The sequence below is a fragment of the Massilia cavernae genome, from assembly GCF_003590855.1.
Lineage (GTDB): Bacteria > Pseudomonadota > Gammaproteobacteria > Burkholderiales > Burkholderiaceae_D > Telluria_A > Telluria_A cavernae.
Map to the genome: position 1 here is coordinate 57,672 of NZ_QYUP01000118.1, position 47,925 is coordinate 105,596.

At 65.9% G+C, this 47,925-nt stretch carries 45 protein-coding genes; 21 read left to right on the top strand and 24 right to left on the bottom strand.

The genetic code is table 11. The features are described 5' to 3' along the window. Window positions 1-17: 17 nt before the first annotated feature. The 3 genes from argC to rplM form a co-directional block, all read right to left on the bottom strand. Complete coding sequence (argC, locus tag D3872_RS13585; RefSeq protein WP_119811271.1) at window positions 18-1,067, bottom strand: N-acetyl-gamma-glutamyl-phosphate reductase; 1,050 nt, start codon at window positions 1,065-1,067, stop codon at window positions 18-20. A 362-nt stretch (window positions 1,068-1,429) separates the two neighbouring features. After that, entirely contained in the window at window positions 1,430-1,822 is a 393-nt protein-coding gene (rpsI, locus tag D3872_RS13590) for a 30S ribosomal protein S9 (protein WP_119811272.1), read from the bottom strand. 9 nt (window positions 1,823-1,831) lie between these two features. Next, a complete protein-coding gene (gene rplM, locus D3872_RS13595; protein WP_119811273.1) occupies window positions 1,832-2,260 on the bottom strand; it encodes a 50S ribosomal protein L13 in 429 nt (142 codons plus the stop codon). 251 nt (window positions 2,261-2,511) lie between these two features. Between rplM and D3872_RS13600 the strand changes: the two genes are divergently transcribed. The 4 genes from D3872_RS13600 to D3872_RS13615 all read left to right on the top strand — a co-directional run bounded on the left by D3872_RS13600 (window position 2,512) and on the right by D3872_RS13615 (window position 6,691). Continuing rightward, entirely contained in the window at window positions 2,512-3,951 is a 1,440-nt protein-coding gene (locus D3872_RS13600) for an alpha/beta fold hydrolase (RefSeq protein WP_229459324.1), read from the top strand. 337 nt (window positions 3,952-4,288) lie between these two features. Continuing rightward, window positions 4,289-5,020: an ABC transporter ATP-binding protein gene (locus D3872_RS13605; RefSeq protein ID WP_119811275.1), complete on the top strand. Its 732-nt coding sequence runs from the start codon at window positions 4,289-4,291 to the stop codon at window positions 5,018-5,020. Next, entirely contained in the window at window positions 5,017-6,201 is a 1,185-nt protein-coding gene (locus D3872_RS13610; RefSeq protein ID WP_119811276.1) for an ABC transporter permease, read from the top strand. The genes D3872_RS13605 and D3872_RS13610 overlap by 4 nt, the downstream gene beginning before the upstream one ends. 67 nt (window positions 6,202-6,268) lie before the next feature. Next, window positions 6,269-6,691, top strand: coding sequence for an OsmC family protein (locus D3872_RS13615; protein WP_119811277.1), 423 nt, complete (start codon window positions 6,269-6,271; stop codon window positions 6,689-6,691). A gap of 3 nt (window positions 6,692-6,694) precedes the next feature. Here D3872_RS13615 and coq7 read toward each other — a convergent pair whose 3' ends face one another. Together coq7 and D3872_RS13625 are read right to left on the bottom strand one after the other, a co-directional pair. Next, window positions 6,695-7,336: a 2-polyprenyl-3-methyl-6-methoxy-1,4-benzoquinone monooxygenase gene (gene coq7 / locus D3872_RS13620; RefSeq protein ID WP_119811278.1), complete on the bottom strand. Its 642-nt coding sequence runs from the start codon at window positions 7,334-7,336 to the stop codon at window positions 6,695-6,697. A 31-nt stretch (window positions 7,337-7,367) separates the two neighbouring features. Next, the gene (locus D3872_RS13625; RefSeq protein ID WP_119811279.1) at window positions 7,368-7,814 is read right to left on the bottom strand and encodes a hypothetical protein; all 447 of its coding nucleotides are present in this window, start codon (window positions 7,812-7,814) and stop codon (window positions 7,368-7,370) included. Between the two features lie 112 nt (window positions 7,815-7,926). On the opposite strand from D3872_RS13625, the gene petA reads away from it, so the two are divergent. The 6 genes from petA (at window position 7,927) to D3872_RS13655 (ending at window position 14,634) form a co-directional block, all read left to right on the top strand. Beyond that, the gene (petA, locus tag D3872_RS13630; protein WP_119811280.1) at window positions 7,927-8,529 is read left to right on the top strand and encodes a ubiquinol-cytochrome c reductase iron-sulfur subunit; all 603 of its coding nucleotides are present in this window, start codon (window positions 7,927-7,929) and stop codon (window positions 8,527-8,529) included. 267 nt (window positions 8,530-8,796) lie between these two features. Then, window positions 8,797-9,687: an ABC transporter ATP-binding protein gene (locus D3872_RS13635; protein WP_119811281.1), complete on the top strand. Its 891-nt coding sequence runs from the start codon at window positions 8,797-8,799 to the stop codon at window positions 9,685-9,687. Between the two features lie 8 nt (window positions 9,688-9,695). Next, window positions 9,696-13,265: an ABC transporter permease/M1 family aminopeptidase gene (locus tag D3872_RS13640; RefSeq protein ID WP_119811282.1), complete on the top strand. Its 3,570-nt coding sequence runs from the start codon at window positions 9,696-9,698 to the stop codon at window positions 13,263-13,265. Between the two features lie 22 nt (window positions 13,266-13,287). Next, window positions 13,288-13,959 (top strand): hypothetical protein, encoded by a 672-nt coding sequence (locus D3872_RS13645; protein ID WP_119811283.1) that lies wholly within the window; start codon window positions 13,288-13,290, stop codon window positions 13,957-13,959. Window positions 13,960-14,035: 76 nt separating this feature from the next. Then, window positions 14,036-14,338, top strand: a complete 303-nt coding sequence (locus D3872_RS13650; protein WP_119811284.1) for an addiction module protein — start codon at window positions 14,036-14,038, stop codon at window positions 14,336-14,338. Next, window positions 14,335-14,634 (top strand): type II toxin-antitoxin system RelE/ParE family toxin, encoded by a 300-nt coding sequence (locus D3872_RS13655; RefSeq protein WP_119811285.1) that lies wholly within the window; start codon window positions 14,335-14,337, stop codon window positions 14,632-14,634. The genes D3872_RS13650 and D3872_RS13655 overlap by 4 nt, the downstream gene beginning before the upstream one ends. A 56-nt stretch (window positions 14,635-14,690) precedes the next feature. On the opposite strand, the gene D3872_RS13660 is transcribed toward D3872_RS13655, so the two are convergent. From D3872_RS13660 to D3872_RS13675, 4 genes are all read right to left on the bottom strand, one after another. Then, entirely contained in the window at window positions 14,691-17,357 is a 2,667-nt protein-coding gene (locus D3872_RS13660; RefSeq protein WP_119811286.1) for a DNA topoisomerase III, read from the bottom strand. Between the two features lie 227 nt (window positions 17,358-17,584). After that, on the bottom strand, window positions 17,585-18,043 hold the full coding sequence (locus D3872_RS13665) for a Smg family protein (protein ID WP_119811287.1): 459 nt from the start codon (window positions 18,041-18,043) through the stop codon (window positions 17,585-17,587). An 85-nt stretch (window positions 18,044-18,128) separates the two neighbouring features. Further along, on the bottom strand, window positions 18,129-19,247 hold the full coding sequence (gene dprA / locus D3872_RS13670) for a DNA-processing protein DprA (RefSeq protein WP_119811288.1): 1,119 nt from the start codon (window positions 19,245-19,247) through the stop codon (window positions 18,129-18,131). Window positions 19,248-19,252: 5 nt separating this feature from the next. After that, window positions 19,253-20,353 carry a LysM peptidoglycan-binding domain-containing protein gene (locus D3872_RS13675; protein WP_119811289.1) on the bottom strand — a complete coding sequence of 367 codons (1,101 nt, stop codon included), beginning with the start codon at window positions 20,351-20,353 and terminating at the stop codon, window positions 19,253-19,255. 289 nt (window positions 20,354-20,642) lie between these two features. Here D3872_RS13675 and def point away from each other — a divergent pair, with 289 nt between their 5' ends. Beyond that, window positions 20,643-21,185, top strand: coding sequence for a peptide deformylase (gene def, locus D3872_RS13680; RefSeq protein WP_119811290.1), 543 nt, complete (start codon window positions 20,643-20,645; stop codon window positions 21,183-21,185). Window positions 21,186-21,192: 7 nt separating this feature from the next. Then, window positions 21,193-22,149, top strand: a complete 957-nt coding sequence (gene fmt, locus D3872_RS13685; RefSeq protein WP_119811291.1) for a methionyl-tRNA formyltransferase — start codon at window positions 21,193-21,195, stop codon at window positions 22,147-22,149. A 7-nt stretch (window positions 22,150-22,156) separates the two neighbouring features. Here the strand turns inward: fmt and D3872_RS13690 are convergent, their stop codons facing one another. Beyond that, complete coding sequence (locus D3872_RS13690) at window positions 22,157-22,414, bottom strand: BrnA antitoxin family protein (RefSeq protein WP_119811292.1); 258 nt, start codon at window positions 22,412-22,414, stop codon at window positions 22,157-22,159. 341 nt (window positions 22,415-22,755) lie between these two features. Here D3872_RS13690 and metH point away from each other — a divergent pair, with 341 nt between their 5' ends. Beyond that, window positions 22,756-26,526 carry a methionine synthase gene (metH, locus tag D3872_RS13695; RefSeq protein WP_119811293.1) on the top strand — a complete coding sequence of 1,257 codons (3,771 nt, stop codon included), beginning with the start codon at window positions 22,756-22,758 and terminating at the stop codon, window positions 26,524-26,526. A gap of 10 nt (window positions 26,527-26,536) precedes the next feature. Further along, window positions 26,537-27,043, top strand: a complete 507-nt coding sequence (locus tag D3872_RS13700) for a GNAT family N-acetyltransferase (RefSeq protein WP_119811294.1) — start codon at window positions 26,537-26,539, stop codon at window positions 27,041-27,043. Between the two features lie 15 nt (window positions 27,044-27,058). On the opposite strand, the gene D3872_RS13705 is transcribed toward D3872_RS13700, so the two are convergent. The 8 genes from D3872_RS13705 to rsmB form a co-directional block, all read right to left on the bottom strand. Continuing rightward, window positions 27,059-28,339, bottom strand: a complete 1,281-nt coding sequence (locus tag D3872_RS13705; RefSeq protein WP_119811295.1) for an EAL and HDOD domain-containing protein — start codon at window positions 28,337-28,339, stop codon at window positions 27,059-27,061. A gap of 74 nt (window positions 28,340-28,413) precedes the next feature. Further along, window positions 28,414-29,205 (bottom strand): class II glutamine amidotransferase, encoded by a 792-nt coding sequence (locus D3872_RS13710; RefSeq protein ID WP_119811296.1) that lies wholly within the window; start codon window positions 29,203-29,205, stop codon window positions 28,414-28,416. A gap of 151 nt (window positions 29,206-29,356) precedes the next feature. Further along, a complete protein-coding gene (locus D3872_RS13715; protein WP_119811297.1) occupies window positions 29,357-29,614 on the bottom strand; it encodes a BTH_I0359 family protein in 258 nt (85 codons plus the stop codon). A 108-nt stretch (window positions 29,615-29,722) separates the two neighbouring features. Beyond that, the gene (locus D3872_RS13720; protein WP_119811298.1) at window positions 29,723-30,088 is read right to left on the bottom strand and encodes a GTPase; all 366 of its coding nucleotides are present in this window, start codon (window positions 30,086-30,088) and stop codon (window positions 29,723-29,725) included. Next, entirely contained in the window at window positions 30,085-30,804 is a 720-nt protein-coding gene (locus D3872_RS13725) for a response regulator (protein ID WP_119811299.1), read from the bottom strand. Before D3872_RS13725 ends, D3872_RS13720 begins: the two co-directional genes overlap by 4 nt. Before the next feature lie 93 nt (window positions 30,805-30,897). After that, the gene (locus D3872_RS13730; protein ID WP_119811300.1) at window positions 30,898-33,162 is read right to left on the bottom strand and encodes a sensor histidine kinase; all 2,265 of its coding nucleotides are present in this window, start codon (window positions 33,160-33,162) and stop codon (window positions 30,898-30,900) included. Further along, window positions 33,163-33,726 carry a DUF4390 domain-containing protein gene (locus D3872_RS13735; protein WP_119811301.1) on the bottom strand — a complete coding sequence of 188 codons (564 nt, stop codon included), beginning with the start codon at window positions 33,724-33,726 and terminating at the stop codon, window positions 33,163-33,165. Window positions 33,727-33,772: 46 nt separating this feature from the next. Next, window positions 33,773-35,203 carry a 16S rRNA (cytosine(967)-C(5))-methyltransferase RsmB gene (gene rsmB, locus D3872_RS13740; protein ID WP_119811302.1) on the bottom strand — a complete coding sequence of 477 codons (1,431 nt, stop codon included), beginning with the start codon at window positions 35,201-35,203 and terminating at the stop codon, window positions 33,773-33,775. 193 nt (window positions 35,204-35,396) lie between these two features. Here rsmB and argS point away from each other — a divergent pair, with 193 nt between their 5' ends. From argS to D3872_RS13775, 7 genes are read left to right on the top strand one after another with little or no spacing between them, the layout of a single operon-like run. After that, a complete protein-coding gene (gene argS / locus D3872_RS13745; RefSeq protein ID WP_119811303.1) occupies window positions 35,397-37,106 on the top strand; it encodes an arginine--tRNA ligase in 1,710 nt (569 codons plus the stop codon). Window positions 37,107-37,129: 23 nt separating this feature from the next. After that, window positions 37,130-37,762, top strand: coding sequence for an SPOR domain-containing protein (locus D3872_RS13750; protein ID WP_119811304.1), 633 nt, complete (start codon window positions 37,130-37,132; stop codon window positions 37,760-37,762). Between the two features lie 24 nt (window positions 37,763-37,786). Then, window positions 37,787-38,449 (top strand): thiol:disulfide interchange protein DsbA/DsbL, encoded by a 663-nt coding sequence (locus tag D3872_RS13755; RefSeq protein ID WP_119811305.1) that lies wholly within the window; start codon window positions 37,787-37,789, stop codon window positions 38,447-38,449. Window positions 38,450-38,469: 20 nt separating this feature from the next. After that, on the top strand, window positions 38,470-39,243 hold the full coding sequence (locus tag D3872_RS13760; RefSeq protein WP_119811306.1) for an SDR family oxidoreductase: 774 nt from the start codon (window positions 38,470-38,472) through the stop codon (window positions 39,241-39,243). After that, entirely contained in the window at window positions 39,240-40,004 is a 765-nt protein-coding gene (locus tag D3872_RS13765; protein WP_119811307.1) for a biotin--[acetyl-CoA-carboxylase] ligase, read from the top strand. The genes D3872_RS13760 and D3872_RS13765 overlap by 4 nt, the downstream gene beginning before the upstream one ends. Before the next feature lies 1 nt (window position 40,005). Further along, window positions 40,006-40,737, top strand: coding sequence for a type III pantothenate kinase (locus D3872_RS13770; RefSeq protein ID WP_119811308.1), 732 nt, complete (start codon window positions 40,006-40,008; stop codon window positions 40,735-40,737). Window positions 40,738-40,742: 5 nt separating this feature from the next. After that, a complete protein-coding gene (locus tag D3872_RS13775) occupies window positions 40,743-41,438 on the top strand; it encodes an SPOR domain-containing protein (protein WP_119811309.1) in 696 nt (231 codons plus the stop codon). Between the two features lie 6 nt (window positions 41,439-41,444). Here D3872_RS13775 and D3872_RS13780 read toward each other — a convergent pair whose 3' ends face one another. The 6 genes from D3872_RS13780 to D3872_RS13805 all read right to left on the bottom strand — a co-directional run. Further along, window positions 41,445-42,452 (bottom strand): septal ring lytic transglycosylase RlpA family protein, encoded by a 1,008-nt coding sequence (locus D3872_RS13780; RefSeq protein WP_119811310.1) that lies wholly within the window; start codon window positions 42,450-42,452, stop codon window positions 41,445-41,447. Continuing rightward, window positions 42,452-43,567 (bottom strand): rod shape-determining protein RodA, encoded by a 1,116-nt coding sequence (gene rodA, locus D3872_RS13785; protein ID WP_119811311.1) that lies wholly within the window; start codon window positions 43,565-43,567, stop codon window positions 42,452-42,454. The genes D3872_RS13780 and rodA overlap by 1 nt, the downstream gene beginning before the upstream one ends. Beyond that, entirely contained in the window at window positions 43,564-45,549 is a 1,986-nt protein-coding gene (mrdA, locus tag D3872_RS13790) for a penicillin-binding protein 2 (RefSeq protein WP_119811312.1), read from the bottom strand. The genes rodA and mrdA overlap by 4 nt, the downstream gene beginning before the upstream one ends. A 7-nt stretch (window positions 45,550-45,556) precedes the next feature. Continuing rightward, a complete protein-coding gene (mreD, locus tag D3872_RS13795) occupies window positions 45,557-46,069 on the bottom strand; it encodes a rod shape-determining protein MreD (RefSeq protein WP_119811313.1) in 513 nt (170 codons plus the stop codon). Further along, window positions 46,066-47,142, bottom strand: coding sequence for a rod shape-determining protein MreC (gene mreC, locus D3872_RS13800; protein WP_119811314.1), 1,077 nt, complete (start codon window positions 47,140-47,142; stop codon window positions 46,066-46,068). Before mreC ends, mreD begins: the two co-directional genes overlap by 4 nt. Before the next feature lie 133 nt (window positions 47,143-47,275). Then, window positions 47,276-47,925, bottom strand: a 650-nt coding sequence (locus D3872_RS13805) for a rod shape-determining protein (protein ID WP_147373879.1), incomplete at its 5' end; no start/stop codon positions are given.

A 47,925-nucleotide genomic window follows, 5' to 3' on the forward strand; every position in this document is an offset into this window, starting at 1 on the left:
GCCTACGATTTATAGCATTACGGCAACAGTGCGACCTGCTGCAACCCCGTCGTTTCCGGCAGGCCGAACATCAGGTTCATGCACTGGACCGCCTGGCCGGACGCGCCCTTGACCAGGTTGTCCTGGACCGCCAGGATGACCAGCATCTTGCCCGGTGCGCCATCCTGCTCGGGACGGTGCAGGGCCAGGCGCAGCATGTTGGAGCCGCGGGTGGAGCGGGTTTCCGGGTGCGAGCCGAACGGCATCACGTCGACGAAGTCGGAATCCTTGTAGGCGTCCTCGAACAGCTTTTGCAGTTCGTCGTTGCTGACATCCTTGGTCAGGCGCGCGTACAGGGTCGAGTGCATGCCGCGGATCATCGGCACCAGGTGGGGCGTGAACACCAGGCCCACTTTGTCGTCCGTGAAACGCTGCAGTTGAGCAACGGTTTCCGGCGTGTGGCGGTGGCCGGACACGCCGTAGGCCTTGAAGTTGTCGCTCGACTCCGAGAACAGGGTGCCGATCTCGGCCTTGCGGCCGGCGCCGGATACGCCCGACTTGGCGTCGGCGATCAGCGAGCCGGCGTCGACCAGGCCCGCTTTCAACAGCGGTACGAAGCCCAGCTGGATGGTGGTCGGATAGCAGCCCGGATTGGCGATCAGGCGCGCCGACTTGACCGCCTCGCGGTTCAGCTCGGGCAGGCCGTAGACGGCCTCTTCCAGCAACTCAGGGGCGGTGTGCGGCACCTTGTACCACTTCTCGAAGGCGGCCTGGTCTTTCAGGCGGAAATCCGCCGCCAGGTCGATGACCTTGACGCCGGCGGCCAGCAGTTCCGGCGCCTGGGCCATGGCGACGCCGTGCGGGGTGGCGAAGAAGACCACGTCGCACTGTTTCAGGTCGACCTTGTCGGGAGCGGAAAACGCCAGGTCGACGCGGCCGCGCAGGGAGGGGAACATTTCGGCGACAGGCAAGCCGTCTTCCTTACGCGAAGTAATCGCGGTCAGCTTGACGTCCGGGTGGACGGCCAGCAGCCGCAGCAACTCCACGCCCGTATAACCGGTACCGCCGACGATGCCAACTTTGATCATGTTCGTTCCTTCAAAAAAAATGGTGGGGCAAGCCCGACAAGATGATAATTTTAACAGCGCAGCAAATTCCCTGCCGCACCGCCACCGATCCCAATTGGGGTCAGACCCCAACACCTTTTGCAACATTTCTTAAATCGGGGTCAGACCACCATTTTCGCAACGCTGAATGTTTCGAAAATGGTGGTCTGACCCTGGTCTGACCCCGATAAAAAACTGAATGTTTCGAAAATGGTGGTCAACGTGACCCGGTCTGACCCCAATAAAAAAATATTGCGGGATGGAAGGCCCAAAATGCAAAAAGCCGCGGGCTTCGCAGCGCGCGGCTTTTTGAATGCAGCGCCGGAGCGCTGCCAGTGAAACGATTAACGCTTCGAGAATTGCTTTGCGCGACGTGCTTTGCGCAGACCAACTTTCTTACGCTCGACTTCACGTGCGTCACGAGTAACGAAGCCGGCACGTGCCAGGTCGCCCTTCAGTGCTGCGTCGTAATCGATCAGTGCACGGGTGATGCCGTGACGAACCGCGCCAGCCTGGCCGGACTCGCCACCACCGTGAACGTTAACCTTGATGTCGAAACGCTCGACGTTGCCGGTCAGTTCCAGCGGCTGACGGATGACCATCAGGCCGGTTTCGCGCGAGAAGTACTCGGACGCTGGCTTGCCGTTAACGATGATTTGGCCAGTGCCAACCTTGATGAACACGCGAGCGACTGCACTCTTGCGACGGCCGGTGCCGTAATTGTAGTTACCGATCATGTCAGCTCCTTAGAGAACGAGTGCTTTAGGTTGCTGGGCCGCGTGCGGGTGGGAACCTTCCGCGTACACTTTGAGCTTCTTGATCATCGCGTAGCCGAGCGGGCCCTTAGGCAGCATGCCCTTGACGGCTTTCTCGAGAGCACGGCCTGGGAAACGCTGTTGCATTTTCAGGAAGTTGGTCTCGTAGATGCCGCCTGGGTAGCCGCTGTGACGGTAGTAGGTCTTCGCGGTTGCCTTGGTGCCGGTCACGCGCAGTTTGCCTGCGTTGATGACGACGATGAAATCGCCGGTGTCGACGTGAGGAGTGAATTCTGGCTTATGCTTGCCGCGCAGTCGGCGTGCCACTTCGCTGGCAACACGTCCGAGGACCAAGTCCGTCGCGTCAACCACGAACCAATCGCGCTGGACTTCGTGTCCTTTAGCGGAAAAAGTTTTCATGATGACTTCCTAATATTAAATCGCTCAAATGGTGGTTCCGCCTTCGCTACCAGCGGACTCTGCCTTATTTACTTTTCCTGAGCAAACGGAAAGCCGACGATCATACCGCGCCTGCCCCTGCCGAGTCAAGGCTGGTTCCAGACAGGTGTCGCATGAAGGCACAGGCCGCTAAACTTGCCCTCCGGCCAAAGTTGTTGACGGTGAAAACAATGTCAATTTACTATGGCTGCGCCCACATACCAGGAGTCTTTGTGAAATTCCGTACCCGCCTCACCGCGCTGCTTATCCCCCTCCTACTGTCCGCCCCGCTTGCCCATGCCGCCGCCGCCGCCAACGCCGGCCGCAGCTGCCACCTGCCAGGCACCGACGAGGCGATGCGCTGTATTAAAGTGCCGGTGCCCGTCGATTACGCCAGGCCGGACGGCGCCAAAATGGACATCCACGTGACCCTGGCGCCCGCCTTCCGCGAGTCGGCCCGGCCCGACCCGCTGTTCATCCTCGCCGGCGGTCCCGGCCAGGCCGGCAGCGACCTGCTCGACATGGTGGAGAACACCTTCCGCCGCGTGCGCGCCACCCGCGACATCGTGTTCATCGACCAGCGCGGCACCGGCCTGTCGGGCAAGCTCGATTGCCCCAGCAAGCCGGAACACGAGACGATGAACGACGACCAGCTCGACGCCGAAATCCGCAACTGCATCGCCGCCCTGGGCAAGCCGTACGCCGCCTACACCAGCGCCAATGCCGCACGCGACCTCGAACAGGTCCGGCGCGCGCTCGGCTACGGCAAGGTCAATATCTGGGGCGGTTCCTACGGCACCCGCCTCGGCCAGGCCTACGCGCGCGCCTTCCCTGGCGCCGTGCGCGCCCTGGTGCTGGACGGCGTGGCCGCGCCCGACCAGGTGATCCCGGTCGGCGGGCGCGATGGCCAGGCCGCGCTCGACGGGCTGTTCAAGGCCTGCGCACGCGACGCCAGCTGCAACCAGGCCTTCCCTGCGCTGCGCGCCGAATTCGACGCGCTGGTAGCCCGCCTCGGCGCCGGCCCGATCGAAGTGTCGGTGGCCGATCCGCGCACCACGCGGCCCCTGAAAACCCAGATGACGCGCGACCGCTTCCTCGGCACCGTCCACAGCGTGCTGTATTCGCCGCTCGACAGCCGCCGCCTGCCGTTCCTGATCCACAGCGCTTCCCAAGGCCGCTGGGCGCCCTTCATCGCGCGCCGCAACGTGATGGGCGACTTCGCGGTCGACGGCCCGATGGCGCTGGTGCTGCACATGGCCGTCATCTGCGCCGAAGACTACCCGCGCGTGACGCCCGCGATGGCGGAGGAGGACGCGCGCGCCTCGCAGCTGACGGCGCACCTGCTCAACCGCCTGCAGGACGTGTGCAAGGCGGTCGGCGCGCCGGCGGTGCCGTATGCGGCGCCCACCCGCATCGACGCGCCGGTGCTGATGCTGTCCGGCGCGCTCGATCCGGTCACGCCACCGCGCCGCGCCGAAGCAGCCGGCAAGCACATGGCGAAAGCCCGGCACGTGGTGGTGTCGAACGCCGGCCATGGCATCTCGCCGCTCGGCTGCGCGCCGCGCCTGCTGCGCGCCTTCATCGACCAGCCGGACCAGAAGCTCGACGCCACCTGCCTTGCCGAGATCCCCGCGCCCACCTTCCAGGTCGGCAGCGCCGGCCCCCACCCTTAACGCAGAGGCAGACTTGACATCCTCCCCTTCGTGAACGAAAGGGGATTCCCACTGCTGGCGTCTGATGCCCCAGACGGAAGCCGGGCTGAAAGAGCCCAGCTTCTTATTCAATCCGCAGGATATCTCTCGACCTCGCCTAAGGCGACTGCGGATTGGAAAAAGCGGTACTAGTAAATCATGCCCCAGCGCGTAATCGCATACTGAAGCATTTAAGGAGTTTGACCGTGGACCAACACCAAAGTTCAAAACATTTTTTCACTTTAACGGCTGCGGGCGCTTTGCGCCCGGCTCCTTTCACTCCCTGCCCTGAAGTACAGGGTTTCTCGGAGCAATTCTGATGATTGAAGTAAGCGACGTACGCAAACATTTCGGTACGGTCCAGGCGCTGGGCGGCGTATCGTTCACGGCCCGCGACGGCCAGATCACCGCGCTGCTCGGCCCCAACGGCGCCGGCAAGACCACCCTGCTGCGCCTGCTGGTCGGCCTGCTCAAGCGCGACCAGGGCAGCATCGCCATCGGCGGCGTCGACCCGGCGCTCGACCCGATGGCGGTACGCGCCAACATCGGCTTCCTGACCGACCAGTTCGGGCTGTACGAGCGCCTCACGACGCGCGAATTCCTGTCCTACTTCGGTGAGCTGAACGGCATGGGCGGCGCCGCCCTGCGCCAGCGGATCGAGGAGGTGGCCGACCTGCTGTCGATGGAGGACATCCTGCATCGCCGCACCAAGGGCTTCTCGCAAGGCCAGCGCATCAAGGTGGCGCTCGCACGTTCGCTGCTGCACCGTCCGCGCCACCTGCTGCTCGATGAACCGAGCCGCGGCCTGGACGTGATGAGCACCCGCGCCCTGCGCCACGCGCTCAATGCGCTGCGCAAGGAAGGCTGCTGCGTGCTGATGGCAACCCACGTGATGCAGGAAGTGACCCACCTGTGCGACGACGTGGTCGTCATCGCCAAGGGCCATACCGTGGCCCAGGGTTCGCCCGAAGAACTGTGCCGCCGCACCGGCATCGCCAACCTCGAAGATGCATTCGTCAGCCTGGTAGGCGAAGAAGGGATCGCCGCATGAAGCCGAAGTTCCTGGTCGTTTTCCTCAAGGAGTTCAAGGAGACCCTGCGCGACAAGCGCTCGCTGCTGCTGCTCGCCCTGTTCGCGCTGATGTACCCGGTGATGCTGGGCTACATGCTGAACCAGCAGATCGAACGCGCCACCCGCCCCGAGCGCGAAGGCATGGAACTGGCCGTGATCGGCGCGGCCCAGGCGCCCAACCTGATGGCGCAGTTCAAGCAGAAGAACATCACGGTGCAGCAGATCGAGCCGATGGACGAGGACGCCATCGGCGAACTGCTGCGTTCGCGCAGGGCGGTGGCGGTGCTGCGCATCGGCGACAAGTTCACCGAGAACTACCAGGCCATGCGGCCGGCCCAGGTCGAGCTGTGGTTCGATTCCGCGATCGACAACGGCCCGCGCCAGCGCGACATCGACCTCGTGCTGCGCGAGTACAACGCCGACATCGCCGGCGCGCGCCTGCTGGCCCACGGCGTGTCGCCAGTGGTGATGTCGCCGGTGAAGGTGCAGCGCTACGACACCGGCAGCACCGCCGCACGGTCGGCCGGCCTGATCGGCGCCATCCTCGGCTTCCTGTTCTTCCCGGCCTTTATCTGCGGCCTGTCCGCCGCGGTCGACAGCACCGCCGGCGAGCGCGAACGGCGCTCGCTGGAAGTGCTGATGGCGCAGCCGGTACGCCCTTCCGAACTCATTATCGGCAAGTGGCTCACCTCCGGCCTGCTGGCGGTGATCGGCATCACGCTCGAACTGGCGCTGGCGCATGCGATCCTCAGCTGGCTGCCGCTGGAGGAAATCGGCATGGTCTGGCGCGTCACCTCGTTCGACCTGGCGATGGTGTGCCTGGCGTCGGTGCCGCTGTCGATGCTGGCCGCCTCGGTGCATATCGCGCTGGCGATGAACGCCAAATCGTTCAAGGAAGCCCAGAGCATGGCCAGCATCGTGGTGCTGCTGCCGATGATTCCGGGCGTGGTGGTGTCGATGATGGAGCTCAAGACCGCGATGTGGATGTACGCGGTGCCGATGCTGTCGAACCAGACCCTGTTGCGCGAAATCGCCAAGGGCGGCGACATGGGCGTGGCGCCGTTCGTGCTGACCTTCTTCTCGTCGCTGGTGCCGGCACTGGCCGGCGTGGCGTTCGCATCGTGGCGCCTGCGCAGCGAGCGCTACGTGCTCGCGGTCTGAGCCCGGCCCCCTGCGCCGAATCCTGCCCTCCCTTACAATATGCCCAACATATTTCGAGGGAGGTGTCATGGAAGTGAAAGTCAGCTGGAACGGCCCTTCGGGCATGAGTTTCCGCGCAGAGACCGGGTCCGGCCACATGGTGGCAATGGACGGCGCGCCGGAAGGCGGCGGCCATAACCTGGCGCCGCGCCCGATGGAGATGGTGTTGCTCGGTACCGGCGGCTGCACCGCCTACGATGTGGTGCTGATCCTGAAACGCGGGCGCGAACAGGTCGAGGGCTGCGACGTCACGCTCAAGGCAGAACGCGCCGACACCGACCCCAAGGTGTTCACCCATGTGCACTTCCATTTCGTCGTCAGCGGCAAGAACCTCAGGCACGCCGTCGTCGAACGGGCGGTCAACCTGTCGCACGACAAATACTGCTCGGCCTCGATCATGCTGGCCAAGACCGCGCAGATCACCCACACGTTCGAGATCGTCGAAGTATAAGCGTCAGATGTAATAGGCGGTGGTGGTCATGACCCTGGACATGGCCGTCATCGCGGCCTTGACCGGCATCGGCGTTTCGGCCGCGCCCAGCGCCTGCGCCGCGGCGCCGTGCGCTACTTCGTCGGCGCGCATCTGCTCGACGATCGCGCGCGACTTGGCGTCCTGTACCGGCAGCAGGTCGAGGTGGCTGTTCAGGTGCGCCTCGACCTGGCGTTCGGTTTCGACCACGAAGCCCAGGCTGCGCGCGTCGCCCAGCTTGGCCGCGACCGTGCCGATCGCGTAGGCGCCCGCATACCACAGGGGATTGAACAGGCTGGGCTGCGAACCCAGTTCGGCCAGGCGCTGCGCGGTCCATGCGAGGTGGTCTTCTTCCTCGCGCCCGGCCTGCTCGAACTGCGCCCGCATCTCGGGCGTTTTGGCGAAGCGCGCCTGCGAGTCGTACAGGGCCTGGGCGCACACCTCGCCTACGTGGTTGACCCGCATCAGGCCCGCGCTGTGGCGCTGCTCGCGCTCGTCGAGCGCGGCATCGGCCGCATGGGCTGCGGGGTTCGGGCGCGACGAGGTGGCGACGCCGCCGATCACGCGCAGCGCCTTGTCGACGCCGATGATCAGGTGGTCGATTGGATTGTGTGAGCGCAGTTGCATGGCCGTGTTCCCGGATAGTGTGAAAACGGCATTATAAGACGTCGCGCGGGACCGGCGCGCCCGCTTCCGGCAGCTTCTGGCGCTCGATCCAGTCGAGCACCGGGCCGGCGATGTCGATGCCGGAAATTTTCTTCGCCACCGACAGGTTCAGCGACAGCAGGAAGGGGATACTGTCGACCGGCACCTCGGGGCAGTGCTCGGCGAACGAGGACAGGAAACGCTTCGATTCGAGTACCGGAACCAGCTTGGCTCCGCTCATAAACTGGAGTACGCTTGTAATCGTGTGGCCGCGCCCGATCGACTGGTAGATGAAGCGGTTGTAGTCGCGGTCGACCTTCTTGAAGTCGATCGCCTCGTTAGTCATCAGTGCGGCAAGGTAATGGAGGCCCAGCGCGACGCGAAAGAAATTGGTCGCTTCGACGGCGCTCTGGCCGCGGCGGGTTACCGCGAGCACATTTTCTTTAATGACAGTATCCATTCGGCCATTATCCACATTTTCCGCGCTCCCGGGCAGGGGCATTGCAACAGTTTGCCCCGCCGCTTGTCTAACCTTGGAACGCTTGTCTTTGGCGAACCGGAAGAGGCACAGCATGCACACCACCCCACTCAGCTATCGGCCAGAGCGCCGGCACTTCCTGACCATCACCACCGCGGCGGCGGGCGGGCTCGGGCTCGTCGCCACCGCGGTCCCCTTCATCAAGAGCATGTCGCCCAGCGAACGGGCGCGCGCGGCCGGCGCGCCGGCCGAGCTCGACGTCAGCACCATCGCGCCGGGTTCGCTGGTCACGGTCGAATGGCGCGGCAAGCCGGTCTGGGTGCTGCACCGCACCAGCGCGCAACTGGCGGCGCTGGGCGGGCATGACGGCGACCTGGCCGATCCGCAGTCGAAGGAGCCGGAGCAGCCCGCCTACGCGGCCAATGCCACGCGCGCCCTGAATCCGGAATTCCTGGTGCTGACGGCGATCTGCACCCATCTCGGGTGCATCCCCAGCTACCGCCCGGACGCCGGTGCGGCCGACCTGGGCGACGACTGGCCGGGCGGCTTCTACTGCCCCTGCCACGGCTCCAAGTTCGACCTTGCCGGGCGCGTGTTCCGCAATGTCCCGGCCCCGCGCAACATGGAGGTGCCGTCGTATGCCTTCGAAGGCAGCAAGCTGGTGATCGGGATTGACCCGACCGACAAGGCGCCTTGAGTTGCCGCGTGTGGTCAATTTCCTCCCCTGTCGCCCAGGGGCGGGAATGCCGCACGCATCGCATCCCCAACCAGCCCACACCCCGCCTGCCTCATTTTTGTGCAGACACCCGCCCTTCCATTCCCCCGATTCGTCACTCTGTTCCAGTCAAAGCGCCGTGCATCGCAATGGGCCGCCATACCGGCCGTAAATTTAATACAATGCAACTATCACAAAAGTATGACAACCGCATTGCCGGTTACGCAAGGTTACAGGAGCAAAGTCAGCATGGAATTAAGGATTCGCAATTTGTCCAAGACCTACGCCAATGGCGTGGTGGCGCTGGACAAGGTCACCCTGACGATCCCCACCGGGATGTTCGGCCTGCTCGGGCCCAACGGGGCCGGCAAGTCGACCCTGATGCGCATCCTGGCCACGCTGCAGGAATGCGATTCCGGTTCGGTGTTCCTGGGCGATATCGACGTGCTCGACGAACAGGACGAGGTGCGCCGCCTGCTCGGCTACCTGCCGCAGGACTTCGGCGTCTACCCCAAGGTCACCGCCTACGAGCTGCTTGACCACTTCGCCATCCTCAAGGGCCTGTCCAACCGCGCGCGCCGGCGCGAGGTGGTCGACGGCCTGCTGCAGCAGACCAACCTGTTCGACGTGCGCCACCAGCGCCTCGGCGGCTTCTCGGGCGGCATGCGCCAGCGCTTCGGCATCGCCCAGGCGCTGCTGGGCGATCCACAGCTGATCATCGTCGACGAGCCGACCGCCGGCCTCGACCCGCAGGAACGGGTGCGCTTCCACAACCTGCTGTCCGACATCGGCGAGGACAAGACGGTCCTGCTGTCGACCCACATCGTGTCCGACGTGGCCGACCTGTGCTCCAACATGGCCATCATCAACAAGGGCCACGTGCTGCTGTGCGGCGAGCCACAGAAGCTGATCGAGGACATCGGCGACAAGATCTGGGAGCGCTTCGTGGCGAAAGCCGACGTGGCCGCGTTCCAGAAGCAGCACTCGGTGATCTCGACCCGCCTGCTGACCGGGCGCACCCTGATCCGGGTGTACGCCGACCGCGCCCCCGGCGACGGCTTCGAGCCGGCCATCTGCGATCTCGAAGACGTGTACTTCGCCACCATCGCCGGACGCCATACCGCGGCCAGCAACTGCTAGGGGCAGTCATGCTGGCAATCGCACTGTTCGAAGCCCGGCAGCGGCTCAAGCTGCTTTCGACCTGGGTCTACTTCGCCATGTTCCTGGCGCTGGCGATGCTGTGGATGGCGGCCGCCGGCGGCGTGTTCAAGGAGGTGCAGGTCATCTTCGGCGGCAAGGTGTTCATCAACGCGCCGCGTTCGGTGGACATGACGGTTGCCTTCCTCGGCTGCCTCGGGGTGGTGGTGGTGGCGGCCGTGATGGGCCGCTCGGTCCAGCAGGACTTCGAGTACGACATGCACCACTTCTTCTTCAGCGCCCCGATCGGCAAGGCGGCCTACGTGTTCGGGCGCTTCCTGGGCGCCTACCTGACCCTGGTGATCGTTTTCTCCAGCATCGTGCTGGGCGCCTGGCTCGGCACCTACATACCCGGCATCGAGCCGGAGCGGCTCGGCCCCGTCAACCTGATGCTGTACCTGCGCCCGTTCGTGCTGATGCAGGCGCCGAACCTGTTCATCTTCGGCGCCATCTTCTTCGTGCTGGCCGCGCTGACCCGCCGCATGATGCCGGTGTACGTGGCCAGCGTGGTGATGATGGTCGGTTACATCGTGGCGCCCTACCTGGCGCGCGACCTCGATTACAAGACCCTGGCCGCGCTGATCGATCCGTTCGGCACCACCGCCCTGATCCGCATGACCGAATACTGGACGGTGGCCGAACGCAACGTGCGCGTGATCCCCTTCGAAAGCGTGTACCTGCTCAACCGCGCGATCTGGTCCGGCTTCGCGCTGGTCGTGCTGCTGCTCGGCTACTGGCGCTTCCACTTCATCAGCGCCGCCGACAGCGGCCGCGCCAAGGGCGGCGAGAACGACATGCCGGTGCAGCTCAGCCAGGTCGCCGCCGACACCCGCGAAAAACCCGACTTCGCCAACCGCAGCCTGCTGCTGCTGCTGGCCCGTTCGAGCTGGCTGAACCTGCGCGAGTCGACCAGGAATGTCTACTTCGCCGTGATCGTGCTGGCCTCGGTGCTGACGGTGTTCGCCAGTTCGCTGAACATGGGCGCCATCTACGGCACCAGCACCTACCCGGTCACCTACCAGGTGCTGGAACTGATCGGCGAGACCTTCTCGCTGTTCATGCTGATCGTGACCACCTTCTACGCCGGCGAAATCGTCTGGCGCGAGCGCGAGGCGCGCGTGGCGCCGATGCTCGACGTGATGCCGGTGCCGACCTGGGTGCGCATGCTGGCCAAGGTATTCGCACTGGTCGGCCTGCAGGCGCTGATGCTGTTCGTGCTGATGCTGTGCGGCCTCTTGATCCAGGTGTTCGACGGCTACTTCGCCTTCGAGCTTGGCCTGTACGTACAGACGCTGTTCCTGATCGAGCTTCCGCAGTGGGCAATGGTGGCGGTGCTGGCGATCACGGTGCAGGTACTGTTCAATCACAAGTACGTGGCCTACTTCGCGATGATCGTCTACTACGTGGCGACGATCACCTTCTCCTCGCTTGGCCTCGACCACCCGATGATCTTGTACGGCACCTCGCCCGACTTCGTGTATTCGGCCATGAACGGCTTCGGCCACTACCTGGCGCGCGAGCGCTGGTTCGAGCTGTACTGGGGCGGCTTCGCGCTGATGCTGCTGGTGCTGTCGCTGGTGTTCTGGCCGCGCGGCTGCAACGACGAATTCGGCAGCCGCCTGCGCATGGCGCGCCGCAACCTGAGCACGCCGGTGCTGGCCACCTTCGCCATCGGACTGGCCATCTTCCTCGGCGCCGGCGGCCTGCTGTACTACAACCTGCATGTCGCCAACGACTTCCAGACCGCCTGGCAAGCCGACCAGCAGCGCGCCGACTACGAACAGCGCTACAAGCCGCTGGCGGGCGCGCCGCAACCGCGCATCACCGATGTCGACCTGCGCGTCGACATTCGCCCGGAGAGCCGCAGCCTGCACGTGCGCGGACGCTACCAGCTGGAGAACCGCACCGGCAAGCCGGTCAGCCAGGTGATCGTCAACCAGGATCGCCGCGCCGACCTCAGGGTGCGTTTCAGCCAGCCGGCGCGCGCGGTGCTGACCGACCGCGACCGCGGCGTCTACCTGTACCTCCTGGCCGCTCCGTTGCAGCCGGGCGAGCGCATCGCGATGGACTTCGAACTGGCCTACACGCCGAAGGGCATCCTCGGCCTGGGGCTGGACACGCCCGTGATCGGCAACGGCACCTTCTTCAACAAGGACGCGCTGCCGGGCATCGGCTACATGCGCTCGATCGAGCTTTCCGATGAGCGCGACCGCAAGCGCCACGGGCTGGCGCCGCGCGAGCGCATGCTCGCGCGCGACGACCCCAAAGGCCGCGCCGACAGCTATATCAGCTCCGACGCCGACTGGATCAACTTCAACGCCGTGGTCAGCACCAGCCCGGACCAGGTGGCGATCGCCCCCGGCACGCTGGAAAAGGAATGGCTGGACAAGGGGCGCCGCTACTTCCACTACAAGATGGACAAGCCAATCCTGAACTTCTACGGCTTCCAGTCGGCGCGCTACGAAGTGCGGCACGACCGCTGGCGCGACGTGACCATCGATGTGTACTACCACGCCGCCCATGCCTACAACCTGGACCGCATCGTCAAGGGCGTCAAGGCGTCGCTGGAGTACTACTCGGCCAACTTCAGCCCCTACCAGCACAAGGTCGTGCGCGTAGTCGAATTCCCGCGCTACGCCACCTTTGCGCAGTCCTACCCGGGCACCATCCCGTATTCGGAGAACATCGGCTTCATCGCCAAGGTGGACGACCAGGATCCGAAGGACGTCGACTATCCGTTCCACGTGACCGCGCATGAAATGGCGCACCAGTGGTGGGGCCACCAGCTGGTGGGCGCAAACACGCGCGGCGCCACGGTGCTGTCGGAAACGCTGTCGGAGTATTCGGCGCTGATGGTGATGAAGAAGACCATGGGCGAGAACAAGATGCGGCGTTTCCTGCGCTATGACCTCGACCGCTACCTGATGGGCCGCGCGCTGGAGAACCGCAAGGAGATGCCGCTGGCGCAGAACGAGAACCAGGACTACATCCACTACCGCAAGGGCGGGCTGGCGATGTACCTGCTGCAGGATGTGCTGGGCGAGGACAAGGTCAACGGCGTGCTGCACAAGCTGCTGGCGGACCACGCCTTCCACGGCGCGCCCTACCCCGGCGTCGATGTGCTGACCAGCGCACTGCGCCAGGTCGCGCCGCCCGAATATGCCTACCTGATCGACGACCTGTTCGAGTCCATCGTCCTGTACGAGAACCGCGCCACCTCCGCCACCGCGCAGCGCCGCGCCGACGGCAAATACGCGGTAACCGTGAGCGCCTCGGCCACCAAGATGCGGGCCGGCGAACTGGGTGAAGAAAAGGAAGCGCCGCTGAAGGACGTGATCGAATTCGGCGTCGACGACAAGGACGGCAGGCCGCTGCTGCGCGAGCGCCGCATCGTCGGCAGCCGCGATGTGACGGTGACGCTGATCGTGGGCGGCCGCCCGGCCCGGGCCGGTATCGATCCGGACAACAAGCTGATCGACCGCAAGCCAGCTGATAACATGATGCAGGTCGAGTACCGCTGATACCCTCACACAAGAAACGAGCATGAAGAAACTGACATTGATCGCGGGCCTGCTGTTCGCAGGCGCGGCTGGCGCGGCCCAGCCGGGCGGTAACTTCGGCACCCACGGCATGGCGCTATTCGGCGGCAAGGAAGCCCTGTACACCTCGCACCTGCCGATGTTCCACGCGCCGCACGACTACCAGGTGATCTTGCAGGTGCACCTGGCCGACCGGAAGCTGGACGCCGAGCTGCGCCAGCGCCTGAACGGCAAGACCGCGCTGTGGACGGTCGATCCGGAGAAGTTCGCGCTGGACCGGCTGGCGCCGAACGCCGGCGAGCCGCTGCGCCAGTTCAAGGCCGACCTCGTGCTGGGCCACTTCGAACGGGGCGGCAAGGCGCAGTACAGCAGCGCCACGGTGGTGGTCGACAAGGTGCTGATGTACCGCCAGCTGGCCAAAGACGCGAAGACCAGCGATGGCGCGCGCTATGTGCAGCTGGGCAGTGGCAAGCAGCGTTTCCTTGTCAAGGAGATCGACAGCCGGCCGGACTTCGATCATATCGTGGCGATTGCGTCCCCTCATGACGCCGCAACGGGCGCTATCACCGTGGCAAAACAAGGCCTCGATGAGACAGCCGCCGCCGCACTGGCGCGTGCGCTGCCGGGCGCTGAAGTCATCGGCACCGTCTACTTTGACACCGCAGACCTGAAATAAGCGCGCTGCCCTAGCGGATCACGGCGAACTTTGCAGAATGGCGGGGCTCTAACTGACATACCCGCCGGAGACAATCATGTACACGCCAAAACAACGCGTTGCTGCGCTCTTGAGTCATCTTCCCGATGATTGTTCGCTTCAGGAAATCATCCTTCATCTGTATAGCCTGGCTCAGTTCGACGAGCGTGTCTCCATGGGAGAGATCGAGGACTATGGCCTCGATCCCGCAGCCGTGCTAGGACTGCAGCTCGGCGACGAATGGGACGAAGCCTGGGATCAGGAGATACAGCGCCGGATTGCTGACCTGGAGAGCGGGCGCGATCCTGGTATTCCAGCCGAGATCGTACTGGCCGAAGCTCGGGCACGCCTTTCCAAATGACGTCACGCTTATCCACCGCGGCGCGGCTGGATTTCGCAGCGGCGTTCGAGGAATATGAGCGCCAGCGAAAAGGGCTGGGTGCTAATCTGCTCGACGCCATTGAACGCACTCTCGCCTTGTTATCCAGGTTTCCGCTAAGCGGACGCAGCGTGGGGCGCTCGGTTCGCATCATGCCGGTTGGCCATATGGGACATATGATCGTCTACCAGTCCAAGCCGGGAGGCATACTGGTACTCGCTATGTCGAAAAAGCAGCGTCCTCCAGAATACTGGCTAAAACGAGCCGCGCCGAAATAAAAAACCGTGCCCCCGAAAATCGGGTGACACGGTTTCTCGCTTGCAGCTGACGGCACTTACTTTTTCGCTGCCGCCGCTTTCTTGGCGGGTGCTTTCTTCGCAGGCGCCTTTTTCGCCGCAGCCTTTTTGGCAGGAGCCTTGGCCGGCGCTTTCTTCGCCGGCGCTGCTACAGCCTCTTCGCCGCCTTCCGCTTCCGGCTCGGCCTTCGCGGTCTTGCCCTTAGCGGACGACTTGGCAGTCGTCCCCTTTGCCTTGCGCTCCTCGAACTCGAAGCTGATCTTGCCGTCCTTGCCCTTCACCAGGAAGGCCTTGAACGGACGGCGCGTGCGCTGCGATACGAAGCCTGGCAGCAGGTCGGTCTTGCCTTCGTTGAGCAGCTTCGCCATCTGTTCCGGCAAGATCTCCTGTTGCAGGATGATGCGGCCGCTGCGGAAGTCGCAGGTCTTCGGCTTGGCGACACTGTGCTCGCACACATAGGCCAGGCCCATCTCGTACACGCCACCGGTGCATTTCGGGCACGGGCCGAGCGCGGTCTGGCCGGTGAAGTCGACGCCCTCGCCGTCCTCGCCCTCGTCGTTCTGGCCGAAGTCGAATTCCAGCTTGTAGTTGTTGATGTCCTCGTCTTTCACGATGCGCAGGATGGCGGCGAAAGGACGGCCCATCTTCGAGCGGAAGCCCTGCAGCGGACCGATGGTGCGGTTCTTCAGCAGCTCCTCGACTTCGGCGATCTCGAACTGGCGGCTGCCCGGCGTCTTGGTCATGCTGAACTCGCACTTGGTACAGGCGAAGCGGCGGTAGTTTTCCTTGACTACGCCGCCGCAGTTCGGGCACGGCGTCTGCAGCGTGGCGTACTCGCCCGGGATGGTGTCGTTGTCGTATTCCTTGGCGCGCTTGACGATAATCTGCGTCATCTGGGCGATCTCGCGCATGAATTCCTCGCGCGAGATTTTGCCCTTTTCCATCTGCGACAGCTTGTATTCCCACTCGCCGGTCAGTTCGGGCGCGGTCAGCTCGTTCACGCCGAGGCCGCGCAGCAGCGTCATCAGCTGCGACGCTTTCGCGGTCGGGATCAGCTCGCGGCCTTCGCGGATCAGGTACTTCTCGCCCAGCAGGCCTTCGATGATGGCCGCGCGCGTCGCCGGCGTGCCGAGGCCCTTGCCGGCCATCGCGTCGCGCAGCTCGTCGTCGTCGATCAGCTTGCCCGCGCCTTCCATCGCCGACAGCAAGGTCGCTTCGGAGTAGCGCGCAGGCGGCTTGGTGACCAGGCCGTTGGCCGTGACTTTTTCGGTGAGGACCTTCTCGCCCTTCGCAACCGGCACCAGCGTGCCCGAACCTTCCTTGTCGTCGGCCGCGGCGACATCCTTGCCGTAGACGGCGAGCCAGCCCGGATTGGTCATGACCTTGCCTTCGGTCTTGAACTGGTGGCCGGAGACTTCGGTGTAGCGGGTGGTGACCTGGAATTCCGCGGCCGGGAAGAACACCGCCATGAAGCGGCGCGTCACCAGGTCGTACAGCTTCTGCTCTGGCTCGGACAGGTTCTTCGGCGCCAGCGTGGTCGGGATGATCGCGAAGTGGTCCGAGATCTTGGCGTTGTCGAAGATGCGCTTGTTCGGCTTGACCCAGCCCTTGTCGGTGATCTGCTTGGCGAACTGGTGGTAGTTGTTGTTCTCCGCCAGCGTCGCCATGGTTTCCTTGACGGTGCCGATATAGTCTTCAGGCAGGTGGCGCGAATCGGTACGCGGATAGGTCAGCACCTTGTGCTTCTCGTACAGCGCCTGGGCCAGGCCCAGCGTGTTCTTGGCCGAGAAGCCGAAGCGGCCGTTGGCCTCGCGCTGCAGGCTGGTCAGGTCGAACAGGGCCGGCGCCATCGAGGTGGTCGGCTTCGATTCCTCGGTCACGTTGCCCTGGCGGCCCTTGCATGCCATCGCGATGGTGTCGGCGGCGGCCTTGCTCCACAGGCGTTCCGGACGCTTCTCCGGGTCGTTCTCGTCCTTCTTGAACGACTGGTCCAGCCAGCGGCCTTCGTACACGCCGGCGGCGCACACGAATTCGGCGCGTACTTCCCAGTAGTCGCGCGGGATGAACTTCTTGATCTTCTCTTCCCGTTCGACCACGATCGACAGGGTCGGCGTCTGCACGCGGCCGACGGTGGTCAGGTAGAAGCCGCCCTCTTTCGAGTTAAACGCGGTCATCGCGCGGGTGCCGTTGATACCGATCAGCCAGTCGGCTTCGGAACGGCAGCGCGCGGCGTCGGCCAGCGGCAGCATCTCGTCGTCGCTGCGCAGGTTGGCGAAGCCTTCGCGGATCGCGTTCGGCGTCATCGACTGCAGCCACAGGCGCTGGACCGGCTGCTTGGCCTTCGCGTTCTGCGCGATCAGGCGGAAAATCAGTTCCCCTTCGCGGCCCGCATCGCATGCGTTGATCAGCTGGGTGACGTCCTTGCGCTTCATCAGCCGGTTCAGCACCTTCAGGCGCGACTCGGTCTTGGCGATCGGGTTCAGCGCGAAGTAAGGCGGAATCATCGGCAGGTGGGCGAAGCTCCATTTGCCGCGCTTGACGTCGTACTCTTCCGGCACCGCGATTTCCAGCAGGTGGCCGACGGCCGAGGACAGGACGTATTCGTCGGATTCGAAATACTCATCGTGCTTGGTGAAGCCGCCCAGCGTCTTGGCGATATCGTTCGCGACGGACGGCTTCTCGGCGATGATGAGGGTTTTGGTCATAGGGTTCCCGTCGTACTTTTAATTATTTGGCACGCGCATCATACATGCTCTGCCGCAAGACCGCAGAATTACAATTTTCATATCGAAATTGTAACAATCCGGTGGGTGCGGCCAATGATAAGCGGGTTGCCGTGAAATCCGCAAGGGGCCGATCACGGGGCCGCGGATTCCGGTATGGCGCAACATGGGAAACGGTGCGCACGGGGCGCGGGCGGGGCGTGTGAAGCTTAGTGCAGCAGGCGCGGGGCCTGCTCGTCGTCGGAACCGAACAGGTCGTCGAACATCAGTGCGTCCGGCTCCTTGCCCTGGCTCCAGAGCAGCATTAGCACGATGATCTTCAGCTTGCCGAGGCTGACCGGCGATTCGTCCAGCGCCAGCGCGCGTTCGATGACGATCTCGCGCTGCACCGGGCTGAGCACCTTGGCGCTTTCGAGGAACTGGATGAAGCCGACCGCGGGCGTGCCCAGCGTATCGTACTCCTGCTCGACGTAGAAGCGGGTGCCGTCGGTGGTGAAATCGAGGTCGCCGCCCGCCATTTCGGTCAGGTCGGTCAGCCATACGAGCGCTTCCGAAATCTCGACATCGTCGAATCCCACGGCGGACAGCTTGCGCGCAAGCGCCGCCGGCTCCGGGCAGGCGTCGGGGCGGTAGTACGTCTCGTAAAGGTAGACCAGGATGTCGAACATGGCTCTACTCTATCAGTTAAGCTCATCCCGGCACAAGAGCGCTTCAAACCTTGGCCCGTCCAGCGCAACATTTTCAAGGCGGCAACTATCGGCTGACACGCTGGAATAGTCCACCTGGCAACCTTTCAAGCTGCCCCGCCAGCTCCATTGTTAACAGTTGGGCGCTCAGCGCGCCTGCATCGAGGCCGCTCAGCAGCGCCAGCGTGTCGCCGTCGACCGGTTCGTGGCCGAGCGCCGCCAGCAAGCGGCCGCCGAGCTCGGCGGCAGGTTCCGCGCCGGCGCCGCGCGCGGCAGGCACGGCCGGCGCCAGTTCCTCCAGCACGTCGGCGGCGGATTCGACCAGCTTGGCGCCTTCGCGGATCAGGCGGTGGCAGCCCTTGCTCATCGGCGCATGGATGGAACCGGGAATGGCGAATACCTCCCTGCCCTGCTCGGCGGCCATGCGTGCCGTGATCAGCGAGCCCGACTGCGCGGCTGCCTCGACCACCAGCACGCCTCGGCTCATGCCGCTGATCAGACGGTTGCGGCGCGGGAAATTGGAGGCGAGCACCGGATGCCCGAGCGGGTATTCGCTGACGACGCAGCCCGTTTCTGCAATCTGGTGCGCCAGCTGGTGGTTGCGCGCCGGGTAGACGATGTCGGCGCCGGTGCCGATCACGGCGACCGTGGAGCCTGACCCGCACAGCGCCGCCTGGTGCGCGGCGGCGTCGATCCCCAGCGCCAGCCCGGACACGATGGTCAGGCCGGCGTCACTGAAGGCGCGCGCGAAGGCCTGGGCGTTGGCCTCGCCCTGGCGGCTGGCGTTGCGGCTGCCCACGATCGCCAGCATCGGCGCCGACAGCAGCTCGACGTGGCCGGCCGCATACAGCAGGAGGGGCGGGTCGTAGATTTCCCGCAGCAGCGGCGGGTAGGCGGGATGGTGCAGGGTCAGCAAGTGCTTGCCTTGTGTGGCAAGCCATATGCGGGTGCGCTCGATGAGCGCCAGCGTGGAAGGCGGTGGCGGCGCCAGGATGGCGCTCGCCAGTTGCGCGCCGCAGGTAGCGGCAAGGTCCGCATGCGGGGCGGCGAATATGGCCGCCGGCGAACCGAACCCTGCGAGCAGGCGGGCGCCCAGCACGCAGCCCACGCCCGGCACTTCGGCCAGGCGCAGCCACCCGGTCCAATCGGACTGGCTGCTCTCTGGCGTGGGGTCCGTGTCCTGCACGGCGGTTACTCCGGTGATTTAGCCACGTCGCCGACCTGCACCGGCTCGGTCACCTGCATGACCAGCCCGTAGGACACGTTCTTGAAGACGCGGAACACAAACAGGCTGCCGTACTGCTCGTCCGGCAACTTGAGCGTCGGCCGGCCCATGCCCAGCATGCCTTTGGCGCCGCCGGGGTCGGCCACGACCTTCCCGAAATGGTACAGCTGGAGCACCGAGCCGACATCGAGTCCGTCAAGCGAACCGCGGTTAATGCTGACGATCTGGTTCTGGCCGGCGTAGGTCACGCCGCCGTAGATCGATATCACCCGTGCGTCGACCTTGCTGTCGGGCGGATGCGGCACGTAGCTGCGCATCGGTTCCGGCGGGGTCGGCATCAGGCGGTCGCCCACGCCCATTTCCTGGAACGAGCCGGTCACGGTAAACGTGTGCACGTCGACGCCCGGCCTGGCCGCGGTCTGCAGCTTGACGGTGCCGAGGTACTGGGCCTCGTGCGCCAGCACCTTGCCGGTTTCCGGATCGCGCAGCGGGGTGCCGGGACGGAATACCTGGAACGAGGTCGCGCCGTTCAGGGCGCCCTTGACGTAGACCTTGTCGCCCTGGCCCAGGTAGACGCGGCCTTCCTGCGAGGCGGCGATGCGCGGCGAGCCGTCGAGGGCGCTGTCTTCGATCACCAGCGGGCGGGTCAGGAAAGGCTCGATCGCGGACGCGGGAATCGACGGGATCGCATCGCGCCCCAGGCCCTCGGTGCGCAGCTGCGGCGACAGGCGGGTCAGCGGCGGCTGGCCGGACGCCGCGCCGGCATCGCCCGGCTTTTGCAGCGACAGGCGGCCGCTGCGGCGGTCGAAATAGACGATCTGGCCCGGATAGATCCAGTGCGGGTTGCGGATCTCGTCGCGGTTCATGCCCCACACTTGCGGCCAGCACCAGGGATGCTCGAGGAACTTGCCGGAGATGTCCCACAACGTGTCGCCCTTGACCACCAGGTGCTGGTCCGGCGCGTTGGGACGGAAGGCGCAGGTCGCGGCCTGGACGGGTGCGGCCATGATGCCCGCCAAAAGCGCCGCACATGCAAGACGTGCCCCGACTGTGCTAAAATTTTTCATTGAGATGTCCGATAAATGCGGCATTACACGGAATTGCTGGCGGAACTCATCACCATTGCGCGGGGCCTCGCTATCGCGTACAACGGCAGCAGAATGAGCACTACCCTATGCAACTTGCTGATCAAAAAGGGTTGCCATACTGAATCAAATTCTGCACATAAATCCTTGAACTGGCAAGAAATACTAACCCCGCCGACGGTGCGGCACAGTGGATTTTTGTTGTTTTAGAGCATTTTTTGCATCGCATTCCCGAATCGATTATTAAATTGTTACTGAGCTGGACGAACCCATGGCACTACTGAATATCCTTCGCTACCCTGACGCCCGCCTGCACAAGGTTGCCAAGCCGGTAACCGAATTCGGCGAGCGTATTGCCAGGCTGGTGGCCGACATGGCCGAGACCATGTACGAAGCGCCCGGCGTGGGCCTGGCTGCCAGCCAGGTCGACGTGCACGAGCAGCTGATCGTGGTCGACATCACCGAAACGAAGGATGACCTGCGCGTGTTCATCAACCCGGAAATCGTCTGGGCCAGCGACGACCGCCAGGTCTACGACGAAGGCTGCCTGTCGGTGCCGGGCATCTACGACGGCGTCGAGCGCCCGTCGCGGGTCCGGGTGCGCGCACTCGATGCGCAGGGCGTGCCGTTCGAACTGGAAGCCGACGGCCTGATGGCGGTGTGCATCCAGCACGAGATGGACCACCTGAAGGGCAAGATCTTCGTGGAATACCTGTCGCCGCTCAAGCGCAACCGCATCAAGGCCAAGCTGCTCAAGGAAGAACGCGCGATCGAGCGCGACGCGGCCCTGCGCGCCGCCGGACGCCGCTACTAGGCGCCCGATGAAGGTCGTCTTCGCCGGCACCCCGGAGTTTGCCGCCATCGCCTTGCGCGCCCTGTACGAGGCCGGCTTCGCGATTCCCCTGGTCCTGACCCAGCCCGACCGCCCGGCCGGACGCGGCATGCAGCTGCAGGCTTCCAGCGTCAAGCAGTTCGCGCTGGCCAAAGGCATCGACGTGCTGCAGCCGCTGTCGCTGCGCATGGACAGCAAGGACCCGCAGCGCGCCGCGGAGGCAAAGGCGGCCCACGAACGCCTGCTGGCGACCGACTACGACGTGATGGTGGTGGCAGCCTATGGCCTGATCCTGCCGCGCAGCACGCTCGACATCAAGCCTTGCATCAACATCCACGGTTCGCTGCTGCCGCGCTGGCGCGGCGCCGCGCCGATTCACCGCGCGATCGAAGCGGGTGATGCGGAAACCGGCGTGACCATCATGAAAATGGAAGAAGGCCTGGACACCGGCCCGATGCTGCTGATGGAAAGGATCGCAATCGCGCCGACGGACACCACCGCCACCCTGCACGACAAGCTGGCGTCGCTGGGCGGCGAGATGATCGTGGCGGCGCTGCGCGCTGTGCAGGAAGGCCGGCTCAAACCCGTGACCCAGCCCGAGGCGGGCGTGACCTATGCGGCCAAGATCAGCAAGGACGAAGCGAAGATCGATTTTTCGCTGACGGCCGATGACATCAGCCGCAAGATCCGCGCGTTCAACCCGTTCCCGGGCGCGCATGCCGAAGTCAACGGCGTAACCATCAAGATCTGGAAAGCGCAGGCGATGCCGGCCGGTAGTGCGACGCTGCCAGGGCAGGTGCTGGCGGCCGATGCGCGGCATGGCATCGTGGTCGCGTGCAAGGAAGGGACTTTGCGCCTGACCGAACTCCAGAAGCCTGGCGGCAAGCGCCTTCCGGCGCAGGAATTCCTCAAGGGATTCCCGCTGGAAGGACTTTGTTTCGACTAAGCCAGCCTCAGGCGGCCTGCTCTTCGGCGGCCGCCGCCTTGGCGCGTTCGGCTTCCATGTGCTCGCGCAGCAGTTGGTTGATGCGGGTCTGGTAACCCGGACCTGCCGATTTGAACCAGTCGAGCATGTCGACATCCAGGCGGATCGTCACGATCTGCTTCTGCTGCGTTCCTGGATTGCTTTTTACGGCCTGCTGCTGCGGCGCGCTGGCCTGATAGCTGCCGTGGGCCGGCTCATCCCACGCAGGTGCGAATTCCTTATTCATTTACTCTTCCTTCTTGTCGGCGGCGGATCCTCCGCGCTCGCAGAAAGCGGCGCGATTCCTCCTGTGGTTTGACCTGCCGGGCAAACGGCGTGCCCGGAACTGTCAATACTTCGATTGTCGCCCTGCCATGTATCCAAAAGATTGCTGAGGGAATGGGTTTTGTATCCTCATGTATCAGTCAGTACGTTTAATACATAAAGATACAAACGTGTATCTAAAACGAAAGCATGTAGGGTGAGGTGCTTGCGTCTTGCCCACAAAACCAAACTGTGCCGATGACGTATAATTTTAGGTCGTGCGGCTATTGACAGCCCGCGTTTCCCGCCCATTGAAAGAACATCATGACCTGCACCACCCCGACCATCTCCAAGACTGAAACCCAGCTGCGCGAAATCCTTTCGCGCCGGATCATGATCCTGGATGGCGCGATGGGCACGATCATCCAGCAGTACAAGCTCGACGAGGCCGCCTACCGCGGCGAACGCTTCGCCAGCTTTACTGCGCCGGAAGGCAGCGGCGCGCGCGAGCTGTTCGTCAAGGGCAACAACGAACTGCTGACCCTGACCCAGCCGCACGTGATCCAGGAGATCCACGAGCGCTACCTCGCGGCCGGCGCCGACCTGATCGAAACCAACACCTTCGGCGCCACCACCATCGCCCAGGACGACTATCACATGGCCCACCTGGCCTACGAGATGAACGTCGAAGCGGCGAAACTGGCGCGCGCCGCCTGCGACAAGTACAGCACCCCGGACAAGCCGCGCTTCGTCGCCGGCGCGCTCGGGCCGACCCCGAAAACCGCGTCGATCTCGCCGGACGTCAACGACCCGGCGGCGCGCAACGTCACCTTCGACCAGCTGGCCGCCGCCTACCTGGATCAGGTGCGCGGCCTGGTCGAGGGCGGCGCCGACGTGCTGCTGGTCGAGACCATTTTCGACACCCTCAACTGCAAGGCGGCGCTGTTCGCGATCGACCAGTACTTCGACGAAAACCCGGGCCAGGAACGCTTGCCGCTCATGATCTCCGGTACCGTCACCGACGCCTCCGGCCGCATCCTGTCGGGCCAGACCGTGCCTGCCTTCTGGAATTCGGTACGCCATGCGAAGCCGCTGACCATCGGCCTCAATTGCGCGCTGGGCGCGGCGCTGATGCGCCCTTACGCCGAGGAGCTGTCGCAGATCGCCGATACCTTCGTATGCATCTATCCGAACGCCGGCCTGCCCAACCCGATGAGCGACACCGGCTTCGACGAGCTGCCGTCCGACACCTCGGCGCTGCTGCGCGAATTCGCCGACAGCGGCTTCATTAATATCGCAGGCGGCTGCTGCGGCACCACGCCGGAACACATCAAGGCGATCGGCGACCTGCTGTCCACCAGCGCGCCGCGCGCGGTGCCGGACATCCCGGTGGCCCAGCGCCTGTCTGGCCTGGAACCCTTCACCATCGACGAGAACTCGCTGTTCGTCAACGTCGGCGAGCGCACCAACGTCACCGGCTCCAAGGCCTTCGCACGCATGATCCTGAACGAGCAGTACGACGAGGCGCTGTCGGTGGCGCGCCAGCAGGTCGAGAACGGCGCCCAGGTCATCGACATCAACATGGACGAGGCGATGCTCGATTCGGTGGCCGCGATGACGCGCTTCCTGAACCTGATCGCGTCCGAGCCGGACATCTCGCGCGTGCCGATCATGATCGACTCGTCCAAGTGGTCGGTGATCGAGGCCGGCCTGAAATGCGTGCAGGGCAAGGCGGTGGTCAACTCGATCTCGATGAAGGAAGGCGAGGAAGAGTTCATCCGCCAGGCGCGCCTGTGCCGGCGCTACGGCGCCTCCGTGATCGTCATGGCCTTCGACGAGAAAGGCCAGGCCGACACCTTCGAACGCAAGACCGAGATCTGCGCGCGCGCCTACAAGGTGCTGACCGAACAGGTCGGCTTCCCGCCCGAGGACATCATCTTCGACCCGAACATCTTCGCGATCGCCACCGGCATCGAGGAGCACAACAACTACGCGGTGGACTTCATCAACGCCACCCGCTGGATCAAGCAAAACCTGCCGCACGCGAAAATCTCGGGTGGCGTGTCGAACGTGTCGTTCAGCTTCCGCGGCAACGACCCGGCGCGCGAAGCGATCCACACCGTGTTCCTGTACCACGCGATCAAGGCCGGCATGACGATGGGTATCGTCAACGCCGGCATGATGGGCGTGTACGACGACATCCCGGCCGAACTGCGCGAGCGGGTCGAGGACGTGGTACTGAACCGCCGCGAGGACGCCACCGAGCGCATGATCGAGATCGCCGGCACGCTCAAGGCGGGCGGCAAGCAGGACGCCCAGAATCTCGAATGGCGCGAAGGCACGGTCAACCAGCGCCTGTCGCACGCGCTGGTGCACGGCATCACGCAGTGGATCGTCGAGGATACCGAGGAAGCGCGCCAGCAGCTGCTGGACTCCGGCGGGCGCCCGATCCACGTGATCGAAGGCCCGCTGATGGACGGCATGAACGTGGTCGGCGACCTGTTCGGACAGGGCAAGATGTTCCTGCCGCAGGTGGTCAAGTCGGCGCGCGTGATGAAGCAGGCCGTGGCCCACCTGATCCCCTACATCGAAGAGGAAAAGCTGGCCGAGGAGAAGCGCACCGGCATTGTCGCCAAACCGAAGGGCAAGATCGTCATCGCCACCGTCAAGGGCGACGTCCACGACATCGGCAAGAACATCGTGTCGGTGGTCCTGCAGTGTAATAACTTCGAAGTGGTGAACATGGGCGTGATGGTGCCCTGCTCCGAGATCCTGGCGCGCGCCAAGGTCGAGAACGCGGACATGGTCGGCCTGTCCGGCCTGATCACGCCTTCGCTCGAGGAGATGGCGCACGTGGCGCGCGAAATGCAGCGCGATCCGCACTTCCGCATGCTGAAGATCCCGCTGCTGATCGGCGGCGCCACCACCAGCCGCGCCCACACCGCTGTCAAGATTTCGCACCATTACGAAGGCCCGGTGGTGTACGTGCCGGACGCCTCGCGCTCGGTGTCGGTGGCGCAGTCGCTGCTCACGCCCGAGACGCGCGACAAGTATATCGAGGACATCAGCGACGACTACGCGCGCATCCGCGAGCAGCACGCCAACAAGAAGGCGCTGCCGATCCTGCCGCTCAAGCAGGCGCGCGCCAACAAGGCGGTGCTGGAGTTCGCGCCGGTGCGCCCGAAGTTCATCGGCCGCCGCGAGTTCCGCAACGTCGACCTGGGCACGCTGGCCAAGTACATCGACTGGGGCCCGTTCTTCCAGACCTGGGACCTGGCCGGCCCCTACCCCGCCATCCTGACCGACCCGGTGGTGGGCGAAGCCGCCTCGAAAGTGTTCGAGGAAGGCCAGGCGCTGCTGCGCAAGGTCATCGAAGGCCGCTGGCTGACCGCCAACGGCGTGATCTCCATGCTGCCGGCGAACTCGGTCAATGACGACGACATCGAGGTCTACACCGACGACACCCGCACCGAAGTGGCGTTCACCTACTACGGCCTGCGCCAGCAAGGCGTCAAGCCCCTGGTCGACGGCGTGCAGCGCCCCAACCAGTGCCTGGCCGACTTCATCGCGCCCAAGGACTCGGGCGTCAAGGACTACATCGGCATGTTCGCGGTGACTGCGGGCCTGGGTATCGAAAAGTACGAGAAGCGCTTCGAGGACGCGCACGACGACTACTCGTCGATCATGCTCAAGTCGCTGGCCGACCGCCTGGCCGAAGCCTTTGCCGAATACCTGCACGAGCGAGTGCGCAAGGACCTGTGGGGCTATACCGCCGACGAGGCGCTGTCCAACGACGATCTGATCGCCGAGCGCTACGCGGGCATCCGCCCTGCCCCCGGCTATCCGGCCTGCCCGGAGCACACGGTCAAGGCCGACATGTTCAAGGCGCTGCAGGCCGGCGAGATCGGCATGGAGCTGACCGACTCGTTCGCGATGTTCCCGGGCGCTGCGGTGTCGGGCTTCTACCTCGCCCATCCTGACGCGAAGTACTTCGTGGTCGGAAAGATCGGCGACGACCAGGTGGCCGACATGGCAGCGCGCCGCGGCGCCTCGAAGGAAGACCTCGAGCGCTGGCTGGCGCCCAACCTGTCGTAAAGGCGGCGCCATGTACCCGGACATCCGCGGGGAAACGCCAGCCGACGCGCGCGCCATCCGCGCGCTGACCGAGGCGGCGTTCCGCGCCGCGCCCCACACCAGCCACACCGAGCAGTTCATTGTCGACGCGCTGCGCCGCGCCGGCGTGTTGTCGCTGTCGCTGGTGGCCGACGAAGGCGGCGCCCTCGCCGGCCATGTGGCGGTGTCGCCGGTGACGGTCAGCGACGGCAGCGGCGGCTGGTACGGGCTGGGCCCGATTTCGGTGCTGCCCGCGCGCCAGGGCAAGGGCATCGGCAGCCTGCTGATGGACGCGGCGCTGGCAGAACTGCGCCGCATGGGCGCGGCCGGCTGCGTGGTGCTGGGCGACCCGGCGTATTACTCCCGTTTCGGTTTCGAGGCGTCCCCGCGGCTGGCCCTGCCCGGCGTGCCTGCCGAATATTTCCAGTCAGTGAAGTTCGGCGCCAGCTGCGCCCAAGGCGACGTCTGCTACCACGCAGCCTTCGACGCGCGCGCATAAAGCCGTGGAGTGCGCTCAGATCGCGTAGCGCACGATGGTATCGCTCCATTCGAACGCCGCCACTTCCAGCTCGGCCAGTTCGTCGGCGGACATGGCCAGTTCGTGCAAGGCCGGCGCCAGCCTGGCCTCGGCTTCGTCCATCAGCTCGATGTTCTCGGCCAGGCTCAGCAACTCACCGAAGAAGCCGGTGCGCTTGAGCAGCGCGCCCGCGACCTCGTCGCTGACCGGGATCTGCTGCACGATCTCTTCCATCGGCATGCCGAACAAGGCGTCCATCAAGGACATGATGCCGACCGTGAAGGCGATTTCCGGCACGTTGCGCTGGCCCGGGCGCAGGCGCTGGGCCAGCAGTTCGAGCAGGCGGCCGCGGGTGGTCGCCAGCGCCAGCAGCGGCGGCATGCCCTGGCGGCGCATGGCGGGCTCGGCGTACAGCATGATCTGCAGCCAGCGCTGCAGCTGGCGGCGCCCGAGGATGGTGACCGCCTGGCTGACCGAATCGATGCGGTGGCGGATGCCGACCGCCGGCGTGTTCACCAGCCGCAGCAGGTTCAGCGCCAGCGTCACTTCCTTTTTGACGGCACGTTCGATGGCGATGTTGTCGGCATCGGACACCACCAGCTGCATCAGCGCCAGCACGGCCACCTGGGCCGGCGACAGCTTGCGCCCGCCAATCACCGACGGCCGCGCAAAATAATACCCCTGGAAGAAGTCGAAGCCGAGGCCAAGGCAGGCATCGAATTCCGCGTGCGTTTCAACCTTTTCGGCCACCAGTTTTTTGCCGGCGGCCTTGAAGCGCGGCGCCAGCGCCGCCAGCGCGGCCGGTGCACTGTCGCGCAAACTGAACTTGACGTACTCGGTCATCGGCAGCAGCTGCTGCACATCGGCGGTCTCCGACACCACGTCGCTGAGCGCGAAGCGGAAGCCGTGGCTGGCCAGGGCGGCGATGCGGCCGGCCAGTTCCGGCGTCGCCTTCACCGACGCGGCAATTTCGAGCACCAGATTCTCGCGCGGCAGGAACACGAAGATGTCGCTGTCCAGGACGGCGGCATCGACGTTGAGGAAGCCCTTGCCGTCGCCGATGACCTTGTCGATGCCCAGCTGGGCCGCATGGGCGATGACGGCCGCGGTGGCGGACAGTTCGGTGTCGATCGCGGCCGGCCCCAGCGGCGCGCTGCGGAACAGCAGCTCGTAGCCGTGCAGCACCTGGTCACGGTCGAGGATCGGCTGGCGCCCAAGGTAGAAGTCGCGCACGCGCAGTTGAAAGGCGGCGTTGTCCGAACTTGCTGTATCGATCATGTTGCGGCCCGTTCTTGACGGAAATAATGACGATACTTTAACCCATTATTTATTTTTTCAGTGGCTTTTTGTCATTACCCGGAAGCGTGGAACGGCTCCTCGCCAAGGGGAAGTCCGTCGACGAACACCTTCATTTCACCGGGCTGGAATGCGGTCCAGCTTTCGTTGGTGGTCAGCGGCGCGGTGACGATGACAGCGACGCGGTCGTTCGGCGTCGTTACCTGGGCAAAATCCACGCTGACGTCCTCGTCCGCCAGCCTGGCGGTCGGGAAAGGATACTGGCGCACCACGTAATGCAGTGTCGTCGAGCAGTGCACGAACAGCGCGGTGCCGTCCGACAGCATCATGTTGAAGGTGCCGTGGGCGGCGATACCGTGCACCAGGCTGCCCAGCGCTTCGCGCAGCGCGCCGAGGGCCGGGGGCCGGTCGCCGAAGCGGGCGCGCAGTTCCTGCAGCAGGTAGCAGAAGGCCAGCTCGCTGTCGGTGTTGCCGACCGGCCGGAAGGCGCCGTCCAGCACCGGATGAAATTCCTTGAGGTCGCCGTTATGGGCGAACACCCAGTAGCGGCCCCACAATTCGCGCACGAAGGGATGGCAGTTTTCCAGCGCCACATGGCCTTGCGTGGCCTTGCGGATGTGGGCGATGACATTGGTCGACTTGATCGGGTAGCGCTTGATCAGTTCGGCAACGGGCGACGCGACCGCGGCCATGTGGTCGACGAAATGGCGCACGCCCCGGCCTTCGAAGAATGCGATGCCCCAACCGTCATGGTGGGTGTCGGTGTGGCCGCCGCGCATGGCGAAGCCGGTAAAGCTGAACACGATGTCCGTGGGGACGTTGCAATTCATTCCGAGAAGTTGGCACATGGTGCAAGCTTACCATGCGGGCAGGCGCCCTTCGGCGGGAAAACGGGAAAATCTGGAAAGAGGTACGGGCGGGGGGAATTCAGGCGGGCGGCGCGGGTCGCCGGGTGCGCGGGACGGGGCGGCTGCCCCGGTCCCGCATCCGGCAGGGGTATTAGTGCAGGAGCACGGGGTTGCTCATCAGAGAATCGTAGGAACCCAGGAAGTCGTCGATCTCCTCCATGGTTGGTTCGCTGGCGATCAGGGTGTTGACGTCGCGCCTGAACGACTGCGCCAGCTTGCCGCCGATAAAGGCTTCGCGCCGGCCGGACTTGTCGACGATCTCATAACCGCCGAAGCGCAAGGCTTCGAGGTTGTGGTCAACGCCGAACTCGACGACGCTGTACTGCTCGCTGTTGTAGATCATATTCATGGTGACTCCTTCACTCGATCAGACGGTTTTGCAGATCGGAAACCGCCAGTTTCAGACGGCTGACTTTCCACTCCGTGCAATGTGGAGGTGGGGCTCCCGGAACCGATTTCAAGTGCGCAGATCCGGGGTCAGTTCCAACAGCTGATCGTATGGCGGTTGCTGCAGCCACGATCGCAACTGATCAAGGTGCTCTGTATTGGCAAGCCCGATGTAAAGACGGGCGGGCCGGCCGCGCAGGACACGATTCAATGTTACACGCAAAACCAGATTGCCGCTGCAGCATATGCACCCCGGGGCGATGCGGGCGACCGCCAGGCTGTCGGAGGGAGTGAGGATGGAGCGGGGATCGGGCAAGCCCTCGAGGATGGCGGCACTGCGTCCGGGGGCGCCTTCGAGGGCGGCGGCAATGCCGGCCTCGCGCGCGTCGGCCGCGGGGCCGGTGACCAGCGTGGCAGGCAGCTTGGGGAGGGTCATCCCCCTTTTTTGGCCAGCTTGCCCGGCTCGACACCGAGCTGCTTGAGCTTGCGGTACAGGTGGGTGCGCTCGAGGCCCGTTTTTTCGGCCACGCGCGTCATGCTGCCGCCTTCGCGTCCGAGGTGGTGTTCGAAGTACATGCGCTCGAACGCGTCGCGCGCCTCGCGCAGCGGCAGGTCGAACGACAGGGTGTAGCCGTGGCCTTCGCCATTCGGCACGCCGCCCATGCGCGACGGGATGCCGGCCGGCTGCGGCTGTGCGGCGAACATGGCGCTGGCGCCGATCGCGGTTTCCTCGACCTGGGCCGCCATCATCGGGCGCGGCATGATGGCCGGGGCGCGCACGCTTTCCTGCGCGCGCGACAGGCCCTGCTGCACCGCTTTCAGCAGCTTCTGCAGGGCGATCGGCTTTTCCAGGAAATTCAGGGCGCCGATGCGGGTGGCCTCGACGGCGGTGTCGATGGTCGCGTGACCCGACATCATAATCACCGGCATCGTCAGCAGGCCGTCGCGCTGCCACTCCTTGAGCAGGGTGACGCCGTCGGTGTCGGGCATCCAGATATCGAGCAGCACCAGGTCCGGCGCGCCCACCGCGCGCGCGTCGCGTGCCTGCTGCGCGTTCTCGGCCAGCTGGATCGCGTGGCCTTCGTCGCCCAGGATTTCCGAGAGTAGCTCGCGGATGCCCATTTCATCATCAACTACGAGTATGTTTGCCATCTATGTATGCCTTCCTGGTTTCGCCCCTGCTGGACAGCATGCGCGTCTTGCTGCCGAAGCCATGATTCTATTCTTGATTCGTGCCTTAGGCCACTATGCCGCAGGTGCTAACTTTAACAGCAAAATCAGGACGGACGCGCCTGTTCCGTCGCTGCGGTTCTGGATGTCGATCCGGCCGCCATGCTCGTCGACGATTTTCTTCACCATCGGCAGGCCCAGGCCGGTGCCGCGCGCCTTCGACGTGACGTAAGGCTCGAACGCGCGCGACAGGATGCGCGGCGCGAATCCGGGCCCGTTGTCGACGATCGACAGGCGCACCGCGGTGCCGGCGGTGCCGTCGGCCGACCGGTAATGGACCGCCTCCGTGGTCAGGTCGATGCGCGGCGGCGGCGCATCCGGGCCGCGGTCGTTCATCGCATCCTGCGCGTTCTGCAGCAGGTTGTGGATCACCTGGCGCAGCTGGGTCGCGTCGCCCATCACCTCCGGCAAGCCCGGCGACAATGCTGCATGAATGATATCGCTTTCGTCGCCCGCCAGGTAGAGCTGCAGGATTTCTTCGATCAGCGCGTTCAGGTCCAGCACTTCCAGGTGGGCCGGCGGCGCCTTGGCGTAGTCGCGGAAGTCGTCCACCATGCGCTTCATGGCGTCGACCTGGTTGACGATGGTGGCGGTGCCGCGGTTGAGCAGCTCGGCTTGCTTCGGGTCGAGATGGTCTTCCAGCTTCATCTGCATGCGTTCGGCCGCCAGCTGGATCGGCGTCAGCGGGTTCTTGATCTCGTGCGCCAGCCGGCGCGCCACCTCGCCCCAGGCGATCGAGCGCTGGGCCGAGATCACGTCCGAGATATCGTCGAACACGACGATGAAGCCGGAGCCGGCGCCGACCGGCAGGCGCGAACCGCGCGCGAACAGGGTGATGTCGTGGTCTTCGGCGCTGCCCGGGCGGCGCGGAATCTCGATCTGCTGCTGCCAGTGGCTGCGCAGGCGCGTGCTGCCGGCTGCCGAACCGGCGCTTTGCGCCGAGAAGGAGCGCGTGATGGCGCCGGCGAATACTTCGAGGCCGGCGATCTCCGACAGCGCCGCGCCCAGGTGGCCGGCCACGTCATGCTGCAGGATGCGCTCGACCGCCTCGTTCGAGTTCACCACGTGGAATTCTGCATCCAGCACCAGCACCCCGGCCGACATGTTGGCCAGCACCGATTCCAGGTGGGCCTTGGCGCTTTGCAGCGCCGAACGGTTGCGCTCGACGGCGCTGCGCGCCTCGAACAGCTGGCCGGTCATCATGTTGAACGACTGCGTCAGCGTGCCAAGTTCGTCCGAAGTGCCGACGATCGGGCGCGGCGACAGGTCGCCCTCGGCCACCGCGCGCGTGCCTTCGGCCAGCACCAGCAGCGGCTGCGCCAGCCGGCCCGCCATGATGAAGGCGCTGGCGATGGCGCCGAAGATCGCCAGCAGCAGGGTCAGGGTCAGGGTTTCGATGTACATCTTGCGCAGGCCGACCCGCGCCACGAAGCGCTCCTGGTATTCGCTGTAGGCGCCGCGCAGCACTTCCGCGTTCGAAGCCAGGTTGACCGGCACCGCCTGCATCACCTGCAGGAAGCGCGGCTGGGCGCCGGGCGGTTCGGGAATCGCCAGCACCACCCGCAGGCGCAGGCCGGTGGCGGCGTCGTGGGCATTGGCGCCGCCCTCGCGGATGTCGCGCTCGATGCCGCCTTCGGCGCGCGAGTACCCGCCCGGCATCACCGCCTGCAGCAGCATCTGCGGGGTCGGGATGTCCGCTTCCAGACGACCCTTGAGCGCGCCAGCGGCGCTGGTGATCATCTTGCCGTCGCGGTCGACGATCATCGCGTTCTGGATCCCGTCCTGTTCCTCGGCGAGGCGGCGCAGGATCTGGCGCGACGTGAAGTTGTCCTGCCCCGCCACGGTGGCGGCGGTCACTTCGGCGGTGGCGCCAAGCTCGGAGAGGGCCTGGTCGAGCGCCGCCACGCCCAGGTTCACGCCCGACTGCAGCGCCGCCTCGATCTTCACGTTGAACCACGACTCGATCGAATGCGACACGAACTGGACCGAAATCATGAAGATGACCAGGCCGGGCAGGATGCCGATGGCGGCAAACAGCATCACCAGCCGCGCCATCAGGCGCGAGCCGAACTTGCCGCTCTTGTAGCGCGCATACAGGCGCGCCAGCGCCACGATCGAGAACACCAGCAGGGTGGCGGCGACGGCCGCGTTCAGCCCGAGCAGCCACGAGTAGTAGCGGTCGATGAAGCTGGCATTGTCGGAAGCGCTGGCGAGCAGGAACAGCAGGATGCTGACGGCACCGGCGGCCACTACCAACGCATACCGCAAGCCCTGTTTCACTTACTCGGCCTTGTAGGTGAAGGTCTTGGTGTCTGAGGACAGGCGCCAGCCGGAATTGCTGAAGGCGTTGACCTGGATCGGTTTCGACAGGTAGTCGCGGTTCATCCCCATGCGCAGGCGGACGTCATAGGTTTCACCCTGCTTGAGCGCGCCGCGCGGCGCGATCACCCAGCGGCTGGGGCGGCGGATCAGGAACAGCGCGTCTTCCAGGGTAGGGAAGGTTTGCTGCACGCTGCCGAGGATCAGCACGATGTACTGGCGGGTCAATACGTTGTAGTTGATGCGGATGGTCTGCCTGGCCGAGGCGGCCTTTTCGTCGCGCCAGTACCAGCGCGGCCGCGTCAGCTGCACCTCGGTGGTGAAGTACAGATGCACGCCGTGGTGGATGGCGTCTTCGAGGCCGGGATTGAGGTCGAAGGCATAGGCCGCATCGAGCTTGTAACCGTCCTCGCTGGCCTCGATGCGGGCACGGGTGACGTCCACGCCATCGGCCGCATGCGCCTGGACGCAAGCAAGCGCCAGCAGCAGCTGGCAGACCAGGAGTCGAAGAAATCGTAGTGTCACAAGTGGGCCAGAGCCTTACATATCATTTGAATTGCCGGAGGATCGGTTACGCAGGCTTCTTTTGGAATAGCGCGTAGAACAAACCATCGTGATCCTGCCCGGCATCGCCGCCCGGGAGCAGCTGGCCTGGCGCATCGAGGCGGATCGCACCGTGGCGCACCGCGAATGCGGCGGCCTGCGCCTCCGATTCCTGGGGCCATAGCGAACATGTCACGAACAGCAATTTACCATTTGGCGTTACCATTCGCCAAAGGTTGTCGAGAATTTTGGCCGAAAGTGTTGCAAGTTGGAGCGTGTCGCCCTTGCGCCGCAGCCAGCGGATATCCGGGTGGCGGCGCACGATGCCGGACGCCGTGCAGGGCACGTCGGCCAGGATGCGGTCGTAAGGGCGGCCGTCCCACCAGCCGCCCTCCTCCGCCTTCGCCGGGGCCAGCGTGGCGGACGCGCCGAGGCGGTCGAGATTCTCGCGCACCCGCACCAGCCGCTTGGGATCGGCGTCGAGCGCGGTCAGGTCGACCTCGGCCAGTTCCAGGATATGGCCGGTCTTGCCGCCCGGGGCGGCGCAGGCGTCGAGCACGCGCATGCCGTCGGCCACGTCCAGCAGCCGGGCGGCCATCTGGGCGCCTGCATCCTGCACCGACACCACGCCGTCCTCGAAGCCTGGAACCTGGGCCACCGGCAGCGGCTTGTCCAGCCTTACCGCATCCGGACCGATACGCGAGGCCTTGACACCGGCCTGCTCCAGCCGCTGCAGGTAATCCTCCACGCTGCTCTTCCTGCGGTTGACGCGCAGGGTCAGCGGCGGCGCCGCGTTGCCGGCCGCAAGGATCTGCTGCCACTGGCGCGGGTAGGCGGCTTTGGCGGCGTCGATCCACCATTCGGGGTAGTTCCACTGCGCGACCGGCTGCTTCAGGGCCTCGGCGACCAGGATGGCGCGTTCGCGCAGGAAGCGGCGCAGCACCGCGTTGACCATGTTGCGCGCGTGGGCCATGTCGGGATGGGCCGCGGCGGCGCTCACCGCCTGGTCGACCACGGTGAATTCCTCGTAGGCGGCGGCCTCGCCCTGATTCGTGTCGAGCAGCGCCAGCGCGCAGCACAGCAGGGCGGCCAGCATCGGCGGCTCCGGCGCCTTGGACGTCATCAGGCCGAGCAGCACTTCGCTGCGGCCAAGCTTGCGCATGCAGCGGTAGGCGATGTCCTGGATCGCGCCGCGCGCCTGCGGCGAAGCGTCCATCACGCCGAAGGCCGTGGCCAGCGCCTGCGGCAGCGTGGTCCCGCCGCGCACCTGGGCCACCGCGTGGGCGGCGCCGGCCAGCGCCAGCGCCAGCGAGTCGTCGCGCAAGTCGGGACGGTAGCCGCTTTGCAGCACCGGCTTGACCTCGTAGCTGGGCCGGATCGCGGGTGCGGGGGCGCGCTTCGGCGCGCCGCCAGTCTTCGGCGCAGGCTTGAGGGAGAGCGTCGGGCGCTTGTCGGTCATGGTCGTCTTCGCAATACAGTGCTATATGAAGCCGCCATTGTACCGGGGAAGACCTGGACCAGGCTTAAACCGGGGCCTTGGCCGGGGCCGCCCGCGGGAGGGCCGTTAGTCGGGGCCGCCCCAAACCAGTATAATTAACGCACTTTGCCCGTGGCCCAGGCCACCGCTCCATCACTTTTAAGACCCACCGCACATGCTCGCCCAACAAAAGCAAGAAATCGCTGCCCTGTTCCAGGCCGCCCTCGCCACACTCGTCGCCGGCACCGGACTCAATCCCACCGTCGTGCTGGAGCGCCCGCGCGACCCGTCGCACGGCGACATCGCCTGCAATATCGCGATGCAGCTGGCCAAGCAGCTGAAGATGAACCCGCGCGAGCTGGCCACCAAGATCGTCGCCGCGCTGCTGGACAACCCGGCCGGCAAGGGCCTGGTCGAAAGCGCCGACATCGCCGGCCCCGGCTTCATCAACCTGCGCGTGGCCGCCAGCGCCAAGCAGTCGGTGGTGCGCACGGTACTGGACCAGAAGGAGCATTTCGGCCGCAGCAAGTCGGGCGAAGGCAAGCGCGTCATCATCGAATTCGTGTCGGCCAACCCGACCGGCCCGCTGCACGTCGGCCACGGCCGCCAGGCCGCGCTGGGCGACGCCATGTCGGCGCTGTTCGAAGCGCAGGGCTACGAGGTCACCCGCGAGTTCTACTACAACGACGCCGGCGTGCAGATCGCCACGCTGGCCAATTCGGTGCAGGCGCGCGCGCGCGGCATCAAGCCGGGCGACGCAGGCTGGCCCGAGTCGGCCTACAACGGCGACTACATCCAGGACATCGCCGACGACTACCTGGCCTGCAAGACGGTCAGCGCCAGCGACGGCCAGCCGGCCACCGCCAGCGGCCAGCCCGACGACCTCGAATCGATCCGCCGCTTCGCAGTGACCTACCTGCGCAACGAGCAGGACATCGACCTGCAGGCCTTCGGCGTCCAGTTCGACAACTACTACCTCGAGTCCTCGCTGTACAGCGAAGGCAAGGTCGACGCCGCCGTGGGCGCGCTGGTCAAGGCCGGCCACACCTACGAGCAGGATGGCGCGCTGTGGCTGCGCACCACCGACTACGGCGACGACAAGGACCGCGTGATGCGCAAGTCCGACGGCACCTACACCTACTTCGTTCCGGACGTGGCCTACCACATCGTCAAGTGGCAGCGCGGCTTCGGCCAGGCCATCAACATCCAGGGCAGCGACCACCACGGCACCATCGCGCGCGTGCGCGCCGGCCTGCAGGCGGTCGACCTGGGCGTCGCCAAGGGCTATCCCGACTACGTGCTGCACAAGATGGTCACCGTCATGAAGGACGGCGCAGAGGTCAAGATCTCCAAGCGCGCCGGCTCCTATGTCACCGTGCGCGACCTGATCGACTGGTCGGGCGGCGGCGACATCGCCAAGGGCCGCGACGCGGTGCGCTTCTTCCTCATTTCGCGCAAGGCCGACACCGAATTCGTGTTCGACGTGGACGTCGCGCTCAAGACTTCGGACGAGAACCCGGTGTATTACGTGCAGTACGCGCATGCGCGCATCTGCTCGGTGCTGGCGCAATGGAATGGCGACGAGGCAGCGCTGGACGGCGTCGACCTGGCGCCTTTGAACGCGCCGCGCGAAGCGACCTTGCTGGCGACCCTGGCGCACTACCCGGAAATGCTGGAACGCGCACTGACCGAACTGGGCCCGCACCAGGTGGCGTTCTACCTGCGCGAGCTGGCCGGCGAACTGCACGGCTACTACAACGCCGAGCGCGTGCTGGTCGACGACGAAGCCACCAGGATGGCGCGCGTGGCGCTGATGGTCGCCACCCGCCAGGTGCTGCGCAACGGCCTCGCCCTGATCGGCGTGTCCGCGCCGGTCAAGATGTAAGCGGCAAACATCCAAGAGTACCAATGAAATCACACTTCCGTTCTTTCGCTCCAATCCGCCAGCGCGGCAACACGCTGACCGGCATCATCATCGGCCTGATCATCGGCCTGGTCATCGCCGTCATCGTGGCGCTGGTGATCACCAAGGGCGCCACGCCGTTCACCGACAAGTCGGGCAAGCTGGTCAAGATGGGCGAACCGGCGATCGGCCAGGCGGCCGACCCGAACAAGCCGCTGTACGGGGACAAGCAGGCCGCGCGCGAAGCCAACAAGCAGTTCGCCGGCAAGCCGAAGGCGCCGGAAGCCGATCCGCTGGGCGCGGCCATCGCCGGCATGGCGCAGGAAGGCGCGGCGCCTGCTGCCGCACCGGCCGCGGCGCCTGCACCCGCGCCGGCCGCCGCCGCGGAACCGGGCGAAGACAAGACCATCTACTTCCTGCAGGCCGGCGCCTTCCGTGAAATGGCGGACGCCGAGAACACCCGCGCCAAGCTGGCCCTGCTCGGCTTCGAAGCGGCCATCAGCGACCGCAACGCCGACAGCGGCGTGCTGCACCGCGTGCGCATCGGCCCGTTCAACCAGGTCGAAGCCATGAACAAGGCGCGCGCCAAGCTGATCGACGCCGGCGTCGACGTCGCCATCGTCCGCAACCAGAAATAACCACCCCCCAGGAGCTTTTCGACCATGCGATTCATCCGGACCATCCTGTGCGCGGCCGCCCTGTGCGCCGCGGCCGCCGCTTCCGCCACGCCTGCCGCCCCGAAGAACGGCGTCGAATTCGTCACGCTGCCGGAAGCGCAGAACACCGATGCCGGCAGCAAGGTCGAGGTCACCGAGTTCTTCGACTACGCCTGTCCGCACTGCCACGCATTCGAGCCGGTGCTGGCCGACTGGGTGAAAAAGCAAGGCGCCAACATCGTGTTCAAGCGCGTGCACATCACGCGCGGCGGCCTGCTGCCGCAGCAGCGCCTGTACTACACGCTGGACGCGCTCGGCCTGGTCGAGCAGTACCACGGCAAGGTCTTCCATGCGATGCACGCCGAGCGTAACCGCTTCGCCAGCGACGAGGCGGTGTTCGACTGGGCCGAAAAAACCGGCATCGACCGCACCAGATTCACCGCCGCCTACCGCTCCTTCGGCGTGCAGGCCAGCACCCGCCGCGCCGGCAGCATGATGGAGGCCTACAAGATCGACCACTGGCCGATCCTCGCGGTGGGCGGACGTTACCTGACCTCCCCTTCCCTGGCCAGCCAGGCTGTCGCGGCCGGCTCCGAGGCCGAACAGCAGCAAGCCGCGCTGCAGGTGCTCAACCACCTGGTCGCAAAAGCCAGAACGGACAAGAAATAAGAAAGGCAGTGCGCCCCGACATGACACGCGTATTCATCACGGGCGCATCGAGCGGCATCGGCGCGGCGCTGGCGGCGGAATACGCCGCGCGCGGCGCCACGCTTGGCCTGGTGGCGCGCCGCCGCGAGCTGCTCGAGCAGCTTGCCGCCGGCCTGCCCAACCCCGGCCGCCACAAGGTGTACGCGCTGGACGTCACCGACCACGCCGCGCTGGCGGCAGCCGCAGCCGACTTCATCGCCGCCCACGGCGGCGCCGATGTCGTCATCGCCAACGCCGGCATCTCGCACGGCACACTTACCGAATTCGCCGCCGACATGCCGGTGTTCGACAGCATCCTCGCCACCAACGTCAGCGCCACCGTCGCCACCTTCGCGCCCTTCATCGCCTCGATGAAAAGCCAGGGCGGGGTGCGCCGCCTGGTCGGCATCGGCAGCGTGGCGGGCGTGCGCGGCCTGCCCGGTGCGGGCGCCTACAGCGCCTCGAAGGCGGCGGTGCTGAGCTACTGCGAATCGCTGCGGCTGGAACTCAAGCACGACGGCATCAGGGTCGTCACCATCGCGCCCGGCTACATCGACACGCCGATGACGCGCCATAACAAGTACCCGATGCCCTTCCTGATGCCGCCCGAGCGCTTCGCCACAAAGGCGGCCGACGCCATCGCGGCCGGCACCAGCTACGCGGTGATCCCGTGGCAGATGGGCGTGGTGGCCAAGCTGCTGCGCGCGCTGCCGAACGCGGTCTACGATTTCGCGTTCTCGCGCGCGCCGCACAAGGCGCGCAAGGCGGCGCCATGAACGCAGCAGAGATTGCGCGGCACAGCCGCGCCGGGGTCGCGGTCGAGGTGGTGCCTGAAACCGGTTCGACCAATGCCGACCTGATGGAGCGCGCCGCCGCGCTCGACGCGCCCCTGCTGCTGGTGGCGGAGCACCAGACCGCGGGACGCGGGCGCGCCGGCCGCAGCTGGCTGTCCGCCCCCGGCGATTCGCTGACCTTCTCGCTGGCCTGGAAATTCGACGCGCCGCTGCAGCAGCTGGCCGGGATGCCGCTGGCCGTCGGCGTGGCGCTGGCCGACGCGCTGGCCGCGTGCGGGGTACAGGTACAGCTGAAATGGCCGAACGACGTGCTCAAGGACGGCAGCAAGCTGGCCGGGGTGCTGATCGAAACCCAGTCGGGCGCGGGCGGGATCTGGGCCGTCATCGGCATCGGCATGAACCTGCGCATGCCGGACGAAATGGAAGCGCGCATCGGCCGCACCGTGGCCGCGGCGCCCTGGCTGGCGCAGATGGACCGCGACCAGCTGATGGCCACGCTGCTGGACAGCCTGGCCGCTGCACTGGCCGAATTCAGCCGCTCGGGTTTCGGCGCCTTCAGCGCGCGCTGGAACCGCCTGCATGCATGGCAGGGCCGCACCGTGGCTGTCCTCGACCGCGGCGCCACCCTGTACGAAGGGCTGGCGGCGGGCGTGGACGACAGCGGCCGCCTGCTGCTCGACTGCGCCGAAGGCCGCATGACCGTGCTGGCCGGCGACGTGTCGCTGCGCACGCGGGAGGCCTGACATGCTGCTGCTGATCGACGCCGGCAATACCCGCATCAAATGGGCCGTGGCCGAAGATAGCGCGCCGGTGGGCCAGTGGATCGCCAGCGGCGCCGTGACGCATGCGGAAATGAACCACCTGCCCGCCAGCTGGCAAGGCTTCCCTGTCACCCGCGCGCTGGTCTCCAACGTGGCGGGCCAGCGCCTGCGCGACCAGCTGCAGCTGATGCTGCCGGCGCCGGTCGACCTGCGCTGGTTCGCCTCGCTGCCGCAACTGGACGGCCTGCGCAACGCCTACCGCAACCCGTCGCAGCTGGGTTGCGACCGCTTCGCCGCGGCGCTGGGCGCGCGCGCGCTGGCGCCGGGACAGCCCCTGGTGGTGGCCACCTGCGGCACCGCCACCACCATCGACGCGGTCAGCGCCGACGGCGTGTTCATCGGCGGGATGATCCTGCCCGGGCTGGGACTGATGGCCGCGGCACTGGCCAGGAATACGGCGCAGCTGCCGCAGGTCGACGCAGGTGGCAGGCTGCCGCCTGTTTTCGCGGACAACACCGATGACGCCATCCTGTCTGGCTGCCTGTCGGCGCAGGCGGGCGCAATCGAGCGTGCCGTGCGCCTGCACGACGGCGCCCTGTGCCTCCTGTCGGGAGGCGCGGCGCCGCATATCGCGCCCGCGCTGTCCGTACCGCACCGGCTGGTCGACAATATCGTCCTGGCGGGCCTGCATGCCGCCGCAACCACTTCGGGATAAGCGCTGTGTTGAAATTTATCTTCTGGTTCCTGCTCGCGATCAACGGCGTCCTGTTCGCCTACGGCCGCGGCTACCTTGGCAATTTCAAGGGCAACGAGCGCGAGCCGGCCCGCATGAAGGCGCAGGTCAACACCGACAAGCTGACGCTGGTATCGGCCGCGCAGGCCACCGTGGCCGCCGCGCCTGCGGAGAAGGCGCAGGAGAGCGCGCCGGCGGCAGCCGAACCGGCGCCGGTGGCCTTGCTGTGCACGGAAATCGGCAACTTCAACGCCCAGGAAGCACGCCGCTTCGACGGCCGCATCGCCGCGCTCAGGCTCGGCCAGCGCCCGGAGCGCGAGAACATCGCCAGCACGGAAATGACCAGCTTCATGGTCCACATCCCGCCGCAGGCCAGCCGCGAGGCGGCCGACCGCAGGGCCGAGGAACTGAAGAACCTCGGCGTGTCCAATTACTACGTCATCCCGGACAATACGCCGATGAAGTGGGCGATCTCGCTGGGCGTGTTCAAGTCGGAGAACGCGGCCAAGACGCTGCTGGCCGCGCTGGCCAGGCAGGGAGTGGCCGACGCGCGTATCAGCGGCCGCCCGGCCCAGGTCAACCGCGTGGCCTACCGCTTCCGTGGCATCGACGAGGCCACCCGCGCGCGCATCGAGCGCATCGCCGCCAACTTCCCCGAACAGCAGGCAAGGGTCTGCAAATAAGCGCCGTCAGCGCCTGACGACGATCGGCTTCAGGCCCGCGCGCCTGAGTCCGCGCGCCGCCTTGTCCGCTTCCTTGCGGGTCGCGAACGGGCCGCTGTACAGCCGGTGCAGCTTGCCCGCGGCCGCCACTTCCAGGTTTGCGCCGGCGTCGCCGGCATCGAGCATGCGCCGGCGCGCCTGTCCGGCCTTGCCGGCGCTCGCGTAGGAGCCCAGCTGCAGCCAGAAGCCGGCGGCGGCGGCCTGCGGACGGGTTTCGGTACCGAGCGCCTCGCTGTCGGACAAAGTGCTCCCTTCCAGCACCAGCGCCGCGATCTCGGTCGGCGCATTTTCCTTCGACGGCTCCTGCGGCGCGTTGCGGCGCTGTTCGGCGATGTTGATCCCGCGGTTGGGGAACAGGCGCTCGACCTGCACCTCATGGCTGCCCTTGCCCAGCAGGCCGAGCTTGAGCGCGGCGGTGAACGACACGTCGATGACGCGGCTGGCGTGGAAGGGGCCACGGTCGTTGATGCGCACCACCACGCTTTTGCCCGATTCGACGCTGGTCACGCGCGCGTACGACGGGATCGGCAGGGTCGGATGGGCGGCGGTCATCTTGTACATGTCGTACAGTTCGCCCGAGGAAGTGCGCTGGCCATGGAACTTCTTCCCGTACCAGGTGCTCACGCCGCGCTGCACGAACGGTTCCTCGTTGGTAATCGGGACATAGGTCTTGCCCAGCACCTTGTACGGGCGGTTGGCCCACTTGGAATACGGTTCGGCGCGCACCACCGCGTCGGCCACGTCCTTCAGGTTCGGCGGCGGATTGTCGCCCGGACCGTCGTCCTTGTAGTAGCCGCCGCGTCCCGAGCCGGCGGGCGGCAGCCGCGGCAGGTCGGGATCGACCTTCGGATGGCTTGCACCCTTGTGCGCCGGCTTGGGGAACGGCCAGATCGACACAGCCTTGTCGCCGGTGCTGCCGCAGCCGGCGACCAGGACCGCGAGCGCCAGCAACGCCGGCGCCTTGCGCGCCGCCATCAAGTTTGCACCAGCTTTCTGTGCCGCGAAATGCTCATCAGGATGCCGATGCACAGGCCCAGCGTCAGCAGCGCGGTGCCGCCGTAGCTCAGGAACGGCAGCGGCACGCCGACCACCGGCAGGATGCCGCTGACCATGCCCATGTTGATGAACACGAAGGTAAAGAAGATCATAGAGATCGCCCCAGCCAGAAGGCGCGAGAACAGGTTGGCAGCATTGGCCGCGATCATCAGGCCGCGCCCGATCAGCAGCATGTACAGGAACAGCAGCAGCAGGATGCCGGCCAGGCCGAATTCCTCGGCGAAGACGGCGAACACGAAATCGGTGGTGGCCTCGGGGACGAATTCGAGGTGGGCCTGGGAACCGTGCAGCCAGCCCTTGCCGGTCACCCCGCCCGAGCCGATCGCGATGATCGACTGCAGGATGTGGAAACCCTTGCCGAGCGGGTCGGCGGTGGGGTCGAGCAAGGTGGTCACCCGCTCGCGCTGGTAGTCGTGCATCAGCGACCAGGCCACCGGCAGGCTGGCGAAGAAAGCCACTACCAGCCCGGCGATCGCCTTCCACGACAGCCCTGCCAGGAAAATCACGTACATGCCCGCCGCCAGCACCAGCAGCGAGGTGCCGAGGTCGGGCTGCAGCTGGATCAGGCCGACCGGGATCGCCAGCAGCACCGCGGCGACCAGGAAGGAACTCCAGCGCACCACGCCGGCGCGCTGCTGGAAGTACCAGGCCAGCATCAGCGGCATCGCGATCTTCATGATCTCGGACGGCTGGATGTCGATCCCGATGTGCAGCCAGCGCCGCGCGCCCTTCTTGATGATCCCGAACATGAACACCGCAAGCAGGAGGCCGACGCCGACCGTATACACCGGCACGGCGAGGCGCATCAGCGTCTGCGGCGGCACGTTGGCCGCGATCCACATGGCGATGAAGCACACGATAATGTTGCGCATCTGGCCCTCGACCCGGCCCGGGAAATCGATGCCGGCCGAGTACAGCGAGACCAGGCTGGTCGCGAACAGCAGGAACACAATGATCGCCAGCGGCGCGTCGAACACCATGAAGTAGGGGCGCATGCGGCGCCACAGCGAGCGGCGTTCATGGATACGCGTCATGGTTGCTCCTCCTTGGTTGGGGCCGCGGGGGCGGCCGGTGTTGGCGCGGGCTGCGCGGGCGCTGTCGCCGGCGCCGCATGCGGCCCGGCGGTACCGGGCTTGGGCAGGGGCTGGCCCTTCACCGCCGGGCGTTTGCCGAGCAGGTAGTAGTCCATCGCCTTGCGTGCGATCGGGGCGGCGGTGGCGGCGCCGAAGCCGGCGTTCTCGACCACCATCGCCAGCGCGATACGCGGCTTGTCGGCCGGCGCGAACGCGATGTACAGCGCATTGTCGCGGAAGCGCTCGGCGATGCGGCTGGCGTCGTACTTCTGTCCTTTCAGTCCGATCACTTGCGCGGTCCCGGTCTTGCCGGCCGAGATGTAGGGCGTGTTGGCGAACGCGATGCGGCCGGTGCCGGTCGGCTCGGTCGTCACGCCGACCAGCGCGCGCTTGATCACCTCGATGTTCTCGGGCTTGAGCGCAACGCGCCGGCTTTCCTTGGGCACCGTCAGGGTGCGGGCGCGGGTGCCGCCGTCCTCGATGATCTTGACCAGGTGCGGCTTCATTACCACCCCGTTGTTGGCCAGGATGGCGGTCGCATGGGCCAGCTGCAGCATCGTGTAGTTGTTGAAGCCCTGGCCGATGCTGACCGAAATGGTGTCGCCGCCGACCCACTTCTGCGCCGCCCTGTTGCGCTTGAAGCGTTCGCGCTTCCATTCCTTGGACGGCAGTACGCCGGTCTTCTCATGTTCGAGGTCGATGCCGGTCTTGTCGCCGAAACCGAACTCCTTCATGAACGCCTGGATGCCGTCGATGCCCATCTCGTTGCCGAGCTGGTAGTAGTAGGTGTCGCAGGACTCGACGATCGAGTCGTGCATGTCGACGAGTCCGTGGCCGCCCGGCTTGTCGTCGTTGAAGCGATGGCCGCCGAGGATGAAGTAGCCGGGATCGGCGATCGCCTGCGACGGCGTGCGCCTGCCCTGCTCCAGCGCCGCCAGCGCCATGAAGGGCTTGAAGGTGGAACCGGGCGGATAGGTGCCGGACAGCGGGCGGTTCATCATCGGCCGGTCTTCCGAGGTATTGAGCTCGTTCCAGTTCTGGCTGTCGATGCCGTCGACGAACAGGTTGGGGTCGTAGCCGGGGCGCGACACATAGGCCAGCACGTCGCCGGTTTCCGGCTCGATCGCGACAAACGCGCCCTTGTACTCGCCGTACGCCTCCTCGACCACCTTCTGCAGTTCGATGTCCACCGACAGGATCAGGTTGCTGCCCGGCGTGGCCTCGGTGCGCGACAGGGTCGACACCGCGCGCCCGCCCGCGGTCTTGATGACCTTTTCGTAGCCGGTGCGCCCATGCAGGTGCGATTCGTAGCTCTTTTCCAGCCCTTCCTTGCCGATGTGGTCGGTGCCCTTGTAGTTGGCGGCATCCTCGCTGGCGTCGATCGCCTTGGCGTCCTTCTGGTTGATGCGGCCGATGTAGCCGATCACGTGCGACGCCGTCTCGCCCAGCGGATACTGGCGGAACAGGCGCGCCTGGACCTCGACGCCGGGGAAGCGGAAGCTTTGCGCCGCGAAGCGCCCCACTTCGTCGTCGGTCAGGCGGGTGCGCAGTGGCACGCTGGCGAAGCTGCGCGACTCCTCCATCAGGCGCTTGAAGCGCTTGCGGTCGCGCGGCGTGACCTCGATCAGCGTGGACAGCTCGTCGATCACGGAATCGAGGTTGGCGCGCAGCTTGGACGGCGTGATTTCCAGTGTGTACGCGGAGTAGTTGCGCGCGAGGACCACGCCGTTGCGGTCGACGATCAGCCCGCGGGTCGGCACGATCGGCACGATCGCGATGCGGTTGTCCTCGGCCTGCGCGGCGTAGTCGCTGTACTTGATGACCTGGAGCCAGACGAAGCGCGCCACCAGGATGCCGAAGAAGACGAACACGATGGCCACGAACGCCGTCAGGCGCATGCGGAACCGGTGGATCTCGCGGTCGCTGTCTTTAAGCTCGGTCATTGCCGCTTCAGATCGGGCGCGTGTGATCGCGGTCGACGGCGCGCCGCTGCGGCGCCAGCAGCAGCGAGGAAATCACTGGCCACAGCGCGATCGCGACCGCGCTTTCGACGAACTGCAGCCAGCCGGCGAACTTGCCCGAGCCGATCAGGTGCACCACCAGCTGGACCGCCTGCGCGAACAGCAGCAGCGGCAGCACGTGGATCGCCTGGGTCATCACCGGGAACCACAGCACGCGGCGATGGATCATGATGGCCAGGTAGGACAGCAAGGTGTAGGCCAGCGCGTTCTCGCCCAGCAGGGTCGCCTCGTGCACGTCCATCAGCAGGCCCATGGAGAAGGCGACGCCGATGCCGACCTTGCGCGGCTGGTGGATGCCCCAGAACACCAGCACCAGCGCCACGAAGTCGGGCACGCCGATCCACTGGCCCCAGGGCAGCAGGTTGAGCATGAAGGCGCAGGTCAGGCTGAACGCGATGAACAGCGGGCTGACCGGCAGCAGGATGTAGTGAGGACGGTTCATCGTGCGGGCGCGGCGGCGGCAGGCTGGGTGACGGGAGCTACAGGCTGGGTGGCGGGAACGGCGGCCGGCGCTCCGGCGGGCTTCTGCGCGGGCGGCAGCTGCGACGGCAGCTGCGACGGCAGCTGCGGCGGCAGCTGCGGCGGCAGCTGCGGCGCGCGCGGCGTGTCGAGCGGCGCCATCTTGGGCAGCGCGCTGCGCTTGGCCGGCGCAGGCGGCTCGGCCGGCGGGCGCGGAGGCAGCTCGGGCAGCGACATCAGGATCAGCAGGTGGCGGTTGCGGTCAAGGCCGGCGAGCGGCTGGCAGATCACGCGGCCGAAGGCGCCGGCCGCGCTGTTCTCGACCTGGACCACCTTGGCCACGGCCAAGCCGGCCGGGTAGACGCCATCCAGGCCCGAGGTGATCAGCACGTCGCCGACCTGGATGTCGGCGTTGGGAGCGATGAAGCGCAGGTCGAGCGTGCCGGCCTGGCCGCGGCCGTAGGCCACGCTGCGCAGGCCGTTGCGCAGCACCTGCACCGGAATAGCCTGCTCCTTGTCGGTCAGCAGGGTCACTTCGGAGGTGAACGGGAATACGCGCGTGACCTGGCCGACCACGCCGGCGTTGTCGATCACCGGCAGGCCGAGCGCGACGCCGTTGCGCGAGCCGCGGTCGAGCACGATCTTGCGCGCCGACGGATCGCGCGCGTCGTACAGGATCTCGCTCAGCAGCGACTTGACGGGGACATGTTCGCGCGCGCCCATCAGCTTGCGCAAGTGGGCGTTTTCGGCCATCTGCATGCGCGCTTCCTGCATCGCCTGGGCGGTGGCAGCCTGCTGGCTCTTGAGTTCGCGCACTTCCTTCTGCAGCGCCGACAGCGACGAAAAATAGCCGCCCATGGTGGCTACCGCTTCGCGCGGCATCAGCGCGGCCATCTGGAGGGGATACAAGGCCGCACCGGCGACCTGGCGCACGACGGCCAGCGTATGCATGCGGGCGTCGACCAGCAGCAGCACGATCGAAATGAGAGCGAATACCGTCACCTTCACCCGCGCTGGGGCGCCTTGTTTGAACAGTGGCGGTGGGCTGTATTCCATGACTTTCAGTATTGATGACGGCGGGTCGCGCCGGGATCACCGTGCGGGGCCGCAGCCCCGCACACAAACGCGCCGCCCTGCTGTGGCAAGGCGGCTGGCGGCATCCGCGGTGGCGGGCGCCGCGGCGTTACGATTACTCGTACGAGAAGATCGAGCCAAGCTTGTCCATGCGCTCGAGCGCCATGCCCGAACCGCGCACCACGCAGGTCAGCGGATCTTCGGCCACCAGCACCGGCAGGCCGGTTTCTTCCATCAGCAGGCGGTCGAGGTCGCGCAGCAGCGCGCCGCCGCCGGTCAGCATCATGCCCTTTTCGGCGATGTCGGCGCCCAGTTCCGGCGGGGTCTGTTCCAGCGCGTTCTTCACGGCCGACACGATGTTGTTGAGCGGGTCGGTCAGCGCTTCGAGGATCTCGTTGGACGAGATGGTGAACGAACGCGGGATGCCTTCGGACAGGTTGCGGCCCTTGACTTCCATCTCCTTGACTTCGGAGCCGGGGAAAGCCGAACCGATGGCCTTCTTGATCGCCTCGGCGGTCTGCTCGCCGATCAGCATGCCGTAGTTGCGGCGGATGTAGTTGACGATCGCCTCGTCGAACTTGTCGCCGCCGACGCGCACCGAACCCTTGTACACCATGCCGCCCAGCGAGATGATGCCCACTTCGGTGGTGCCGCCGCCGATGTCGACCACCATCGAGCCGGTCGCATCCGACACCGGCAGGCCGGCGCCGATGGCGGCGGCCATAGGCTCTTCGATCAGGTAGACCTGCGAAGCGCCGGCGCCGA

What these genes read in the sequence shown, in the direction of transcription:
- argC (WP_119811271.1), bottom strand. Translation starts at nt 1,067, where the DNA reads ATGATCAAAGTTGGCATCGTCGGCGGTACCGGTTATACGGGCGTGGAG.
- rpsI (WP_119811272.1), bottom strand. Translation starts at nt 1,822, where the DNA reads ATGATCGGTAACTACAATTACGGCACCGGCCGTCGCAAGAGTGCAGTC.
- rplM (WP_119811273.1), bottom strand. Translation starts at nt 2,260, where the DNA reads ATGAAAACTTTTTCCGCTAAAGGACACGAAGTCCAGCGCGATTGGTTC.
- D3872_RS13605 (WP_119811275.1), top strand. Translation starts at nt 4,289, where the DNA reads ATGATTGAAGTAAGCGACGTACGCAAACATTTCGGTACGGTCCAGGCG.
- D3872_RS13610 (WP_119811276.1), top strand. Translation starts at nt 5,017, where the DNA reads ATGAAGCCGAAGTTCCTGGTCGTTTTCCTCAAGGAGTTCAAGGAGACC.
- D3872_RS13615 (WP_119811277.1), top strand. Translation starts at nt 6,269, where the DNA reads ATGGAAGTGAAAGTCAGCTGGAACGGCCCTTCGGGCATGAGTTTCCGC.
- coq7 (WP_119811278.1), bottom strand. Translation starts at nt 7,336, where the DNA reads ATGCAACTGCGCTCACACAATCCAATCGACCACCTGATCATCGGCGTC.
- D3872_RS13625 (WP_119811279.1), bottom strand. Translation starts at nt 7,814, where the DNA reads ATGGATACTGTCATTAAAGAAAATGTGCTCGCGGTAACCCGCCGCGGC.
- petA (WP_119811280.1), top strand. Translation starts at nt 7,927, where the DNA reads ATGCACACCACCCCACTCAGCTATCGGCCAGAGCGCCGGCACTTCCTG.
- D3872_RS13635 (WP_119811281.1), top strand. Translation starts at nt 8,797, where the DNA reads ATGGAATTAAGGATTCGCAATTTGTCCAAGACCTACGCCAATGGCGTG.
- D3872_RS13640 (WP_119811282.1), top strand. Translation starts at nt 9,696, where the DNA reads ATGCTGGCAATCGCACTGTTCGAAGCCCGGCAGCGGCTCAAGCTGCTT.
- D3872_RS13645 (WP_119811283.1), top strand. Translation starts at nt 13,288, where the DNA reads ATGAAGAAACTGACATTGATCGCGGGCCTGCTGTTCGCAGGCGCGGCT.
- D3872_RS13650 (WP_119811284.1), top strand. Translation starts at nt 14,036, where the DNA reads ATGTACACGCCAAAACAACGCGTTGCTGCGCTCTTGAGTCATCTTCCC.
- D3872_RS13655 (WP_119811285.1), top strand. Translation starts at nt 14,335, where the DNA reads ATGACGTCACGCTTATCCACCGCGGCGCGGCTGGATTTCGCAGCGGCG.
- D3872_RS13660 (WP_119811286.1), bottom strand. Translation starts at nt 17,357, where the DNA reads ATGACCAAAACCCTCATCATCGCCGAGAAGCCGTCCGTCGCGAACGAT.
- D3872_RS13665 (WP_119811287.1), bottom strand. Translation starts at nt 18,043, where the DNA reads ATGTTCGACATCCTGGTCTACCTTTACGAGACGTACTACCGCCCCGAC.
- D3872_RS13675 (WP_119811289.1), bottom strand. Translation starts at nt 20,353, where the DNA reads ATGAAAAATTTTAGCACAGTCGGGGCACGTCTTGCATGTGCGGCGCTT.
- def (WP_119811290.1), top strand. Translation starts at nt 20,643, where the DNA reads ATGGCACTACTGAATATCCTTCGCTACCCTGACGCCCGCCTGCACAAG.
- fmt (WP_119811291.1), top strand. Translation starts at nt 21,193, where the DNA reads ATGAAGGTCGTCTTCGCCGGCACCCCGGAGTTTGCCGCCATCGCCTTG.
- D3872_RS13690 (WP_119811292.1), bottom strand. Translation starts at nt 22,414, where the DNA reads ATGAATAAGGAATTCGCACCTGCGTGGGATGAGCCGGCCCACGGCAGC.
- metH (WP_119811293.1), top strand. Translation starts at nt 22,756, where the DNA reads ATGACCTGCACCACCCCGACCATCTCCAAGACTGAAACCCAGCTGCGC.
- D3872_RS13700 (WP_119811294.1), top strand. Translation starts at nt 26,537, where the DNA reads ATGTACCCGGACATCCGCGGGGAAACGCCAGCCGACGCGCGCGCCATC.
- D3872_RS13705 (WP_119811295.1), bottom strand. Translation starts at nt 28,339, where the DNA reads ATGATCGATACAGCAAGTTCGGACAACGCCGCCTTTCAACTGCGCGTG.
- D3872_RS13710 (WP_119811296.1), bottom strand. Translation starts at nt 29,205, where the DNA reads ATGTGCCAACTTCTCGGAATGAATTGCAACGTCCCCACGGACATCGTG.
- D3872_RS13715 (WP_119811297.1), bottom strand. Translation starts at nt 29,614, where the DNA reads ATGAATATGATCTACAACAGCGAGCAGTACAGCGTCGTCGAGTTCGGC.
- D3872_RS13720 (WP_119811298.1), bottom strand. Translation starts at nt 30,088, where the DNA reads ATGACCCTCCCCAAGCTGCCTGCCACGCTGGTCACCGGCCCCGCGGCC.
- D3872_RS13725 (WP_119811299.1), bottom strand. Translation starts at nt 30,804, where the DNA reads ATGGCAAACATACTCGTAGTTGATGATGAAATGGGCATCCGCGAGCTA.
- rsmB (WP_119811302.1), bottom strand. Translation starts at nt 35,203, where the DNA reads ATGACCGACAAGCGCCCGACGCTCTCCCTCAAGCCTGCGCCGAAGACT.
- argS (WP_119811303.1), top strand. Translation starts at nt 35,397, where the DNA reads ATGCTCGCCCAACAAAAGCAAGAAATCGCTGCCCTGTTCCAGGCCGCC.
- D3872_RS13750 (WP_119811304.1), top strand. Translation starts at nt 37,130, where the DNA reads ATGAAATCACACTTCCGTTCTTTCGCTCCAATCCGCCAGCGCGGCAAC.
- D3872_RS13755 (WP_119811305.1), top strand. Translation starts at nt 37,787, where the DNA reads ATGCGATTCATCCGGACCATCCTGTGCGCGGCCGCCCTGTGCGCCGCG.
- D3872_RS13760 (WP_119811306.1), top strand. Translation starts at nt 38,470, where the DNA reads ATGACACGCGTATTCATCACGGGCGCATCGAGCGGCATCGGCGCGGCG.
- D3872_RS13765 (WP_119811307.1), top strand. Translation starts at nt 39,240, where the DNA reads ATGAACGCAGCAGAGATTGCGCGGCACAGCCGCGCCGGGGTCGCGGTC.
- D3872_RS13770 (WP_119811308.1), top strand. Translation starts at nt 40,006, where the DNA reads ATGCTGCTGCTGATCGACGCCGGCAATACCCGCATCAAATGGGCCGTG.
- D3872_RS13780 (WP_119811310.1), bottom strand. Translation starts at nt 42,452, where the DNA reads ATGGCGGCGCGCAAGGCGCCGGCGTTGCTGGCGCTCGCGGTCCTGGTC.
- rodA (WP_119811311.1), bottom strand. Translation starts at nt 43,567, where the DNA reads ATGACGCGTATCCATGAACGCCGCTCGCTGTGGCGCCGCATGCGCCCC.
- mrdA (WP_119811312.1), bottom strand. Translation starts at nt 45,549, where the DNA reads ATGACCGAGCTTAAAGACAGCGACCGCGAGATCCACCGGTTCCGCATG.
- mreD (WP_119811313.1), bottom strand. Translation starts at nt 46,069, where the DNA reads ATGAACCGTCCTCACTACATCCTGCTGCCGGTCAGCCCGCTGTTCATC.
- mreC (WP_119811314.1), bottom strand. Translation starts at nt 47,142, where the DNA reads ATGGAATACAGCCCACCGCCACTGTTCAAACAAGGCGCCCCAGCGCGG.